The 56,779-nt window shown below is 67.3% G+C and carries 51 protein-coding genes (1 of these 51 cut by a window edge); 18 read left to right on the top strand and 33 right to left on the bottom strand.

Features of this window, described 5'->3' with window-relative positions:
- The first annotated feature begins 130 nt into the window (after positions 1-130).
- The 5 genes from BM115_RS10300 (at position 131) to BM115_RS10320 (ending at position 4,974) form a co-directional block, all read left to right on the top strand.
- Positions 131-1,723, top strand: coding sequence for a 3'-5' exonuclease family protein (locus tag BM115_RS10300; RefSeq protein WP_177219891.1), 1,593 nt, complete (start codon positions 131-133; stop codon positions 1,721-1,723).
- A gap of 117 nt (positions 1,724-1,840) precedes the next feature.
- A complete protein-coding gene (locus BM115_RS10305) occupies positions 1,841-2,251 on the top strand; it encodes a hypothetical protein (protein ID WP_092293353.1) in 411 nt (136 codons plus the stop codon).
- A gap of 80 nt (positions 2,252-2,331) precedes the next feature.
- Positions 2,332-3,012 (top strand): TetR/AcrR family transcriptional regulator, encoded by a 681-nt coding sequence (locus BM115_RS10310; RefSeq protein ID WP_092293355.1) that lies wholly within the window; start codon positions 2,332-2,334, stop codon positions 3,010-3,012.
- Positions 3,013-3,160: 148 nt separating this feature from the next.
- Positions 3,161-4,159, top strand: coding sequence for a Bug family tripartite tricarboxylate transporter substrate binding protein (locus tag BM115_RS10315; protein WP_092293357.1), 999 nt, complete (start codon positions 3,161-3,163; stop codon positions 4,157-4,159).
- A 140-nt stretch (positions 4,160-4,299) separates the two neighbouring features.
- On the top strand, positions 4,300-4,974 hold the full coding sequence (locus BM115_RS10320) for a histidine phosphatase family protein (RefSeq protein ID WP_092293359.1): 675 nt from the start codon (positions 4,300-4,302) through the stop codon (positions 4,972-4,974).
- Between the two features lie 23 nt (positions 4,975-4,997).
- Here the strand turns inward: BM115_RS10320 and BM115_RS10325 are convergent, their stop codons facing one another.
- Complete coding sequence (locus BM115_RS10325) at positions 4,998-5,624, bottom strand: LysE family translocator (RefSeq protein WP_092293361.1); 627 nt, start codon at positions 5,622-5,624, stop codon at positions 4,998-5,000.
- Positions 5,625-5,867: 243 nt separating this feature from the next.
- On the opposite strand from BM115_RS10325, the gene BM115_RS10330 reads away from it, so the two are divergent.
- Positions 5,868-8,039 carry an alpha/beta hydrolase domain-containing protein gene (locus BM115_RS10330; RefSeq protein ID WP_092293363.1) on the top strand — a complete coding sequence of 724 codons (2,172 nt, stop codon included), beginning with the start codon at positions 5,868-5,870 and terminating at the stop codon, positions 8,037-8,039.
- A 69-nt stretch (positions 8,040-8,108) separates the two neighbouring features.
- On the opposite strand, the gene BM115_RS10335 is transcribed toward BM115_RS10330, so the two are convergent.
- The gene (locus BM115_RS10335) at positions 8,109-8,327 is read right to left on the bottom strand and encodes a hypothetical protein (RefSeq protein ID WP_092293365.1); all 219 of its coding nucleotides are present in this window, start codon (positions 8,325-8,327) and stop codon (positions 8,109-8,111) included.
- A gap of 278 nt (positions 8,328-8,605) precedes the next feature.
- On the opposite strand from BM115_RS10335, the gene BM115_RS10340 reads away from it, so the two are divergent.
- Both BM115_RS10340 and BM115_RS10345 read left to right on the top strand, forming a co-directional pair.
- Positions 8,606-10,966: a mechanosensitive ion channel family protein gene (locus BM115_RS10340; RefSeq protein WP_092293367.1), complete on the top strand. Its 2,361-nt coding sequence runs from the start codon at positions 8,606-8,608 to the stop codon at positions 10,964-10,966.
- Positions 10,967-11,286: 320 nt separating this feature from the next.
- A complete protein-coding gene (locus BM115_RS10345; RefSeq protein ID WP_092294323.1) occupies positions 11,287-12,468 on the top strand; it encodes a helix-turn-helix transcriptional regulator in 1,182 nt (393 codons plus the stop codon).
- A 12-nt stretch (positions 12,469-12,480) separates the two neighbouring features.
- Here BM115_RS10345 and BM115_RS10350 read toward each other — a convergent pair whose 3' ends face one another.
- The 11 genes from BM115_RS10350 to BM115_RS10395 all read right to left on the bottom strand — a co-directional run bounded on the left by BM115_RS10350 (position 12,481) and on the right by BM115_RS10395 (position 24,857).
- Positions 12,481-13,686: an MFS transporter gene (locus tag BM115_RS10350; protein ID WP_255370767.1), complete on the bottom strand. Its 1,206-nt coding sequence runs from the start codon at positions 13,684-13,686 to the stop codon at positions 12,481-12,483.
- A gap of 42 nt (positions 13,687-13,728) precedes the next feature.
- Entirely contained in the window at positions 13,729-13,998 is a 270-nt protein-coding gene (locus BM115_RS10355; protein ID WP_177219892.1) for a hydroxyquinol 1,2-dioxygenase, read from the bottom strand.
- A 238-nt stretch (positions 13,999-14,236) separates the two neighbouring features.
- The gene (locus BM115_RS10360) at positions 14,237-14,857 is read right to left on the bottom strand and encodes a 2-hydroxychromene-2-carboxylate isomerase (RefSeq protein ID WP_092293370.1); all 621 of its coding nucleotides are present in this window, start codon (positions 14,855-14,857) and stop codon (positions 14,237-14,239) included.
- Positions 14,854-16,179, bottom strand: coding sequence for an MFS transporter (locus tag BM115_RS10365; protein ID WP_092293372.1), 1,326 nt, complete (start codon positions 16,177-16,179; stop codon positions 14,854-14,856). Before BM115_RS10365 ends, BM115_RS10360 begins: the two co-directional genes overlap by 4 nt.
- A 54-nt stretch (positions 16,180-16,233) precedes the next feature.
- A complete protein-coding gene (locus BM115_RS10370; protein ID WP_092293374.1) occupies positions 16,234-17,013 on the bottom strand; it encodes an aldolase in 780 nt (259 codons plus the stop codon).
- A 116-nt stretch (positions 17,014-17,129) separates the two neighbouring features.
- A complete protein-coding gene (locus tag BM115_RS10375) occupies positions 17,130-18,029 on the bottom strand; it encodes a LysR family transcriptional regulator (RefSeq protein WP_092293376.1) in 900 nt (299 codons plus the stop codon).
- Between the two features lie 151 nt (positions 18,030-18,180).
- Positions 18,181-19,716, bottom strand: coding sequence for a SpoVR family protein (locus tag BM115_RS10380; RefSeq protein WP_092293378.1), 1,536 nt, complete (start codon positions 19,714-19,716; stop codon positions 18,181-18,183).
- 57 nt (positions 19,717-19,773) lie between these two features.
- On the bottom strand, positions 19,774-21,048 hold the full coding sequence (locus BM115_RS10385; RefSeq protein ID WP_092293380.1) for a YeaH/YhbH family protein: 1,275 nt from the start codon (positions 21,046-21,048) through the stop codon (positions 19,774-19,776).
- A gap of 72 nt (positions 21,049-21,120) precedes the next feature.
- Positions 21,121-23,043, bottom strand: a complete 1,923-nt coding sequence (locus BM115_RS10390; RefSeq protein ID WP_092293382.1) for a PrkA family serine protein kinase — start codon at positions 23,041-23,043, stop codon at positions 21,121-21,123.
- 467 nt (positions 23,044-23,510) lie between these two features.
- A complete protein-coding gene (locus BM115_RS27270) occupies positions 23,511-23,657 on the bottom strand; it encodes a hypothetical protein (protein WP_177219893.1) in 147 nt (48 codons plus the stop codon).
- Positions 23,658-23,942: 285 nt separating this feature from the next.
- Positions 23,943-24,857, bottom strand: coding sequence for an SDR family NAD(P)-dependent oxidoreductase (locus BM115_RS10395; RefSeq protein WP_092293384.1), 915 nt, complete (start codon positions 24,855-24,857; stop codon positions 23,943-23,945).
- A gap of 148 nt (positions 24,858-25,005) precedes the next feature.
- Between BM115_RS10395 and BM115_RS10400 the strand changes: the two genes are divergently transcribed.
- Positions 25,006-25,908, top strand: coding sequence for a LysR substrate-binding domain-containing protein (locus tag BM115_RS10400; RefSeq protein WP_092294327.1), 903 nt, complete (start codon positions 25,006-25,008; stop codon positions 25,906-25,908).
- 33 nt (positions 25,909-25,941) lie between these two features.
- Here BM115_RS10400 and BM115_RS10405 read toward each other — a convergent pair whose 3' ends face one another.
- Positions 25,942-26,970 (bottom strand): tripartite tricarboxylate transporter substrate-binding protein, encoded by a 1,029-nt coding sequence (locus BM115_RS10405; protein ID WP_092293386.1) that lies wholly within the window; start codon positions 26,968-26,970, stop codon positions 25,942-25,944.
- A 287-nt stretch (positions 26,971-27,257) separates the two neighbouring features.
- Between BM115_RS10405 and BM115_RS10410 the strand changes: the two genes are divergently transcribed.
- Genes BM115_RS10410 through BM115_RS10420 form a run of 3 tightly spaced genes read left to right on the top strand, consistent with a single transcriptional unit; the run spans position 27,258 to position 30,709 of the window.
- Entirely contained in the window at positions 27,258-28,427 is a 1,170-nt protein-coding gene (locus BM115_RS10410; RefSeq protein WP_092293388.1) for an acyl-CoA dehydrogenase family protein, read from the top strand.
- Positions 28,428-28,443: 16 nt separating this feature from the next.
- Positions 28,444-29,826 carry an MmgE/PrpD family protein gene (locus tag BM115_RS10415; RefSeq protein WP_092293390.1) on the top strand — a complete coding sequence of 461 codons (1,383 nt, stop codon included), beginning with the start codon at positions 28,444-28,446 and terminating at the stop codon, positions 29,824-29,826.
- 19 nt (positions 29,827-29,845) lie between these two features.
- On the top strand, positions 29,846-30,709 hold the full coding sequence (locus BM115_RS10420) for an HTD2 family dehydratase (RefSeq protein WP_092293392.1): 864 nt from the start codon (positions 29,846-29,848) through the stop codon (positions 30,707-30,709).
- 10 nt (positions 30,710-30,719) lie between these two features.
- Here BM115_RS10420 and BM115_RS10425 read toward each other — a convergent pair whose 3' ends face one another.
- The 5 genes from BM115_RS10425 to BM115_RS10445 all read right to left on the bottom strand — a co-directional run bounded on the left by BM115_RS10425 (position 30,720) and on the right by BM115_RS10445 (position 36,263).
- On the bottom strand, positions 30,720-32,144 hold the full coding sequence (locus BM115_RS10425; RefSeq protein ID WP_092293394.1) for a DUF1996 domain-containing protein: 1,425 nt from the start codon (positions 32,142-32,144) through the stop codon (positions 30,720-30,722).
- 137 nt (positions 32,145-32,281) lie between these two features.
- Positions 32,282-33,460, bottom strand: coding sequence for a thiolase (locus BM115_RS10430; RefSeq protein ID WP_092293396.1), 1,179 nt, complete (start codon positions 33,458-33,460; stop codon positions 32,282-32,284).
- 3 nt (positions 33,461-33,463) lie between these two features.
- A complete protein-coding gene (locus BM115_RS10435; RefSeq protein ID WP_092293398.1) occupies positions 33,464-33,871 on the bottom strand; it encodes a Zn-ribbon domain-containing OB-fold protein in 408 nt (135 codons plus the stop codon).
- 19 nt (positions 33,872-33,890) lie between these two features.
- A complete protein-coding gene (locus BM115_RS10440) occupies positions 33,891-35,435 on the bottom strand; it encodes an acetolactate synthase large subunit (protein WP_092293400.1) in 1,545 nt (514 codons plus the stop codon).
- Positions 35,436-35,510: 75 nt separating this feature from the next.
- On the bottom strand, positions 35,511-36,263 hold the full coding sequence (locus BM115_RS10445) for a GntR family transcriptional regulator (RefSeq protein WP_092293402.1): 753 nt from the start codon (positions 36,261-36,263) through the stop codon (positions 35,511-35,513).
- A gap of 240 nt (positions 36,264-36,503) precedes the next feature.
- Here BM115_RS10445 and BM115_RS10450 point away from each other — a divergent pair, with 240 nt between their 5' ends.
- A complete protein-coding gene (locus BM115_RS10450) occupies positions 36,504-37,001 on the top strand; it encodes an acyl-CoA thioesterase (protein WP_092293404.1) in 498 nt (165 codons plus the stop codon).
- Positions 37,002-37,025: 24 nt separating this feature from the next.
- Here the strand turns inward: BM115_RS10450 and BM115_RS10455 are convergent, their stop codons facing one another.
- The 3 genes from BM115_RS10455 to BM115_RS10465 all read right to left on the bottom strand — a co-directional run bounded on the left by BM115_RS10455 (position 37,026) and on the right by BM115_RS10465 (position 39,489).
- Positions 37,026-38,450 (bottom strand): sensor histidine kinase, encoded by a 1,425-nt coding sequence (locus tag BM115_RS10455; protein ID WP_092293406.1) that lies wholly within the window; start codon positions 38,448-38,450, stop codon positions 37,026-37,028.
- A 229-nt stretch (positions 38,451-38,679) separates the two neighbouring features.
- Entirely contained in the window at positions 38,680-38,883 is a 204-nt protein-coding gene (locus BM115_RS10460) for a CsbD family protein (RefSeq protein WP_092293408.1), read from the bottom strand.
- A 33-nt stretch (positions 38,884-38,916) separates the two neighbouring features.
- Complete coding sequence (locus BM115_RS10465; RefSeq protein WP_092294329.1) at positions 38,917-39,489, bottom strand: hypothetical protein; 573 nt, start codon at positions 39,487-39,489, stop codon at positions 38,917-38,919.
- Positions 39,490-39,767: 278 nt separating this feature from the next.
- Between BM115_RS10465 and BM115_RS10470 the strand changes: the two genes are divergently transcribed.
- The 4 genes from BM115_RS10470 (at position 39,768) to BM115_RS10485 (ending at position 43,236) form a co-directional block, all read left to right on the top strand.
- On the top strand, positions 39,768-40,286 hold the full coding sequence (locus BM115_RS10470; RefSeq protein WP_092293410.1) for a sigma-70 family RNA polymerase sigma factor: 519 nt from the start codon (positions 39,768-39,770) through the stop codon (positions 40,284-40,286).
- Positions 40,283-41,074: an anti-sigma factor family protein gene (locus tag BM115_RS10475; RefSeq protein ID WP_092293412.1), complete on the top strand. Its 792-nt coding sequence runs from the start codon at positions 40,283-40,285 to the stop codon at positions 41,072-41,074. The genes BM115_RS10470 and BM115_RS10475 overlap by 4 nt, the downstream gene beginning before the upstream one ends.
- A 136-nt stretch (positions 41,075-41,210) precedes the next feature.
- Positions 41,211-42,347, top strand: coding sequence for an FAD-dependent monooxygenase (locus BM115_RS10480; RefSeq protein WP_092293414.1), 1,137 nt, complete (start codon positions 41,211-41,213; stop codon positions 42,345-42,347).
- 40 nt (positions 42,348-42,387) lie between these two features.
- Positions 42,388-43,236 carry an IclR family transcriptional regulator gene (locus BM115_RS10485; RefSeq protein ID WP_092293416.1) on the top strand — a complete coding sequence of 283 codons (849 nt, stop codon included), beginning with the start codon at positions 42,388-42,390 and terminating at the stop codon, positions 43,234-43,236.
- A 58-nt stretch (positions 43,237-43,294) separates the two neighbouring features.
- Here BM115_RS10485 and BM115_RS10490 read toward each other — a convergent pair whose 3' ends face one another.
- The 4 genes from BM115_RS10490 to BM115_RS10505 form a co-directional block, all read right to left on the bottom strand.
- Entirely contained in the window at positions 43,295-45,478 is a 2,184-nt protein-coding gene (locus tag BM115_RS10490) for a xanthine dehydrogenase family protein molybdopterin-binding subunit (RefSeq protein ID WP_092293418.1), read from the bottom strand.
- A complete protein-coding gene (locus BM115_RS10495) occupies positions 45,462-45,902 on the bottom strand; it encodes a (2Fe-2S)-binding protein (RefSeq protein WP_092293420.1) in 441 nt (146 codons plus the stop codon). Before BM115_RS10495 ends, BM115_RS10490 begins: the two co-directional genes overlap by 17 nt.
- Positions 45,903-46,030: 128 nt before the next feature.
- A complete protein-coding gene (locus tag BM115_RS10500; protein ID WP_255370798.1) occupies positions 46,031-46,984 on the bottom strand; it encodes a tripartite tricarboxylate transporter substrate binding protein in 954 nt (317 codons plus the stop codon).
- A gap of 95 nt (positions 46,985-47,079) precedes the next feature.
- Positions 47,080-47,934: an IclR family transcriptional regulator gene (locus BM115_RS10505; protein WP_092293424.1), complete on the bottom strand. Its 855-nt coding sequence runs from the start codon at positions 47,932-47,934 to the stop codon at positions 47,080-47,082.
- Positions 47,935-48,305: 371 nt separating this feature from the next.
- On the opposite strand from BM115_RS10505, the gene BM115_RS10510 reads away from it, so the two are divergent.
- The gene (locus BM115_RS10510) at positions 48,306-48,827 is read left to right on the top strand and encodes a MarR family winged helix-turn-helix transcriptional regulator (RefSeq protein WP_092293426.1); all 522 of its coding nucleotides are present in this window, start codon (positions 48,306-48,308) and stop codon (positions 48,825-48,827) included.
- A 21-nt stretch (positions 48,828-48,848) separates the two neighbouring features.
- On the opposite strand, the gene BM115_RS10515 is transcribed toward BM115_RS10510, so the two are convergent.
- The 7 genes in view from BM115_RS10515 to BM115_RS10545 are tightly spaced (at most 57 nt apart) and all read right to left on the bottom strand, a layout consistent with a single transcriptional unit that may run on beyond the window.
- Positions 48,849-50,273: an MFS transporter gene (locus BM115_RS10515; protein ID WP_177219894.1), complete on the bottom strand. Its 1,425-nt coding sequence runs from the start codon at positions 50,271-50,273 to the stop codon at positions 48,849-48,851.
- Between the two features lie 22 nt (positions 50,274-50,295).
- The gene (locus BM115_RS10520) at positions 50,296-51,252 is read right to left on the bottom strand and encodes a PDR/VanB family oxidoreductase (protein ID WP_092293429.1); all 957 of its coding nucleotides are present in this window, start codon (positions 51,250-51,252) and stop codon (positions 50,296-50,298) included.
- A 57-nt stretch (positions 51,253-51,309) separates the two neighbouring features.
- Complete coding sequence (locus BM115_RS10525) at positions 51,310-52,275, bottom strand: VOC family protein (RefSeq protein ID WP_092293431.1); 966 nt, start codon at positions 52,273-52,275, stop codon at positions 51,310-51,312.
- Positions 52,276-52,309: 34 nt separating this feature from the next.
- Positions 52,310-53,785, bottom strand: a complete 1,476-nt coding sequence (locus BM115_RS10530; RefSeq protein WP_092293433.1) for an aldehyde dehydrogenase — start codon at positions 53,783-53,785, stop codon at positions 52,310-52,312.
- Between the two features lie 12 nt (positions 53,786-53,797).
- The gene (locus BM115_RS10535) at positions 53,798-54,604 is read right to left on the bottom strand and encodes an aspartate dehydrogenase (protein WP_092293435.1); all 807 of its coding nucleotides are present in this window, start codon (positions 54,602-54,604) and stop codon (positions 53,798-53,800) included.
- A 19-nt stretch (positions 54,605-54,623) separates the two neighbouring features.
- Positions 54,624-56,357, bottom strand: coding sequence for a thiamine pyrophosphate-binding protein (locus BM115_RS10540; protein WP_092293437.1), 1,734 nt, complete (start codon positions 56,355-56,357; stop codon positions 54,624-54,626).
- A protein-coding gene (locus BM115_RS10545; protein ID WP_092293439.1) for an SDR family oxidoreductase crosses the window boundary here: on the bottom strand, positions 56,350-56,779 show its 3' portion. Its footprint extends 374 nt past the window's final position; 430 of the gene's 804 nt are visible here — the last part of the coding sequence; its start codon lies off the right edge, out of view — the gene reads right to left on this strand; the stop codon is at positions 56,350-56,352. Before BM115_RS10545 ends, BM115_RS10540 begins: the two co-directional genes overlap by 8 nt.

The following is a 56,779-nucleotide window of genomic DNA, read 5'->3' on the forward strand; positions in this document are numbered from 1 at the left end:
AACCCCGCAACCCTTGTCGCTGCTGCGTTTGCAGCGCGGTTTGTGTTGCGAGGGGGCGAATATTAAGGGAGCCAACGCAGGCTGGCAAGGGGTTTCGCAAAAGAATTTTCGGGCGCAGTAGAATCGCCCCATGACGACACCGCCTGACCTGATGACCTACGTGCCCGAACGCCTCGCGAGCCGCGACGCCGGCGCCCTCGATGCGCACGCGCTCGCCACCGCCCTCGCGCGGCCGATCGTATTCGTCGACCTGGAAACCACGGGCGCCGATGCCCAGCGTGACCGCATTACCGAGATCGGCGTGGTCGAAGTCGGCCCGGACGGCATCCAGGAATGGGACACGCTGCTGGACCCACAGGCCAGCATCCCGTCTTTCATCCAGGGCATGACCGGCATTACTGAAGAGATGGTGCGCGGCAAACCCACGTTCGAGTCGATTGCCGAGTCGCTGGCAGAGCGGCTGCAAGGCCGCCTCTTCGTGGCCCACAACGCGCGCTTCGACTACGGCTTCCTGAAGAATGCGTTCCGGCGCGCTGGCATCACCTTCCGCGCCGACGTGCTTTGCACCGTGCGACTGTCGCGCGCGCTGTTCCCGTCGGTGGAGCGCCATGGCCTGGACGCGCTGATCGCCCGCTTCGGCCTGACGCCCAAGGGCCGTCACCGCGCGCTGGCGGACGCCGAACTACTCTGGCAGTTCTGGCAGAAGCTCCATGGTCTCTATACCGTGGATCTGGTGGAATCGGCCGTCAAGTCGCTGGTGAAGCAGGCGAGCCTCCCGGCCGGCCTGTCCGAGACCGCGCTCGACGAGGTACCCGATCGTCCCGGCGTCTACCTGTTCTATGGCGACGAAGACGCGCCGCTCTACGTTGGCAAGAGCATTCACCTGCGTCAGCGCATCAAAAGCCATTTCTCGGGCGACCATCGCCATGAGAAGGAGATGCGCCTGGCGCGAGGCGTGCGGCGCGTGGCGTGGCACGAGACCGGCGGCGAAGTCGGCGCGCTGCTGATGGAGGCGCAGTTGGTCAAGTCTCTGCAGCCACTGCACAACCAGTTGCTGCGCCAGAACAGCGAACTGTTCTCGTGGGAGATCCCCGATGGCCTGCCCGTGCCGCGCCTGCGCTCGGACCGGCACGTGGATTTCAGCCGCCATGCCAATCTCTATGGCGCGTTCGGCAGCCGCGCCGCAGCCCAGGCCCGGCTGCGGGAGTTGGCGGAGGAACACACGCTCTGTCTGACCACGCTGATGCTCGAACCCACGCACCGGCGCGGCAACCCGTGTTTCGCGCGACAGTTGCATCGCTGTGCGGGCGCCTGCACGGGCGACGAATCGCGCGCGGCGCATCGGGAGCGGACGATGGCCGCCATCGCCACGCTGGCATTGCAGCCGTGGCCATTCGCCGGCGCGGTGGCGTGGCGGGAATCGGATCAGCCCCAACAGCCATGGCACGTGCTGGAGAACTGGTGCTATCTCGGGTCCGTGACGGACCTCGACGCGGCGGCTGCCCTGCTCGCCGCGCCGGCCCGGTTCGATGTCGATACCTACCAGATCCTCGCGCCGCGCCTGGACGCCCTGCGCGCCTCGGCGGTGCCGCTCGCGGCGTCCCGACCGTTTGCGCTGACGCCACCGGAGCCGCCGGCGCCCAGCCGCGCTCCGTCGATCAAACGCCCCGCCCGGACAACCGAGCGTTCATCGGATACACAAACCCTCACCCTGTTCGCCTGATCGGAGTCGGGATCGGGGTCGGCAGGCAATGTGCGGCGGCGCGCATAGTGGCGTTGCCAGCCGGGCGCCCGCTCGGCTAGTCTGCCGAGGAGGGTTCGCTACCTAGATGGAGCCGCCATGCCCGCGTTGCCCCGCCTTCCGTTTGCCGCCGCCGTGCTCTGCGCGGCCGGCGTGACCATTGGCTGCACCAGCGTCGATGGCGGCGCCATGCATCGGATCTTCGCATCCTGGCAGGGCGCGCCTGTCGAGCAGGTGCAGGCTCAGTGGGGGCCGCCGCAGTCCGTGCAGAGCACGCCGGCCGGCACCGCCTATATATGGGTCGACGAACTGCCGACGGCGCACCCGCCCGGCAGCGGCCCGCGCGATGCGCAGCTTGAGCCACCTGCCTCCACGGCACGATGTCAGCGCAAGCTGCTGGCCGCCGCCAACGGCAAGGTCACCGGCGGGGAGTGGAGCGGTAATGCCTGCTGCGTGCAGACGCTGGTCGGCCAGTGCGCAGGCCTGCCCCGCAAAACGTCCGGATCGTAAACCCCAATTTGACGCTGCGGTATACGAAACCATAATGTGCGGACATAGAACCGAATCCGAATTCGAATACGGAATCCGCCATGCAAGCATCCTTTCCGAGTGTGACGAATAGCACGTCTTCGTCCACAGCCTTCCCCCGCATCGATACCCCCTCGATTCTCCAGCCACCCCGCCAGCGCCGCGCCAAGGAAACGGAACAGGCGCTGCTGACCGCCGGCCGCGAGTTGCTCGCGCAGCGCGACTTCGCCTCCGTCTCGGTGGCGCAGATCGCGGCGGCCTGCCAGGTGTCCGTGGGCGCCTTCTACGGTCGCTTCCGCGACAAGATGGCGTTCTTCGATGCCCTGCGCACGCTCGTGATGGAAGAGACCGACGCCTCCGTTGCGCGCTACCTGAACGAAGGGCGCTGGGCCGAGACGCCGCCGCGCCAGATCGTCGAGAAGACAATGCGCTTCCTGCTGACCGGCTGCCACAATAACCGGGGCGTGATTCGCGCATCACTCAAGCACGCCACCACGCGCCCTGAGGAGTGGCTGCCGCATCAGAAGAACGGCCAGGAAATCGTCGACCGGCTCGTGGCGCTGCTGGTACCGCGCCTGCCCGGCCCGCCAGAAGAAGCCGAGCAGCGCGTGCGCTTTGCCATGCAGGTGGTCTTCGGCATGATCGTCAACGCGGTGCTGAACGACCCCGGCCCGCTCACGCTCGCCGATGAACGGCTACCCGTGGAACTCACGCGCATGGTGGCGAGCTACCTGGACCTCTGAGCGCCCCCCGCCCTACCGCCACACCTCGCTTCACCCCCAGTTCCCCCGCTTTTTCCGGACGGCCCCGCTCCCAATGGGGCCATCCGATCTCGCCGCAACATAGCGGCGCCGCCTGTTTTCAGGCCGGATATAACGTGGAGACAACACCATGAAGCATTCCATCGCGTCACGCAGGAGACTGGCCGCGCGCGTTGCCGGCGTCATGCTCGGGCTGGTTTCACTGGCCACGCATGCGCAGGGTGACTACCCGACCAAACCGATTCGCCTGATCGTGCCGTATCCCGCTGGTGGGCTGACCGACACGATGGCGCGCCAGGTGGCCGACGGGCTGTCCAAGCGCCTGGGCCAGACCGTGGTCGTGGAGAACAAGGGCGGCGCGGGCGGCATCATCGGCACGGATTTCGTCGCCAAGTCCGCCCCGGACGGCTACACGCTGCTGATGACGATTCCCGGGCCGATCACGTCCAACATCGCGCTATATAAGAAGCTGCCCTATGACCCGCGCACCGATCTGCGGCCACTCTCGGACATCGCCATGGCGCGCACCGTGCTGACGGTCAACCCGACGGTGCCCGCGAAGACCGTCAAGGAGCTGCTGGCCTACGCGCAGCAGTCGCCGGGCAAGCTGCGGATGGGCTCGTGGGGCCCCGGCACCTTGCCGCACACCATCCAGGCTTATATGGACAAGACCTACGGCGTGGATATCCTCCACGTGCCGTATCGCGGCGAAGGCCCGCTGGTCACCGACCTCCTCGCCGGGCAGGTCAACATGACGATCAGTTCCGTGACCACGCTGCGGCAGTACGTTGCCACCGGCAAGCTGCGGGCACTGGCAGTGTCCGGCACCACGCGCGCCCGCGGGATGCCCGATGTGCCGACGTTCGCCGAAGCGGGCTATGGCGATGAGGCGTACAAGATCGTCGGGCCGACCACGCTGATGGCGCCCGCCAAGACGCCCGAAGCCATCGTCGAGAAACTGGGCCGCGAGGTCGTGGCGCTGGTCAAGTCGCCCGAGTTCCAGGCGAAGATCGACGAGATGGGTCTCGAGCCCATCGGCAGCTCCCCGGCGGAAGCGCAGCGCGCCTACATGGCCTACCTGCCGGTGATCCTGAAGCTGGCCGCCGACACCGGAGTGACGCTGGACTGACCCGGGCCGCCCTCTCCGCGCCGGACAATGCAGCGCGGAGATGGCCGGTATGAATTCCGGAGCAGCTTGCTTTGCGGGCGGGAGGCAGGCTTCTAGAATCCGTCTCACGATGATTTTCCGGCGCGAGACGCCCCCTTCCCATGGCAACGCTATTCCTGGTCCGTCACGGACAAGCCTCGTTCGGGGCCGCCAACTATGATTGCCTGTCCGACGTGGGCCGCCAGCAGGCGCGCTGGCTGGGCGAGTATTTCCGCGACCGGGGCGTCAGCTTCCGGCGCGTGGTGGCCGGCTCGCTGGTGCGCCAGCAGGACACGGCCACCGAGATCCTCGCCGGCATGGGGGCGACCGATACCGCCGTGGTGTCCCATCCCGGCCTCAATGAATACGATGGCGAGGCGCTGTATCGCAGTTTCACCAAGGGCGGCGATCATCGCGCCCATCAGAACGGCGACTACCAGGACTACTGGCGCACGTTCCGTGCGGCGTTCGCGGCCTGGACGCAGGACACGTTGACCGGCATGCCGGAGACCTGGACTGATTTCGGCGCGCGCATGCAGTCCGCGCTGACGCACGCCACCGAGGGCGCGGCGCGCGAGGATGCGCTGCTCGTGGTCAGCTCGGGCGGCGCCATCGGCCGCGCGGTGGCCGACCTGCTCGGCGCGCCGACGCAGACCGCCATTGAACTGAACCTGCAGTTCCGCAATACCGGTTTCTGCGAGCTGATCGTGGGACGCGGCACGCAGCGGCTGCTGAGCTTCAACAACGTGCCGCACCTCGAGCACGCCGAGCGCCGCAAGGCCATCACGTTCGCCTGAGGCGCCCGCCTCAGGCTACCGCCTCAGCGCTGCGACAGCGCGAGGCGCCCCGCCAGCGCGAGAAACACCGTGCCGGCAAACCAGTTCATCGCCCGCTGCACGCGGGCCGAGCGCATCAGCACACGGCCAAACACGCCCGAGAACCACGCAATCGCGCCGAAGACCAGCAGCGTGGCGAGGATGAACACGAAGCCGAGCACCATCAGCTGCAGCGCCACGTGCCCGCGCTCGGCCACCACGAACTGCGGCAGGAAGGCCAGGAAGAAGATCACGACCTTCGGATTGGTGAGGTTCATCACCACGCCGCGCCAGTACATGCGGCGGGGCGGATTGGCATCGGCATGTTGCGGTGACATCTCCCCCACCGGTGCGCGGAACGCCTGCCACGCCAGCCAGACCAGATAGAGCGCCCCGGCGACCTTGAGGACCGTAAAGGCCATCGCCGATGCCGCCAGCAGCGCGGCCAGCCCCACCGCCACCACCGCCGTGTGCACGAGCAGTCCGGTGCAGAGCCCAAGCACCACGGTCAGCCCGGCGCGCGTGCCATGCATGGCCGACTGGAGCAGCACGAAGATGTTGTCGGGGCCGGGCGCCAGGCTCAGCAGGACGGCAATCCCGAGGAATGTCAGCAGGGTGTCGATCGACGGCATCGGTGTTCTCCGTGCATTGAGAGCGCCATGGTAGCGGAACACCGCGCGGCGCGTGGGGCCTGACTATCCATCCACATCCTCGATCAATTCATCCAAACAATCAATTTATCAGCTTAATCGGTCACTCCTACACTGCTTTCACTTCGACAGCGGTGCGCACGAACGGGCGGCGACCGCGCGGGGCAATCCCATCCTTGAGGGCTGCCGCGCAAGCAATCCCGAACGACAACGAGGAGACAGACGATGCAAGCACGTGCACCGATGCGGCACGCGGTAGCGCTCGCCCTGACGGGCGCCATGGCCATGTTGACGGCCTGCGGTGGCAGCGACGACAACAACGGCGGCGGGAGCAGTGGCGGCGGTGGTGGCGGTGGCACGCCCCAGACGCATGCGCCCACGCAGACGCTCAAGATCACCGGCACGCAGGACTTCGCGGGCAGCTACGGCAGCGTGGGCCAGTACGAGCAACTGACGGGCACCCTCAGCGGCGAGGTCGACCCGAAAGACCCGAAGAACGCCATCATCCAGGACCTGGCGCTGGCGCCCGTCAACGCGAACGGCATGGTCGAGTACTCGGCCGACTTCGTCATGCTCAAGCCCAAGGACATGAGCAAGGCCAGCGGCGTGCTGCGCTACGACGCGCCCAATCGCGGCAATATCCTGACCATGGTCAACCCCGCCGCGAGCCCGAGCGATGCCGTCTACCTGGAGCGCGGCTACGTGCTGCTGTACTCGGCCTGGCAGGGCGATGTACCGAAATCGAGCCCGGCACGGCTGACCGTGACGGTGCCGGTGGCGAAGAATGCCGATGGCACCGCGATCACCGGCACCTATCGGACCGAACTGGTGCCGGGCGCGGCCGCGCCGGCGATGACGCTGCCCGGCGGCGTATTCAACGGCACGATGATCCCCTACGCGCCGGCCAGCCTCGACAACACCCAGCCCGGCTACTCGCTGACGCGGCGCGTCAATGAGACCGATGCGCGCGTGGCAATTCCCGCCAGCGACTGGAAATTCGCCACGTGCGACGCCAGCGCCAACGCGTTCCCCGGCAAGCCCGACCCGGCCAGCATCTGCCTGCGCGGCGGCTTCGATCCGAAGTACCTCTATGAACTCGTGTACGTGGCGAAGGACCCGAAGGTGATGGGCGTGGGGCTGGCCGCGCTGCGGGACACCGTGAGCTTCTTCCGCAGCAAGGCCGCGGACGGCGCCGGCACGCCGAACCCGGTGGCGGGTCGCATCACCCACGCGCTGGGCCAGGGGACGTCGCAGTCCGGCAATGCGATGAAAACCTTCCTGCACCTGGGCTTCAACCAGGCGCTCGACGGCTCGAAGGTCTTCGACGGCATCTACGCCCACGTGGCGGCCCGCCAGACCAACATCAACACGCGCTTCGCCGTGCCGGGCGGCGGTGGCGGCCTGCGTACCGACCACTCGGCGTTCGGCCAGACCGCGCCGCGCGGCCTCGACAAGGACTACGTGGACGATATCTCGGGCACCAAGGGCGGCGTGATGGCGCGCTGCTCGGCGTCGAACACCTGCCCGAAGTTCTTCCTCGGCCTGTCCGGCACCGAGTTCTGGCAGTTGCAGGGCTCGCCGGTGCTGACCGACGCCAACGGCTTCGCCGACCTGAAGCAGCCGGACAACGCCCGTATCTATTACTACACGGGCGCCCAGCACGGCGGGGCGGGCGGCACGGCCAGCATCAGCTTCGCGCCCACCCGTAATGTCTACCCGGCCGGCACGGTGATCCAGCACAACGACACCTTCCGTGCGCTGTTCATCGATCTCGAGGACTGGGTCGTGCGCGGCACCACGCCGCCTGCCAGCCAGGTGCCGGCGCTGGCCGATGGCTCGCTGGTGCGCCCAGCCGACGTGGCCTTCCCCGTCATGAAGGGCGTGACGTGGGCCGTGAGCGGCGTGCAGACGGCGGTGCCTGACTTCCAGTACCTGGCGCGCTACAACGGCTATCCGTTGCTCGACTTCGGCCCGCAGTACCGGCGCGAGGACGAGTCCGGGATCGCCACGGTGCTGCCGCCGGCGTACCTGAACCGCGACTACGCGATCCTCGTGCCGCAGGTGGACCCCTCGACGGGCATCCCCAAGGCGGGCATCCACAGCGTGGAGGCGCGCGCGCCGCTGGGCACCAGCGTCGAGTTCAACTATGTCGCCACGCCGGGCATCGTGGATCTGTCCAACCTGACCGGGTCCTTCCTCCCCTTCCACAAGACCGAGGCGGCGCGCGTCTCGGCCGGTGACGGACGGCCCTCGCTCGAGTCGCTGTACACGGACCAGGCCGGCTATGTGGCCGCGGTGACGGCGGCAGCCAACGACCTCGTGACGCAGCGGTTCCTGTTGCAACGCGATGCGGACGCGATCATCGCGCGGGCGGTGGCCCAGCCAGTGCTGCCCTGACGTCCACAAAAGAAAAGGCGCCGTGCGAGAGGCACGGCGCCTTTTTCTCCAACAATCGGGCATCAACCATCAGCCGCGGGCGCCATCCAGGAACGGATCGAAGCTGCGGGCGCCATCGGTGAAGGTGTCGTGCGTGCGGAAGCCATATCCATATTGGTCTGCCGGCACGCCGGTGCGGAACTGGTAGCCATACTGATCGGCGGGCACGGTGCCAGCCTGGGCGGCGCCGACGGTGGCCAGCGAAACGATCAGGGAAGCGGCGATCTTGAGGGCGGTGGTCTTGGTCATGATTTCTCTCCGGTATGTCATTAAGTGAATTTGAATGTCTTTTGGGCGGTGACTTCGTTTGCTTTGGCTCGTGTTCGCCGTCCATGGGTTGAATATTAGACCTTCGATGTGACCGATACGGGGATGAAGTTCCAATCAGTCATTCAGTTTTTTTGAATTTCCGTCGATCCCGTCCGGCCGGCCCGATAGCGCATCGGCACGGGCGATGCGCTACAGTGGCGCGATCCTGTCTTTTCGCCCCCCATGCGGCCGAAGGCTCTTGCCGCTGCGCCCCTTTCATGCCCCGTATCCCGCATCGTCCTGACTGGCTGGCCTGGCTTTGCTTCGTGCTTGTTGCGTGCATGCTGCCGCTGGCTGCCCATGCCGTCGGCGGCCCGCTGGCCGCGCTCGCGCTGAGTCAGAAGAAGGCGGCCCCGCCGCCGGCCTCGGCACCCGCAGCCGCGCCCGCCAGCGCGGCGCTCGCCCAGTCGCTGGATCAAGTCATTTCCACGCTGCAGAACGACGTCGAGCGCCAGAATCTGGTTAGCCAGTTGCAGGCACTGCGGCGCGGCGTGGCGGCGGGCGGCGCCTCGGCCCCCGCTGCGGCCTCGGACGTGGCGGCAACGGCCGCATCCGCGCCTTCGCCCTCGCCCGGGCTGATCGGCGCCGTTGCCAAGGCCCTCGAGGAAATCGACAAGGCCCCGCGCAAGGACCACGGCGCGTGGCACTACTGGGGCTGGCGCATCCAGTTCGCCGGGGAGGAATGGCGCGAGGCGCTGACGGTCCGCGACACCCGCCCGGCGTTCATGTCCGTGCGCGAGTTCGCCACCATCCTCGCCGGCTGGGCGCTGACCGGCTGGCTGCTTTGGGAGCTGTCGCGGCGCATCCACCGGAACCGCCTGCGGCCCGCGCAGCCGGCCCACCTGCCCTCCGTGCCGTCGTGGATGGATGTCGGCATCTATTTTCTGCGCCGGATCGGGCCGTGGGTCGTGGCATTCGCGATGACCGTGCTGCTCGCGTACAAGGTCTACGGCCGTACGCCGGCCAGCATGGGCGGCGTGATGGTGGCGTATGCGATCGTGGCCGGCGCGATCATGTCTGCCACGTGCCAGGTGATCTTCGCGCTGTTCCACTCCGCGCACCGATCAAACGCCATACGAGACCTGCTCAAGCACTCGCCATGGCTGCTCTTCGTGACCGGCGCGCTCGCCGCGCTGGGCGAGGCCAGTACCGACCCCCGCATCGTGACCGCGCTGGGCGTCAATCTCGCCGCGCTCGTCGGCACCCTCGCCAACATCCTCGCCGCCATCCTGATTGCCGTCTTTGCGGTGCGTTTCCGCCGCCCCGTCGGCCAGTTGATCTCGCTGCGCCCGCTGGCATTCCGGCAGGCCCACCCGGCCATCGTGGACCTGCTGCGCCTGGCCGGGCATGCCTGGTATCTGCCGATGCTGGCCGTGGTGCTGTCCTCCGTGGTCGGCACCATCATGGCTACCGGGCATGCCGACGAGTTCCTGCGCCGCGCCGTGGTCACGGTGGCGCTGTTCGTGGCGGCGCTGCTGCTGACGCTCGTGGCGGGCCGCTCGCCCAAGGCCACGGTCCGCGCGCCGCGCCTGCGGGACCGCCGGCGCTCGGCCTATATCCAGCGTTTTGCCCGCTTCGGCATCGCGCTGGTGCGCGTCATCATCTGGATGGCGTTCGTCGAACTGGTGGCGCGCGTCTGGAATTCGTCGATCATCCGCCTGGCCGACTCGACCACGCTGGGCCGGCACATCACCGAATCGATCCTCAGCGTGGTCGGCGTGGTGCTGCTGGCGTGGCTGGTCTGGCTGCTGATCGACACCGCCATTACCCAGACGCTGACGCCGGGCCACGGGCGCGGCCAGCAGCCGAGCCTGCGCGCCAAGACCATCCTGCCGCTGGTGCGCAACGCGTCGTTCGTGGGGCTGCTGGTCATTGCGATGATCGCGGTGCTGGCCAATCTCGGCGTCAATGTCACGCCGCTGCTGGCGGGCGCCGGGGTGGTCGGCCTGGCCATCGGCTTCGGCGCCCAGAGCCTGGTGCAGGACCTGATTACCGGCCTGTTCATCGTGATCGAGGATTCGATTGCCATTGGCGATTCGATCGAGCTACCCGACCACGCCGGCGTGGTGGAAGGCATGACCATCCGCACGGTGAAGCTGCGCGACGGCAAGGGCGCCCTGCACACGCTGCCGTACAGCCAGATCAAGGCGGTGAAGAACCTGTCGCGCGGCTATGCGTTCGCCGTGTTCAGCATCGCGGTGGGCTATGAGAGCGACATCGACCGCGCCACCGAGGTGATCCGGGCGACCGGCGCCGAACTGGCCCGCGACCACCGCTACAGCCGCAACCTGCTCTCGGGGCTGGATATCCTGGGGCTCGACCGCTTCGACCCCAACGGCATCGTCGTGCTGGCGCAGTTCAAGACCAGGCCGCTGATGCAGGCCGAGATCACGCGGGGCTTCAACATGCGGCTGAAGCGAAATTTCGACGAAGCCGGCATCCGCATGGCCGCGCCACAACTGACCGTGCGCGTGGATGGCGGGGGGATCAGCCTGGACAGCGCCGGCGGCAAGCCTGGCGCGGAGGCCACCCCGCCGGGCGTCGGACTCGTCACGCGGACTGCCGGGAAATCGGCCTAATGCCCTCCGGTTGTGCAGCATTGTCCCCAGCCGTCACAAAGTTGTCGCTTTTGTGCAATGCAAAGCCGGAACATTCGCCAGGAATGCTTCAAATAACAGGGGCCGCGCATTACTATCACGCGAGCCCGCGCCAGATTGGCCGGGACCGCGCCCTTGCCGGCTCCCTCCCAAGGCGGGATGGCCCGATACAAGGCTTGTGCGGGATCATCGTCGTGACGGCCGGCCAACCCCCGGCCGGCAGTATCCAAACATAAAACAGGGGACCACGCCTCGCCGCAGTGGTCCTGAGGAAAAGGCGTTTGCCACCGGGGGAAATGAAAATGGGCGAACACCCGTCTGCCGACGATGTCTTCCATCGTCTGGTCGATAGCATCTATGAATCCGCCATGGACGTGGCGGCCATGCCAGAGGCGCTCGACCTCTTTTCCCGCTACACCTGCACCGGCAGCCCGCGCTACCTGATCTGGGACAAGCTCGCAGGCCAGGCACGCCTGGGCGTGACGCCGAACGGCTGCTACACCAGCGTCGGCACCATGCCGGACAGCATGCGCGCCCTCCCGGGACACTTCGCCAGCGCAGACGCCGTACCGGCATCGGTCGCCATGGCATCCGGTGCCGACACCCAACTGCTGACAAAACCCGTGGCGGCCGGCGGCGGCTATGACTGCATGGGCCTCGCCCGGGGCGTGCGGCTCTTCGACACCTCCGAAGTCTGCGTGCTGATGAGCGCCACACCCGGCGGCTGCGATGACTTCATGCCCGCCGACCACCGCGAGCGCCGCCTGGCGCAGGTAATGCCCCACTGGGCTCGCGCCGCCCGCATGCAGCACCGCAATTTCGAGCTGAGCGGCCTGGCTTCGCTGGGACTGGCCGGCCTCGATACCCTCGACTTCGGCGTGATGGTGCTCCAGGCGGACATGCGCGTGCGCTACGCCAACAGCTGGGCCGAATCGCTGGTACAGGCCGACGCCAACCTGGCGCTCGACAACGGCCTGCTGCGCGCGCGGCCGGAATCCCTGCAAGGCGTGCTGCGCGACCTGCTCCAGGCCGCCGTCCATGGCGGCCGCAACGGCGGCGCCGCGGCGGGATCCTGGATGCACATCACGTCGGGCGGCCAGCCCGTGCCGATCATCGTCATGCCGTTGGTCTCGCGCCAGCCGGTCGAAGGCCCGTGGCAACTGCCGGCGGCCATGATGCTGCTGGGCAATTCCGAGTCCCGCTCGGTGCTGGACGCCGCCGTGCTGACGTCGCTGTTCGGCCTGTCGAAGAAGGAAAGCATCATCGCCATCCGCCTCGCCGCCGGCGAGACGCTGAACGAGATCGCCGAGCGCGAGTTCCTGTCGCCCCACACCGTGCGCGTGCATATCCGCGACACGCTGCGCAAGACCGGCACGCACCGCCAGTCGGAACTGGTGCGGCTGCTGCACCTGCTGCCGGGCGTGGATCTGGACCGGGCCGGGGCGTCGTCGACAGCCCGGCCGAGGGCGGCCAAGCTGCGATAACCCCCTCGCACATCAGGCCTCGGCGGTGTCTTCCCGCAGCCGTGGCGCAAGCCACGGCGTCAGCACCAGCAGCGCCACCGATGCGGCAACCAGCACGCCGTAGGATGCCTGGAAAGCCCCCGTCACGTCGCGCAGGAAGCCAAAGACAAACGGTCCAAGCGCGGCAACAAGGTAGCCCACGAACAGCATGAAGGCGGTCCATTGGCTCGCTTCATGATGGGACGTGGTGTTGTCCAGGGGCAGCGTCATGGCCAAGGCGAAGCAGACGCCCTGGCCCAGGGCGAGCGCCACCACCGGCATCACCCCGAACATGCCCGGCGACCACCAAAGCACGCCGGCGCCCCCTATCGAGAGCAGAGCCGCCCAGGCCAGCCAGCCGCGACGGTCCAATGACTTGCCGGTGACATAGCCCGACAGGAAGCTGCTGATCGCGATCATTGCGGCGAACAAGCCCAGATTGACACCCGCGCTCAGCGCGTTGATCTGCAATTCCCGGCTGCTCTCCCCTACCCAGGCGAAGCAGGCGTAGCAGATGAACTGACCGATCCCGAAATACATGGCAATCAGCCAGGCCCGCCCCGAGCGCCATGGCGCACGGCTGACCGCGGCTTCCACACGGGCAGCGTGCGACTTCGACGGAAATGCCGATGTCAGGCGGCGCCAGCTCACAATGGCGAGGACGCAGACCACGGCCCAGATGCCGGCGCCCAGCCGCCAGCCGCCACCGGCGTGGGCGATGACCTCGCTACCCACCGCCGCCAACGTTGCCCCGATACCGAGCCCGGCGGCATAGATGCCCATGAAGAACGCGGCCTCGCCGGAGAAATGGCTCTTGATCCAGCCGCCGAGGAGCGGCCCGGAAATCGCGACCCCAATCCCAACCAGCAGCGTGGCGAACAACAGGCTGCCGGGCGATCCGGCGAATGCCCGCAGGGCCAACGCCACGCCCAACAACGCAAGCGAGAACAGCACCACCCGGTCGCCGCCGAAGCGGCGGCCGATTGCCGGCACGAAGATCGCGCAGATACCCATGCACAGGTCAGGAATGGCGGTCAGCAGCGCCGCCTCCGCGTGTTTCATGCCGAATTCCGACTGAATGGCATGCACCAGCGGCCCCATCGACACAATGCCCGGTCTCAGCGACAGCGCCATGATGAACAGGCCAAGTCCAGCAAACAGCCTGAGCGATCGGTCTTCCTGCGTGGTAGCAACCAACACTGGCTTCTCCTGGTTCTAAAAGGGGGGATCCGGCGTCAGGCGTCAGGCGCCGTCGGTGAACGGGCTGCGCTGGTCTTGCACCGAGCGGGCGCCGTCGAGATACGGGTCCGCCGAGCGGGCGCCTTCGGTGTACGGGTCGCGGGCCGCCGTCGCCGAGCGGGCACCTTCGCTGAACACATCCCGCGCGCTCTGCACGGCGCGGGCGCCATCGCTGTACGGGTCGCGGGCGCCAAGGACGGAAGCTTGTGCGCCGACAGCGGCGGCAGCGAGGGCAACGGCGAGAACGAGGCGGGAGGTGAAGGTCTTGGACATGATCGATTTCCTTGGTGGATGCGTGAGCGGGTTGCAGTCGTGTGTGATGCCAAGGCAGCGATCCGCTGTGTCGTTGTCGCGTTGCGCTGCCATGGATGCTATTTAAGCCCGCTCACGTATCGCGCTCGTGGCGTATTTGCCCCCTTAGTGTCGCGTCCCGTATCGCGCGTGCGGCCAGATACAAAGGCGTACAAAAGGACGGGGCGACGTGCCGGATCGGCAGTTCGCCCCGTACGGCCTACGCCGACAGCCGCGCCGCGACAGTCACTTCCAGCATGTGCAGCCGGTCCTGGCCCCAGAACAACTCCCCGTCGAAGACATACGACGGCGAACCGAATACCCCGGCGGCCACGGCTTCGTCGGTATTGCGCCGGTATGTCTCCTGGGTGTCTGCCGAGCGCGCCCGCACAAGCGTCGCGTCCGCGTTGAACCCCTGCGCGGCGAGGATCTCGCGCAGCGTGGCCTCCGACGAGATATCGCGCTCCTCGCACCATTGCGCGCGGAGGATGGCCTTGTACAGCTCCAGCACCGGCAGCCCCTGCGCATCCACGGCGATGACGATGCCCGACGCGAGGTCCGCGTTCGGGCACATGGTTTTCGGCAGCGGATTGACCTGGATGTTCAGGTGGCGGCACCACCGCGCCAGTTCCGTGATGCGGTATTGCTGCCGCTCGGGCGAGCGCTGCCCCAGCAGTACGCCCCCTGTTCGCGCATACACCTCGGGCAGGTTCACGGGCTTGTGCCGGATCTCGACGCCCTGGCGCCGCGCCAGCGCATCGAGCCGATCCGCGCCCAGATACGCCCAGTCCGAATTCAGCCAGAAGTAATAGTCGATGACAGGTCGGTTCGCGCGGGTCATACGTGTCGGCTCCCGTTGACCGCCGCTACCGGCAAGCCGACCAGTGCTGTTTCCCGCATGCAGGCGGCGCTCACGAATGCGATGACACTCAGCGCACCGAGGTACCAGACGATATAGGTCGGGCTGCCGCCGCCGTACTTCAGCAGCGACGTGGCGACGATCGGCGCCAGCCCGCCTCCGATGGCGCCCGAGACCTGCACGGCAATCGAGATGCCGCTGTAGCGCACCTCGGCGGGGAACTGCGCGGCGAAGAGGCTGCCTTCCGGTGCATAGAGACAGGCGTAGACCAGCCCGATGGCAATGGAGAGCGCGATGGTGATGTTGCGTGGATCCAGCGACTGCAGCAGGTCGAAGAACTGCGACGAGAACAACAGGATGCCGACCGTACCGGCCATGAACACCCACTTGAAGCCGATGCGATCCGCCAGCATGCCGCACAGGGGCATGGTGAACAGCGCGATGGCAGCGCCCCAAACCGTGGCGTCGAGCATCACTGTCTTGGGGATGCCCAACGTGCCGGTGGCATAGGCCAGCGCGAACGTGACCACCGTGTAGAACCAAGTCACCTCGGCCAGCCGGCCGCCCACCACGCTCAGGACCTGGCGCGGATACTGGCGCAGCACGACCATTGCCGGCATTTCCACCTTCTCGCCCTGCTTCTTCATCTGCTCGAAGTCCGGCGACTCGGCCACCTTGGCGCGAATGAACCAGCCTACCGCCAGCAGGACGACGCTCGCCAGGAACGGCACGCGCCAGCCCCACGTCAGCATGTCCTGCTCCGGCAGCGTCGCCACCATCCCCATCGCCAGCGACGACAGCACCAGCCCCGGCGCGACCCCAGCCTGCGGCAGGCTGCCGAAGAAGCCCTTCTTGCCTTCGGGCGCATGCTCCACGGCCATCAGCACCGCGCCGCCCCACTCGCCGCCGACCGCAATCCCTTGTAGCAACCGCAGCAGCACCAGCGCCACGGCAGCCCAGTAGCCGATGCTGTCGTACGACGGGATCAGGCCAATCAGGATCGTGGGAATACCCATCATGAACAGCGTGATCAGCAGCATCGACTTGCGGCCCATCCGATCGCCAAAATGGCCGAAGACGATGCCGCCGAGCGGCCGGGCGAAGAACCCTACCGAGTAGGTGGCGAAGGCCGCCAGCGTACCCGTCAGGGGATCGAATGACGGAAAGAAGATCTTGTTGAAGATCAGTGCGGCGGCCGTGCCGTACAGGAAAAAGTCATACCATTCGATCGTCGTGCCCATCATGCTCGCCAGGCCCGCGGTGATATACGCGCGGCGTGAGCGCGCGGCAGGAATCTTGTTCATCGTAACGCTCCTTGGATTCGGATAAGCCGTCGGCCATGCGCCGGCGGCAGGCACTCAGGCGGGCGGCAGCGGCGCGATGCCGTGCGTCTGGCGCGCCCAGTACGCGAAGGTGGCGTTGACGATGGAAGGCTTGAGCAGGTAGTCGTGGGCCTCGCGGGCGAGCGCATCGTCCACGGGCGTCAGCGGGCCGAAAGCCTGCGCACGGATCTGCATCCGCGCGGCGCGTTCGAGGTAGACCGAGAGATAGGTGGCTTCCTCGCAGGTCTTGCCCGCGGTCAGGTAGCCGTGGTGCGCCAGGATGATCGACCGTTTGTCGCCCAGCGCTGCGGAGATGATCACGCCCTCCTGGTCCGCGATCGGCACGCCGGGCCATTCGCCCAGGAATGCACAATCGTCGTGCAACGGCGTCATGTCCATCTGCGCGATGACCAGTGGCTGGCGCGCGGCGGCCAGTGCCGAGGCCCAGGGCGAATGCGTATGGATGATCGAATTGACGTCCGGGCGCGCGTCGTACACCCACAGATGGAAACGCGTGGCGGGGTTGGGCATGCCATCGCCCGTCAGCGTGTTGAGGTCACGATCCACCTCGATGAAGTCGTCCGGCGTCGCCTCGTCGAAACCGAGGCCGAAGCGCAGCGTCCAGTAGGCGCCGGGGCGCTCCGACCGCACGCTGATCTGGCCGGCCAGACCGGCTTCCTGCTCGGTCATCGCCAGGATGCGGCAGGCGTAGGCCATGGTCTCCTGCATGGTGCGCGGCCTGTTGCGCAGGTGCCTCGCCATCTCGTTGGTGGCGCGCGTGTCGAAGTACGACTTGTCTCTGAGGGGGGCGTTCATGTCTTCTCTTCTCCGTGGAATGCCATCCGGCAACCGGTGCGGGGCATGAAGGGAAGTATGAAAACCAGGCGCCTGCCGTGCTATGTAGCCACGCGCATAGCTGCTATCTCACTGCGTCACGGCTTGAGGGTGCGGGCCACCTGCAAGGCCGAGGCGAGCAGGACGTCCGCCAGCGGCAGCGCGTGGCGGGCGGCGTGAGTGACGGCCACCATACGGCGGCGCAGCAACGGGCTGCGGATCTTGAGCTTGTGCAGGCCGTACTCGCGGAGCAGCTTGTCGGGTAGCCGGCACGGCAGGATGCAATCGCCCACGCCAGCAGAGACCAGCTTCAGGATGGCATCGACAGTCTCGGCCTCGGCCACATACGTGGGCTGCAACCCGGCGCTCTCCACCATCCGGCGTAGCGCGTAGCCGTGCGGAAAGCCGACGAGGCGCAGCGGCTGGCCGCGCAAGTCGAGCCCGTCCTGGGACGCGGACTGCAGCCCATCTGAACGCTGCAGCGTGACCAGGCACATCTCGTCCTCGAACAGCGGATGCGTGGTCAGGGTGGCCGTATCGACCGCGGTGTCGTAGACCACGCCAAGATCGGCCTTGCCGCTTTCCACCAGCGCCACCACATCGGCCGAACTGCGTCCCATCAGCGAAAGATTGACGTTGGGATGGGCGCTGACAAAGCTGGCCACCACGTCGGCGATGAAGTAATAGCTGACCGTGTGGACGATTGCCAGCCGGACGGTTCCCTGCGTGGTGCCGTGGGCATCGCGGATCGCATCCACAGCCTGGTCGATCGCGCGGTACGGCCCTTCGAGGGCCTCCTGCAGCTTCTGCCCGGCCTCGGTCAAGGCCACGCCACGGCCAGTTCGCACGAACAGGGGCTTGCCGAACTGCGCCTCCAGCGTGGCGAGTTGCCGGCTGACGCCCGACTGGGTCTGATCGAGATCCTCCGCCGCCCTGGACAGCGACTTGAGTTCGGCAATACGAAGGAAAATGCGGAGAAGACGGTCAGGCGTATCCATGGGGGAGCGGCTGGCTTCCCTGGAAGGGCCAGTTTAGTGATGTGTCGACACGGTACAGCAGCCGCGTGCGGCCGCAATGCGCAGATACCCGGCCCAGCCATGGGGCATGGCCGAGTGCGGGTATCTGTACAGCAACGTTCGTGCCAGTTTTTTAAGCCGCCTTCCGATGCTGGTGCTTCCGCTCCGGCTTGCACTCGTACTTGAGTTCGCGACGGCCGTCCTCGTAGGCCACCTCGAGCCGCACGGTGAAGCCCCAGAGTCGCGTCACGTGGCGCACCACTTCGTCGAAGCTGTGTGCCAGCGGGCGGCGGTCGCTCTGCAGGTGGCGCAGCGTCAGGGAGCGGTCTCCGCCCACATCCACGTTCGTCACCTGGATATTGGGCTCCATGTTGGAGAGGTCGTACTGGTTCGCCAGCAGCTGGCGAATCGCGCGATAGCCTTCGTCGTCATGGATGGCCGTCACGCGCAGCTTGCCTTCGCGATCGTCGTCGAGGACCGAAAACAGCTTCAGCTCGCGGATCACGCGCGGCGACAGGAACTGGAGCAGGAAGCTTTCGTCCTTGAAGTTGCGCATCGCGAAGTCCAGCGTCTGGCGCCAGTCGCTGCCCGCGATCTCGGGCGCCCAGCGGCGGTCCTCCTCGGTCGGGTTCTCGCACATGCGACGCAGGTCCTGGAACATCAGGAAACCCAGCGTGTAGGGGTTCAGGCCGCTGTAGTAGGGGCTGTGGTACGGCGGCTGGTAGATGACGTTGGTGTGGGCCTGCAGCAGTTCGAGCATGAAGGCGTCGTTGACGAGCTTCTCCTCGTAGAGCTGGTGCAGGATCGTGTAGTGCCAGAACGTGGCCCAGCCTTCGTTCATCACCTTGGTCTGGCGCTGCGGATAGAAGTACTGCGCGATCTTGCGCACGATGCGCACGATCTCCCGCTGCCACGGCTGCAGCTTGGGCGCGTTCTTCTCGATGAAGTACAGCAGGTTCTCCTGCGGCTCCGGCGGGAAGGCGATTTCCGGCTCCATCGCCTCCTCTTCCTCCTTGAGCAGATGCGACCGGTGCTTGGGCAAGGTGCGCCAGAGATCGTTCACCTGCATCTGGAGGTAGCTCTCGCGCTCGGTCTGGCGTGCCTGCTCCTCGGTGATCGACAGCTTCTTGGGCCGCTTGTAGCGGTCCACGCCGTAGTTCTGCAAGGCATGGCACGAGTCCAGCAGCAACTCCACTTCCTGCTCGCCGTAGCGCTGCTCGCACTCGGCCACGTAGTTCTTGGCGAAGAGCAGGTAGTCGATGATCGCGTCGGCGTTGGTCCAGGTGCGGAACAGGTAGTTGCCCTTGAAGAACGAGTTGTGCCCGTAACAGGCGTGCGCGATGGTCAGCGCCTGCATCGGCATCGTGTTCTCCTCCATCAGGTACGCGATGCACGGATTGGAGTTGATCACGATCTCGTAGGCCAGCCCCATGTGGCCGCGCTGGTAGCTGCGCTCCGAGGAGAGGAAATGCTTGCCGTACGACCAATGGTTGTATCCCACCGGCAGCCCGGCCGATGCATACGCGTCGAGCATCTGCTCGGCGGTGATGATCTCGATCTGGTTCGGATACGAGTCGAGCCCGAACTCGCCGGCAATGCGGGCGATCTCGCGGTCATAGCGCTGGATCAGCTCGAAGGTCCACTCCGAGCCTGTGGATAGGTAAGCCATGAACTTCCTCCCTTATCCCATGAACGTACGCGGATGCGCCGCCGTGCCGGCGCGCCGCTACCTGCCGGGCCAGGCGGCCCGCTTCTGGAAGAGATCGTGCAGCACCGGGTAGATCTCGTCGGCACCGATGATGCGCTGCATCGCGAAGTGCTCGAACTGGTTCTTCACCGTGAGATATTCCTCCCACAGGTTCTGCGGCTCCTCGGATGCCACTTCCACATAGGCGTAGTACTGCACCAGCGGCAGGATCGACTCGCGCAGCAGCCGGCCGCACAGTTCGGAGTCCCCCGCCCAGTTGTCGCCATCGGACGCCTGCGCGCAGTAGATGTTCCACTGGCTCGCCGGATAGCGGTCGTGAATCACCTCCACCATCAGCTTCAGCGCGCTGGACACTACCGTGCCGCCCGATTCGCGCGAGTGGAAGAAGTCTTCCTCCTCCACTTCCTTGGCCACCGTGTGGTGACGGATGAACACCACGTCGATCCGCTCGTAGTTGCGCTTCAGGAACAGGTACAGCAGCATGAAGAAGCGCTTGGCCAGGTCCTTGCGGCTCTCGTCCATCGAGCCGGACACGTCCATCAGGCAGAACATCACCGCCTGGGCCTGCGGGCGCTTCTTGAGCACGCGGTTGTTGTAGCGCAGGTCGAGCTTTTCGATGAAGGGCACGCGGTCCACGCAGGCGCGCAGGTGCCGCATCTTCTCCATCATCTCCACCGCCGTGTCCGTATAGGGGCCGTGCGCCTCGATTTCCTCGCTGTAGGCAGCTTCGAGTTCGCGCAGACGCTTCTGGTACGGGCTCGACAGCGCGATCCGGCGGCCGAGCGAGCTACGCATCGTGCGCAGGATGGAGAGATTCGATGGGGTGCCGTCGATCGAGAACCCGGCGCGCACCTTGCGCACCTCGGCGATCTTGGCGAGGTGGCGCTTGGCCAGGTCCGGTAGCGCCATGTCCTCGAAGAAGAAATTCAGGAAGTCCTCGCGCGACAGGGTGAAGACGAAATCATCCTCGCCCTCCCCGCTGTCGCTGGCCCGCGAGCCGCCGCCACCACTGCCCTGCTGCTGGCGGTCGAAGCTGTCACCCCGGACGAACTTCTTGTTGCCGGGGTGAATCCACTCGCGCTTGCCGCCCTGGCCGTGATGAAACACCGGCTCGGTGATGTCCTTGACCGGAATGGACACCTGGCCACTTTGCTCGATGTCCATGATCTTCCGGCCGGACACCGCCTTCGCCACCGCTTGCCGGATCTGCTCGCGGTATCGCTTGATGAAGCGTTGCTGGTTGACGGCACTCTTGTTGCCGCCGTTTTCGCGCCGATCGATGACCGTAGCCATAAGCCGTCCGCCCGCCTTGATAAGCCGCAACCGCCAGGTCGCGTGGATGAAGGAGACCGCGTCCGGTTGCTGTTACGACGATTTCCTGACGCGCAGATACCACTCCACCAGTAGTCGAACCTGCTTCGGCGTGTACCCTTTCTCCACCATCCGGTTGACGAAGTTCTCGTGCTTGTCCTGGTCCTCCCGCGTCGATTTCGCGTTGAACGAGATCACCGGCAGCAGGTCCTCCGTGGTGGAGAACATGCGCTTCTCGATCACCATCCGCAGCTTCTCGTAGCTGGTCCAGACCGGGTTCTTGCCACCGTTGTTGGCGCGCGCCCGCAGCACGAAGTTGACGATCTCGTTGCGGAAATCCTTCGGGTTCGAGATCCCCGCGGGCTTCTCCACCTTCTCGAGTTCATCGTTCAACGCGTTGCGATCGAGGATTTCGCCGGTGTTCGGATCGCGGTACTCCTGGTCCTGGATCCACAGGTCGGCGAACACCACGTAACGGTCGAAGATGTTCTGGCCATACTCGGAATACGATTCCAGGTAAGCGGTCTGGATCTCCTTGCCGATGAACTCCACGAACGGCGTGGTCAGGTACTCCTTGATGTACGAGAGCAGCTTGGCTTCCTGCTCCGGCGGGAACTGCTCGCGCTCGATCTGCTGCTCGAGCACATAGAGCAGGTGCACCGGGTTGGCCGCGACCTCGGTATTGTCGAAGTTGAACACCTTGGACAACACCTTGAACGCGAAGCGCGTGGACAGCCCGTTCATGCCTTCGTCGATGCCGGCGTAGTCGCGATACTCCTGGTAAGACTTCGCCTTCGGGTCCACGTCCTTGAGGCTTTCGCCGTCATAGACGCGCATCTTCGAGAACACGTTCGAGTTCTCCGGCTCCTTGATCCGCGTGAGCACCGCGAACTGCGCCATCATCTTGAGCGTGTTCGGGGCGTTGGGCGCCGCCGAGAGCGAACTGCTGCGCAGCAGCTTGTCGTAGATCTTGACCTCATCCGACACGCGCAGGCAGTACGGCACCTTCACGATATAGATCCGGTCGAGGAATGCCTCGTTGTTCTTGTCAGCCTTGAAGGTCTGCCATTCCGCTTCGTTCGAGTGGGCGAGGATCACGCCATCGAACGGAATCGCGCCGAAGCCTTCCGTACCCTTGTAGTTGCCTTCCTGCGTAGCGGTCAGCAACGGGTGCAGGACTTTGATGGGCGCCTTGAACATTTCCACGAACTCAAGCAGGCCACGGTTGGCCAGGCAAAGTCCGCCGGAATAGGAATAGGCATCCGGATCGTCCTGCGGGAAATCCTCCAGTTTGCGAATGTCGACCTTGCCGACCAGCGAGGAGATATCCTGGTTGTTTTCATCGCCAGGCTCCGTCTTGGAAATCGCGATCTGCGCCAGCACCGATGGCCTGAGCTTGACCACGCGGAACTTGGTGATATCGCCATTGAACTCGTGCAGGCGCTTGACCGCCCACGGCGAGGGAATGGTATTCAGGTAGCGCACCGGAATGCCATAGTCCTCCTCCATGATCTTGCCGTCTTCGTCGGAAGAGAACAGCCCGAGCGGCGATTCATGGATGGGGGAACCCTTCAGCGCATAGATGGGAATCTCTTCCATCAGCGCCTTGAGCTTTTCCGCGAGAGACGACTTGCCGCCGCCCGGGGGCCCGAGCAGATACAGGATCTGCTTGCGTTCCTCAAGGCCCTGCGCCGCGTGCTTGAAGAAGGAGACGATCTGCTCGATCGTGTCTTCCATTCCATAGAAGTCGCGGAAGGCCGGGTAGACCCGGATGACCTTGTTGAAGAACAGTCGGGACAGTCGAGGATCGTGGTGGGTATCCACCAGTTCAGGCTGTCCGATTGCGGCGAGCATACGTTCGGCAGCAGTCGCGTAGGCAGTAGGATCCTTCTTGCAGATCTCCAGGTACTCCTGGATGCTGTATTCCTCTTCCTTGCGTGCTTCGAAGCGCGTGGCGTAGTGGCCAAAAATGTCCATACCTCACTCCCGTCAGAGTCCCACGTCCGAGGCGAAGGCAGTTTGACTCCCCTAAGACATTCGCGGCAATTTTGCGTTCCACCACCCCGGCCTGGCGGAGTTGCCATGTTGCGAAGTCTTTACTTCATCATAGTCAAATAACGGCGTTCATGAGGACAGAGTTGACGTGTGATGCACGTCCGTTCGTTCCTTGCGACACGCAACGCAACACAACTCGCTTCGCGTTTCGCACTGCACGAATCCCTCGCTGTTCTCATCCCGCTGCGACGGGCCATTGACCATGCTTGTGACACACCTTACACCTTTCCGGCGTGAAGTGCACAACGCCGTGTGTAACGATGCATCGAATCCAGTAACGTCTGACACGTCTGTCGGTCATGCACCGACATCGCTTCTGCAGAGCGCTTTCACTATGCCGCGACACGTGGCCATCCGCCATCGTGCAAACGAACGATCCGCGCATGACGTCATGCGCAATGCGTGCGCACAGCAGCATGACGGGCAAGCTTCGCGCCTGCCTTCATGACATAGCTTTCGACCACCGCGCGCATGGCGATGATGACCACGCGGACGTTGGTGTTTTCACTGCGGCAAGTTGCCGCGTGAAGATTCATGAGGGGCCGTCAGCAGTGTCGACCACCGAGTGCCAATCGGACTTCGCATGGCACGCCCCACTGCACGCCCGACCCGGCGCGCATGCACCGACATTGCGTTTGCTCCCGGTGGCAGCCTGCGCCACGCACCGCGCAAGTGCGCGCGGCGCTGGCCCGCCACCCTGCGGGACGGTACGAGCACTTTGCGTGCCACGGTCCGCGCGCGCGGCGTTTTGCGTCGCAGCAATTTCCGAAGCGGGCGCACACACGATCACACGTGTGGCGCCGCCAATGGCTTGGCGTGGATCAGATCGGATCCCAGTTGATCACGTCGGGCGAGCGATCGAGCGCGAAGAAGCTGCTGCGCATGGCCGGCATGGCGATCTCCGCCACGGTCTCCGGCGTCCAGCCCTCGCTGGTATGCACCGAGCGCACCGGGCGCGGCTGGCTCATCAGCATGATCTCGTTGGCGCGTACGGCGAAGATCTGGGCGTTGACCTCGTGCGCGGCGTCGCTGGCCAGGAACACGGCCACGGGCGAGATCTTGCCCGCCTCCATCTTCTGCAGCCGCGCCACGCGCGCCTTCTCCTCCGGCGTCTCGGACGGAATCGAGCTGGTCATGCGGCTCCAGGCGAATGGCGCGATGCAGTTCGAACGCACGTTGAAGCGCGCCATATCCAGCGCGATGGATTTCGAGAGCGCCGCGATGCCCAGCTTCGCCGCCGAATAGTTGGCCTGGCCGAGGTTGCCGATCAGGCCCGAGGTCGACGTCATATGAACGAACGCGCCGCTCTCCTGGTCCTTGAAGTAGTTGGCCGCCGCGCGGCTGACATAGAACGTGCCGTTCAGGTGCACGTCGATGACCGAGCGCCATTCCTCCTCGTTCATCTTGAAGAACATGCGATCGCGCAGGTTGCCGGCGTTGTTGACGACCGCGTCGATGCGGCCAAAGTGGTCCAGCGCGCATTGCACGATGGCATTGGCCGAACTCCAGCCAGACACGCTGTCGGTGTTGGCCACGGCCTCGCCGCCCGCCGCGCGGATCTCCGCCGCCACGCGCTCGGCCGGGCCGGCGTCGCCGCCCTCGCCGGTCATGCTCACGCCCAGGTCGTTCGCCACCACCTTGGCGCCGGCCGCCGCCATGCCGAGGGCAATCCCACGCCCGATGCCGCCACCCGCGCCCGTCACCACCACCACCTTGCCTGCCATCAAACCGCTCATCGTCTCGCTCCTGTTCTGCGCACTGGCGCGCCATTGCCGCCGCACCGGGGAACATCCCCGTTTTATTGCGGCGCAAGATACGATAGATTGTCGGCGCTGACTTTGGAATTCACAAATCACAAAAGTGGCCTTTGGCACGAACGAAACCATGCACTACGATTTGACCGACCTGCGCCTCTTCCTCAATGTGGGGGAGACCGAGAACCTGACGCGGGCGGCCGAACGCAGCTTCCTGTCCCTGCCTGCCGCCAGCACGCGCATCAAGCAGCTGGAGGAGGCGTTCCAGACCCAGTTGCTGATCCGCCAGGTGAAAGGCGTGCGCCTGACACCGGCCGGCGACGCCCTGCTGCGCCACGCGCGGGAGGTGTTCCGCGAGCTGGAGTGCATGCATTCCGACTTGCGGCCCTATGCCAAGAGCGTGAAGGGGCGGGTCCGGCTGCTGGCCAACACCACGGCCACCAACTCCTTCCTGGCCACGGCGCTGTCGCGCTTCCTGTCCGAGAACCCCGATGTCGATGTCGAGCTGGAGGAGCACCTGTCCGCCGAAATCGTCTCGGCCATCGGCGCGGGCGCGGCCGACCTGGGCATCGTGGCCGGCGAGGTGGCCACGCAGGACCTGGACGCGATGCAGCTCTGCAGCGACGAACTGATCGTGATCGCCCCGGTCAACCATCCGCTGCCGGCGTTCAAGACGCTGCATTTCGCCGATCTGCTCGATAGCTGCCGCTTCGTCGGGCTGAACCAGTTCTCGGCGATCCAGTCCTTCCTGGACCGGATTGCCAATGGCATGGGCAAGCGCATCAGCCTGCGGATCCAGGTGGGCAGCTTCGACGCGGTGTGCCGGATGGTGGAAGCCGGCGCCGGCATCGCCATCGTGCCGAACAGTTGCGCGCGCCGCTACGCCAGCCGCAAGGTGCTGCGCTTTATCCGGCTGGAGGACGACTGGGCGCGCCGCGAGCTGCGGCTCGTGCGCCGGCCCGGGCGCGAACTGCCCCAGTTCGCCGAAACGCTGATCCAGTATCTGGTGGAGGCGGCGCGGGAGCCGGTCTAGCCGGTCTCCCGCCGCCCCGGGGTCAGCGGGCCGTCAGTCCGCCTTCACCCCGGCTTCCTTGATGATCGGCGACCATTTGTCGATCTCCGCCGCCAGCCAGGTGCGCAGCCCCTCAGGCGTCTGCTTGTCCGCCGGCACGATCACCGCGCCGAGTTCCTGGAGCCGCGCCGCCACCGCCGGGTCCTTCAGCGAGGCGCGCAGCGCGCCGTTGAGCTTGTCGATCACCGCCGGCGGCGTGCCCTTGGGCGCGTAGATGCCGTGCCAGACCTTGACTTCGAAGCCCTTCAGGCCGCCCTCGCGCAGCGTGGGGGTATTCGGCAGCGCGGGAATCCGCTCCGCCGTGGTCACGCCGTACAGCTTCACCTTCTCCGCCTTGATATGCGGCAGCGTCTGCGTGGTCTGGTCGCAGAGCACATCCACCTGACCGCCCAGCAGCGCGGTCAGCGCCGGCGCGGTGCCCTGGTACGGAATCGTCTGCAATTCCACGCCGATGGCCTTCTGGAACAGCATGCCGCATAGCTGCGACACGGCGCCCAGCCCGGCGTTCGCCAGGTTCACCTTGTTCTGGTTCTGCTTGATATAGGTAATCAGTTCCGGCAGCGTGTTGGCCGGCAGGTCGTGCCGGCCCAGCAGCGTCATCGGCACGTCCGCCACCTGGCCGACGAAGCTGAAGTCCGTCAGCGGCTTGTACGACAGCTTGGAGTACAGCGCCGGCGCCGTGGCCATGCCGTTGTGATGGATCAGGATCGTGTAGCCGTCCGGCGCGGCCTTGGCCACGTAGGCGGCGGACACCGTGCCGCCCGCCCCGAGGCGGTTTTCCACCACCACGGTCTGGCCCAGCGACTTGGACATCGCCGCCGCCACCGAGCGCGCCACCACGTCCGTGGGGCCGCCCGCCGCGAATGGCACGACCATGGTGATGGGCTTGGCCGGATACGGATCTGCCGCGTGGCTGCGTCCCGGCAGGGTCAGGGCCACGGCGGCGGCCATGCCAAGTGCCGCCCACAGCACGTTTCGGCAATGATGGGCGATCACGGCGGTCTTCGGCCTGGATGATTTCATACAGCGTCTCCTGGGTGCGCGTGTTCCACGCGTCTGGTTTGAGAATCGATGGCCGCAGCGTGGAAGCAATCGCCGCGCGGCACAATTCCGATTTGCCGAAGGCGGAGCACGGCGCCCGTGAAGTGCAAGGGTTCCCCCTAATGGGTCCCTGCCCCCCCCCGGACCGGCCGGGCCAGATTTCCCAAACCCCCTGGCCCCGCCCCAAAGCCTCGCTTCGGCAAATCCGAATGTCCCCGGCGTGGCCCCTCGGGAATAATGGCCACACTTCGACACGGACCGACATTGCCATGCTTCCCGAACAGGACCAAGACCAGATTTACCCGGAAATCCGCGAAGCCGTGCGCGACCTCTGCGCGGGTTTCGACTCCGCCTACTGGCAGCGGGTGGAGGAACAGAACGCGTTTCCGGAGACCTTCGTCCAGGCGCTGACGCAGGCCGGCTGGCTCTCCGCGCTGATTCCCGAAGCCTACGGCGGCTCCGGCCTGCCGCTGACGGCGGCGTCGGTGATCATGGAGGAGATCAACCGCAGCGGCGGCAACTCGGGCGCCTGCCACGGCCAGATGTACGTGATGGGCTGCCTGCTGCGCCATGGCTCCGAGGCCCAGAAGCAGCGCTGGCTGCCGGCCATCGCCTCCGGCGAGCTGCGCATGCAGTCGATGGCCGTGACCGAGCCGACCACCGGCACGGACACCACCAAGCTCAAGACCACCGCCGTGCGCCAGGGCGACAAATACATCGTCAACGGCCAGAAGGTGTGGATTTCGCGCGTGCAGCACTCGGACCTGATGCTGCTGCTGGCCCGCACCACGCCGCTGGATCAGGTGAAGAAGAAGTCGGAGGGCCTGTCCGTGTTCGTGGTGGACCTGCGCGAGGCCATCGGCAAGGGCCTGACCGTCCAGCCGATCCGCAACATGGTCAACCACGAGACCAACGAGCTGTTCTTCGACAACCTGGAGATCCCCGCCGAGAACCTGATCGGCGAGGAAGGCCGTGGGCTCAAGTACATCCTCGACGGCCTGAACGCCGAGCGCATCCTGATTGCCGCCGAGTGCATCGGCGACGGCTACTGGTTCGTCGAGCGCGCCAGCAGCTATGCGCGCGAGCGCATCGTGTTCGACCGCCCCATCGGCCAGAACCAGGGCGTGCAGTTCCCCATCGCCCGTTCGTTCGTCAACGTGGAGGCGGCCAGCCTGATGCGCTACAAGGCCGCCCAGCTGTTCGACGCCGGCAAGCCCTGCGGCAAGGAGGCCAATATCGCCAAGCTGCTGGCCGCCGATGCCTCGTGGGAGGCCGCCAACGTCTGCCTGCAGACCCACGGCGGTTTCGGCTTCGCCGCCGAGTACGACATCGAGCGCAAGTTCCGCGAGACGCGCCTGTACCAGGTGGCGCCGATCTCGACCAACCTGATCCTGTCCTACGTGGCCGAACACGTGCTGGACCTGCCCCGTTCCTACTGAGATTGCCGAGATTCCCATGTCCGACCAAGCCGCACCGCAATACCCGACGCGCCAGCTTTGCGACTTCCTGGCCCGCCTGACGCTCGACGACGTCCCCGCGCCGGTCATCGAGCGCACCAAGGACCTGTTTCTCGACTGGATGGCATCGGCCATCGCCGGCAAGGACGCGCCCGCCGTGCGCCGCATCCAGGAATTCGCCGCCGCGATGGGGCCGCAGGGCGGCGACGCCGAGGTCTTTGTCGACCGGCGCCGCACCTCGCCCTACTTCGCCGCGCTGATCAACGGCGCCTCGTCCCACGTGGTGGAACAGGATGATGTGCATAACGGCTCGGTGCTGCATCCGGCCGCCGTGGTGTTCCCGGCCGTGGTGGCCGCCGCGCAGGCCGAGGGCAAGACCGGCGCCGAGGTGCTGCTGGCCAGCATCGCCGGCTACGAGGCCGGCATCCGCATCGGCGAATTCATGGGCCGCTCGCACTACCGGGTGTTCCACACCACCGGCACGGTCGGCACGCTGGCGGCTGCGGCGGCGGTGGCCAAGCTGTTTGGCCTGGATGCGGAAGGCATCAACCAGGCGCTCGGCTCCGCCGGCACGCAGGCCGCCGGCCTGTGGGAATTCCTGCGCGACGCCGCCGACTCCAAGCAACTGCACACGGCCAAGGCCGCCGCCGATGGGCTCCAGTCGGCCTGGCTCGCCCGCGCGGGCTTTACCGGCGCCCGGCAGATCCTCGAAGGGGCGCAGGGCATGGCTGCCGGCATGTCGAGCGATGCCAACCCCGCCGCGCTGACCGATGGCCTGGGCACGCGCTGGGCCACGGCAGAGACCTCGTTCAAGTTCTTCGCCTCGTGCCGCCATACGCACCCCGCCGCCGACGCGCTCAAGGCGCTGATGCAGCGCGATGGCCTGCGCGCCAGCGACATCGCCGCCGTCACCGCCCATGTACATCAGGGCGCCATCGACGTGCTCGGCCCGGTGGTGGACCCGCGCACCATTCATCAGGCCAAGTTCTCGATGGGCACCGTGCTCGGGCTGGTAGCCTGGTATGCCCACGCCGGGCTGGGTGAATTCGAGGAGCACGCGCTGCGCGACGCCGAGGTGGCCGCGTTCCGCGACAAGGTCACCATGGAGCTGGACGACGAGATCAACGCCGCCTATCCGCGCCAGTGGATTGGCCGCGTGACCGTGCGCACCAACGATGGCCGCACGCTAGGCGCCCGCGTGGACGTACCCAAGGGTGATCCGGACAACACGCTGTCGCGCCCCGAACTGGAGACCAAGGCGATCCAGCTCGGCGCGTTCCGGCACGGCGCCACGGAAGCCGAGATGCGCACGATCATCGCGCGCGTCTGGCAACTCGAACAGGCGGCCGACGTGCGCGACTGGCTGCCGTTCGCCCGCTGACAGGAAGGAATCCAATCCCATGACCCAGACCCCCACGCTCGAACAACTGCGCGAATGGATCGGCCGCTCGGAGACACGCACCGAGACCCTCGCGCCCGAACCAGTCCTCGCGCTGGCCGCCACGCTGGACCTCGATGGCGAAGCCGTCGCCAGCCAGCCCCTGCCGCCGCTATGGCACTGGCTCTACTTCCTGCCGCGCGCCCCGCAACGCGACCTCGGCGCCGATGGCCATCCCGCGCTGGGCGGCTTCCTGCCGCCCGTGCCGCTGCCGCGCCGCATGTGGGCCGGCGGCGAACTGACGTTCACGCGCGGCCTGCGCGTGGGCGACACGGTGACCAAGACCTCCACCATCACCGATGTGCAGCACAAGTCCGGCCGCACCGGCGAACTCTGGTTCGTGACGGTGGACCACGTGCTGACCGTGGACGGCGAGACCGCGCTGACCGAGCGGCACGACATCGTCTATCGCGCCATGCCCGAGCGCGGCACCCCCCAGCCGCCGCGCCCACGCCTGCCCCACACGGCGCAGTTCGGCCGCACACTGCAGGCCGATCCGGTCATGCTGTTCCGCTTCTCGGCGCTCACGTTCAACGGGCACCGCATCCACTACGACCTGGACTACGTGCGTGACGTGGAAGGCTATCCCGGGCTGATCGTCCACGGCCCCCTGCAGGCCATGCTGATGCTGGAACTGCTGCGGCACGCCCGGCCTGAGGCACGGGTGGCGCGCTTCGGCTTCCGTGGCGTGGCGCCGCTGTTCCATCAGGACACGGTGAGCGTAGGCGGGCAGGACGACCCGGAGCGCGATGGCCGGGTCATCCTGTGGACCGGCGACGATGCGGGCGGCCAGGCCATGCAGGCCTGGGCCGAGGTGGCGCGCTGAGCCAGCGCGCTCAGAGCGGATTCAACGCATAGAGGTACAGGATGGCGCCGTTCGCGCCCTCCTTGCTGTCGAACTTGAAGGCATTGCCGGACGGGTTGCCACGGATGCAGAACGAAATGGTGTCGTGGCCGCCGGCAATGGCCGTCTTGACCAGATCCGTGACGTTGAAGTACCGGTACGCCTTGGCCGTATCCAGGTACAGCGTAGCGGATGGCCCGCCGCAGGTCGGCGCGTTATGGTTGTTGATATGGTCCTCGTGCCAGTTGGTCGCCGTGCTCTGCGCACTGATGATGGCCGTGGCATCCACGCCGCCGCCCCAGATCATCAGCCGGTACTCCGGCGTGAACTCGGGCGGGATCTCCACGGCGCCCTTCGGAATCGGCATCATGATGTAGATCTTCGATTCCGGCTCGCTGCCGACCGCACGCTGGGTAAGCAGCGATGCCTCCTGCCCGAAGTTATCGTTCGCGGTTTCGCCGCCACGGACGGTGGCGTCCGCGGTAGGCCGGGTGAACGCATAGGCCACGGTGCGGGAGCAGGAACGGCTGAGGTTCAGGCAGTATTCAACGATGTACCGCATCGCGTCTTCGGTCCAGCCATTGAAGAAATCGGCGTGGGCCGTGTAGATCGAGCCCCAGTTCAGGCTCTCCACATTCCCGTTCTTGTCCAGCGTCGGGTCCATCGAGAGCTGCGCGTCCGTCAGATCCCTCACATCACCAATCTGGTAGGCGAGATTGAAGCTCAGGTGCGGCAGCGGCACGGGGTAGTCCGTCGGGCAGACCCCGTCGGCATTGGCATAGGCGATGTTGTTCCGGCCGCTTCGGAACGGATGCAGGTGCACCCCGTCCCAGCAGTTCGGAAACGCCAGCGCGATATTCAGCTGGACGTTGCCATTCGCGTCCGGCACGCAATCGTTCGGCGGCGTACGGGTGTAGCCCTTCTTCGATCCCGTGCAGAGGAAGTTGACCGCCACGCTGGGCCCCGTGCCACGGTGATCGCCGGCCAGCATCTGCAGCCCGGGCGGAATCACCGTGACCCGCCGGTGCGTGTTCGCCGGGAAGGCCCGGTTCTGGTAGTAGGTCTTCTGGTACTGGGGCGCCACCACGCGCCCATCCGGCAGCTTCAGCGAAGGCGCCCAGTAGGACGTGTTGTCCGCCGCGTTCTCGCAGGTGGAACTGTGCTCCGTGTACAGGTCTTCCGCCGTGGTGTTACCAGTGGTGGTGGTATGGCCGAAGAAGTCATGCGACATCGCGATCCCCGGCTTGCCGGGGTAGATGATCGGATCGTCCGGTAGCCGGTGCGAGTACGTGCAGCTGACGTTGGCGGCCCCCTCGCCAATCGCCTCGCCGCGCGCACTTGGGGCGCCGAACCACACGGCGGCCAGCAACACGCCGCCGCAGAGCACCGCGATCGAGTAATACAGGCGACTTTTCATGATGGAATCTCCCTCGCTGTGTGGATGCGAAGGATGTTCCCGCCATGGTCCCGACGGGACAATGGACGATGATGGGTCATCCCTCACCGCGCGCCGGGAGTCCCCCGCGCGGGTGAGGGAGGCGGGTCAGAGCGGAATCAGAGCGCCGCCGCCGTACCCAGCAGCGCGGTGGACTGGCTGGACAAGGTCCCGCCGTTGCCGTGCACGAGCGCGATCTCCGCCCCCGCCACCTGCCGTTCGCCGCACTCGCCGCGCAGCTGCCGCACCGCCTCGATGGTGATGAACATGCCGTACATGCCCGGATGCACGCATGACAGGCCGCCACCGTTGGTGTTCACCGGCAGCCGCCCGCCCGGGGCGATGGCCCCGCCGCTGACGAACGCCCCGCCCTCGCCCTTGGCGCAGAAGCCAAGGTCCTCGAGGAACAGGATCGTGTTGATCGTGAAGGCGTCATAGAGTTCGAGCACGTCCACGTCGGACGGCTTGAGCCCCGCCATCGCGAAGGCCCGGGCGCCGCTTTCCTGCGCCGCCGTCACCGTCACGTCCGGCATCGACGAAATCTGCCGGTGCCAGGTGGCCGTGGCGTTGCCGAGCACGTACACCGGCGGCTTGGCCAGCGACTTCGCGCGGTCGGCCCGCACCATCACGTAAGCGCCGGCGCCATCGGTCACCAGGCAGCAGTCGCGCACCGAGAGCGGGTCGGACACCATGCGGGCGCCCAGCACGTCCTCGATGGAGAGCGGGTCGCGCATCATCGCCTCGGGGTTCATCCGCGCCCACTGGCGCGCCGCCACGGCCACCTCGGCCAGCTGCGTGCGCGTGGTGCCGTACTGGTGCATGTGCCGCGCGGCGGCCAGCGCGTAGGAGGTGATCGGCGCCAGCGGCTGGTAGGGGTTCTCGTACGGCTGCGGGTCCAGCACGGCGCGCACCTTGCCGATGCCTGCCCGGCCCACCGTGGAGGTGCGCTGGTTGCTGCCGTAGCAGACCAGCACGGCGTCGCAGAGGCCGGCTTCCAGCGCCATCATCGCGGGCAGCATGTGCGAGACGAAGCTCGAGCCGCCGATCATCGTGCTGTCGACGAACTTCGGCTGGATGCCGAGGTACTCCGCCACCGGCATGACCCACATGGTGGCGCCGACGCTGGCCGTGGCGATGCCGTCGATGTCGCGCATCGACAGGCCGGCATCCTTGACGGCCGCCTTGGCCGCCTCCACGAGGATTTCCATCTCGGTCTTGCCATGGGCCTCGCCGAGGCCGGCCTGGCCCACGCCGACAATGGCCACGCCGCCGCGCAGGTGCGATCCGTTGCTTGCCATGGTTCAGCCCTCCCCAACCAGATCGAACACGACCAGCGCCGGTTCGGTATCGCTCTTTGCCGGCGCCACACGCGCCTTGACGCGCATGCCGATGCGCACCTCGGCCGGGGCGATGCCCTCGACCCGGCTCATCATCCGCACGCCTTCGTCCAGGTCCACCAGCACCACGTTGTAGTCGCCGCCCGCGTCGGGCTTGCGGCGCACCACGCTGGTCGAGTAGACCGTGCCGGTGCCGGCGGGGGTGGTCCAGGCCAGCGCATCACCGCCGCAGTGCGGGCAGATATTGCGCGGATAGAAGACATGGCGATGGCAGCCCCCGCAAAGCTGGATGCGGAACTGGCCGGCGGCCAGCGCCTCGGCGTACTGCTTGTCCGGACCGGGATCGGTCACGGCAGGAATGGATTGCGGCATGGGGTCTCCGGAAGGCGGGTCAGATCACCAGTTCGATCAGGAACGGGCCCTTGCGCTGGTTGGCCATCGCGAAGAGATCGGCAAAGGTTTCCATGTTGTCCGCGCGCGCGGCCTCCACGCCCATGCCGTTGGCCATCTTGACCCAGTCCAGGTCCGGATTGCCGAGGTCGAGCATGTCGAGCGCGGTCTTGCCCGGGTTGGCGCCCACACCGGCCAGCTCACCCAGCAGGATCGCGTACTTGCGGTTGGCCAGCAGCACGATGGTGACGTCGAGCTTCTCGCGCGCCATGGTCCACAGCGATTGCAGCGTGTACATGCCCGAGCCATCGGCCTGCAGGGCCACCACGCGGCGGTCCGGTGCGGCGATGGCGGCGCCGGTGGCCAGCGGCAGGCCGGCGCCGATCGCACCGCCCGTCAGTTGCAGCCAGTCGTGCGGGGCGGCGTGCACGGTGCCCGGATAGAAGGCGCGGCCGAAGCTCACGCTCTCCTCCACCACCACGGCCTGCTCCGGCAGCAGCGCGGCCAGCGTCTGCGCCACGGCCTCGGAGGTCACGGCGCCCTTGGCGGTCTCGCGCGGCACCTGGGTGGCGGCAGCCGGCAGCGCGGCGTTGCGGGCGCCCAGTTCGTCGGCCAGCCGGGCCAGCGCCTCGGCCAGGTCTTCCTCGGCACGGGCCAGCACATGGATATTGGCGTCCTCGGGGTACGGGCGCGGCGACTGGCCCGGGTAGGCGAAGAACGTCACCGGCGCCGGCGCACCCACCAGGATCACGTTGCGGATGCCGGCGAGCTTGGCGCGCGCGACATCGCCCGAATACGGAATCCGGTCGACGGCCAGCCGGCCCCGGCCACGCGTGACGCGGGCGTTGGACATCGGCGTGATCAGGCGCGCGTCCGTGGCGGCGGCGATGCGGTGCGCATCGGCCAGCGCGGCTTCGCGCAGCGCGCTGCCGGCCAGCACGATCAGCGTGGGCTGGCCGCTGCGCAGCACGCGCGCGGCGTTCTGCACGGCGTCCGGGGAAACCTTGGGCACCGGCAGCGCCGGCAGCGGCGCGGCCACCTGGCCGCCGGCATCCCAGCACACGTCTGACGGCAGGATCAGGCTGGCGACACCACCCGGCGCGCCGCGCGCAGCCTGCACCGCCACGGCGGCGTCAGCCCCTACCGAGGCGGCACGGGTGGCCGTGCGCGTCCACACGGACACCGGGCGCGCCCAGCCTTCGGTATCGGCGGTCAGCGGCGCGTCGAGCGGCCGGTGGTAGGTCGCCTGATCGCCAATGATGTTGACGATGGGCGTCTGCGCGCGCCGTGCGTTATGGAGATTCGCCAGCCCATTGGCGAGGCCCGGGCCGCAGTGCAGCAGCGTGGCTGCCGGCTTGTCGGCCATGCGGGCGTAGCCGTCAGCGGCGCCGGTCACCACCCCCTCGAACAAACCCAGCACGCAGCGCATGCCGGGAATGCGGTCCAGCGCGGCCACGAAATGCATCTCGCTGGTGCCGGGGTTGGCGAAGCAGGTATCCACGCCGCAGGCCAGCAGCGTCTTGACCAGGCTTTCCGCGCCGTTCATCGGGGATTGGGTCGTCTCCATGTCTCGGGTTCCGTTCGGGTTATTTGTTGAGTGGGATCTGAATAATGTGCGGCATCAACCACGTGATGCCAGCAAGTCGAAATCTAGGCAGACGAATTCCGTCGGGAACTCGATGCGCGCGTAGTACACGATCACGTCGTCCACGCAGGCGAAGCGGCGCAACTCCGCCACCGGCGCGCCGACTGGCAGCTCCAGCGCCTTGGCGGCGTCGCCGCCGGCCGCCACGATGGACAGCCGCTGGCGCGCCGCCGAAACCTGGAGGCCGGGAAAGCGGTCCAGCACCGGCACCGAGGCGCCCTGGCGGAATGCCTCGGGCTCGCGCGCGAACACGGCTGCTTCTATATAGACCTCGCCCACGGCGAACGGCCGGCCGTCCAGCCGATGGGCGCGATGCAGGAAGTGATAGGCGGCGGCGCGGCGGGCGTCGCACGGCATGCCGAGGTCATCCGGCAGCGGCACGTCGGCGGTGGATTCGACGATGGCCTCGGTGGACAGGCGATCGCCCACGGCCACGGCCTGATCCCAACTGGTCGGCAGCGCCAGCGGGCGACGGTCACGCCCTGCCGCCTTGACGAAGGTGCCCCGCCCGCGCGAGCGCGCGACCAGCCCTTCGGCATCCAACTGGGAGATGGCGTGGTGCATGGTCATGCGAGCGACGCCGTATTCGCGACACAGCGCCTCGAGTGACGGAATCTGCTCACCGGGCCGCCATGCGCCGCTCTCGATCTGCCGGCGGAAGATCGTGGCGAGCTGGAGATAGACCGGCTCGCGGCTGCGGGAGAGAAGTTGGGCGGCGGCGTCGGACATGCGCGGCGCGAGATGCGCACTAATAAGATAAGGCGACTTTATAAAAGTCTAGTTGGCTAGACTACTAGGGTTTACGGCAAACCCCTTCCTCTCCCCCTTATCTGGCGCCGCTCTCGCGTGTGTTTACCCCTCCACGTCCGCCCATGGCCGGTGACAAAGCCCCGCAGAATGCCTCCATGCCCCGCGCGACGCCGGGGCGGGCGTGGCTGCCGCTTTGCAGCCATCTAAAGGAGTCATTCCATGTTGATGCGAGACGTGATCCCGCAAGTGCTGAACCGCGGTACGGCCCTGCTTGGCCAGGACGTACTGGAGACCCCGCCTCAAAAGACCTTCCACCATGCGATCGACATCTATCTCAAGGATTCGAATGCGTTCATGAACACTTACTTCGCCCGGTACTTCGAATGGCAGGGCATCTGCCGCGAGCGCTGGTTCCACGAGTGCATCCACGGCAACCTGCTGGCCGCCGGCGGCGTGTTCGTGACCAAGCGCGCCCACCAGGAGTACGTGGAGGAAACCTTCCCGTTCCAGCGCGTGGACTGCTACCTGAACACCTTCCAGGTGCGCCAGTGCTCGGCCTACCTGCTGTTCCGCTTCTGCGTGGAGGGGCGGCCGGTGTCGCTGGGCTACCAGCAGATCGTGTTCGCGGACCGGGACAAGCGCATCACGCGCTTCCCGAAGGAAATCATCGACAAGGTGAAGGAATACGAGCTGGTGCTGCCGCCGCTGACTAACTGATGGGTCGCGCGCCGTCGGGCTGGTTCAGCCGGTGGCGCGCGTGGGGAAGGGGCTGTCCGGCTCCACCGTGGCGTGGAAGCACGGCAGCCGCAGCGTGAAGGTGGTGTGCACGCCCGGCACGGACTCACAGTCGATGCGGCCGCCAAACGCCTCGGCCACGCGACGGCAGAAGGCCAGCCCGAGGCCGTTGCCGCTCCCGTGCGCCTTGGTCGAGAAGAACGGGTCGAAGATACGCGGCAGCACATCGGCGGGAATGCCCGAACCCGTATCGCGGCAGCGCAGCAGGTAGAAGCCGCCCTCGGCCGCGCCCGAGATCTCGATCCCGCCCTCGCCCTGCGCCCGCACGGCGTAGAGGCCGTTCTTCAGCAGATTGAACAGCACGTAGACCAGCAGCGTGTCCGAGCCGACGAAGCGCCAGCCGGCCGGCATCGGCGCCAGGTGCACGCGCTCGCGCTCGCCGGGCTGGAACGGGTAGCGCGCCAGCGCCGCCTCCACGCAGGCCGCCAGCCCGTGCGGGGCAAAGCTGCGTCGATCCACACGCTCCAGCGTGACGGAGGCCAGCGCCATGTCGATGACCGTGCTGGTGCCATCCACCTCGCGCGTGATGCCCTCCACCACCGTGCCCATGCGCTCGAGCTGCCCCGGCCGCAGGCGATCTTCGATCAGCCCGTGCGTCACGGCCAGCCGGTAGCCCTCGATGACCTGCGGGAAGGTCCGCGCCATCTCCTGCGCCTGCATGCGGATGGTGGCCAGCGGCGTGCGCACCTCGTGCGCCACGGTGGCCGCCAGCGAGTACGGATGCATGAGGTTGTAGCGCACCACGGTCACGGCGAGGATGCCCAGGCTCAGCGCGATGCACACCACGCCCGGCGGATAGAACGCGTAGCCGTAGTTGACCGCGTAGTCGACCGCAGCCAGCGAATAGAGGCCCAGGCTTACCAGACAGAGATTGAAGCGGCGGCGGCGCTCCACGGTGGCATTGGCGCGCGCCACCCAGAGCAGCCATGCGCACCGGCACGCCAGCACCGCGGTCTGCGCCACATGCAGCGGATGCAGCGGCCCGGCCTTCGGATAATCGCCAAAAAACAGGGTGTAGTAGCCGGACACCACCTGGCTCGTGGTCAACAGCAGCACGGCGAGGATCAGGCTCAGGCCGTATGAGGCCAGCACGGCGGGCCGCTCGCGGCGGCACTCGGTGACCTCGCAAATAAACTGATAGAACGTGGTCGGCAGGAACAGGATGAACAGGTAGCCGACCTTGGCGAGTACCACCGCCACGTCCGGGTGCGTGGCCTGGAACAGGAACGCCCAGGTGCCCTGCCACGCGAAAGTGGTCACGCACATCAGGAAGAACGCCGCCGACACGCGTGTCACGCCCTGGGTCACGAGCACATAGAGCCCATACCCAAGGAAGATCGCGGAAACGAAGGCGGGAAGGATCGCGTACATGCACAGCCGCGATGCGCGCGGCGCAGCAGGAGGGACCGCCATGGTACGGGGTGCGTGATCTGTCCGCACTAAAATTGGCTGTATTCAGACCTAAGCCGCGCTGAATTCGCAACGGTTACGGCCCTGCCCCACCGAAGGGGAATGGTGCTCCGTGGAGAAACAAAAACGGCGGGACTGATCGTCCCGCCGTGCGGAATGCCTGCCGGCATCGCTGCCGGCCCGTGCTGGATTACCAGCGCGTGTCGCGTTCCCAGGCCTTCAGTTCTTCCTCGGTGCGCTCCTTGGTGTAGCCATAGCGCTCCTGGATGCGGCCAGCGAGCTGGTCCCGCTTACCGTTGATGACCGTGAGGTCGTCGTCGGTGAGCTGGCCCCACTTCTCCTTGACCTTGCCCTTGGCCTGTTCCCACTTGCCTTCGATCTGGTCCCAATTCATGTACCACTCCTGTTGGCTATCCGACGGATTGGATTACTTGGCGTACTTGGCCTTCACGTTGGCCTGGCACTTGTCCTTGGCATCGCCGGACATCGCATCGCACTTTTCCTTGTCAGCCTTGTAGGCGGCGTCCACGGTGTCCTTCTTGGCGTCGGCGCGGGCTTCGGCCACATCGGTGCTGGTGCCCGTGGCGGCGGCCTTCTCAGTCTTGGCCGGGGCCAGGTTACGTTCGTGCGTGGCCTTGGCTTCCTTCACGCACACGTCCTTGTCGTTACCCTTCTTGTCGTCGCACATTTCCTTGGCGACGTCATAGTCACGGTCGGCCTTGGTCTTCATGGCCTTGGCGTGGGCTTTCTCGGTGCCGTCGCGCTTGGCTTCGGCGTTGGCCTTGGCCACGTCACGGTCACGCTTGGCTTCGGCCTTGCAGACGTCCTTGGCGTTGGCCTTGAGGCCATCGCACTTGCTGCTGGCCGCCTTGTAGTCCGCATCCGCCTGCTTCGTGGCGGCGTCGTAGTCGGCTTTGGAGCCGGCCTGGGCGTAGGCGACGCCTGCCGGGGCGGCGAACATCATCGAACACATTGCTGCGGCAAGCCACTTTTTGGTCATCATGTCGTGCTCCTTTTCTTGGTGGATCCTGTGGACGGAACCCTGTTCTAGCCACACGCTGCATCACACTCGCCGCGTCATGGCCACGCTGTACTTGCAGGTTACGTTTCCCCACCAGATCGAAGCAGAAGACCGCTGCTGAAATGTACGTAAGACAATTCCGACACTTCACATTTTTATTCAGTGGCGATGGAATAAAGTCGGGCATGGCGGGAATAAGCGCCCATGCCGTTCGTCTTACGCTGCAAGCGGTACAAGAACTTTTCCGGACACTCGCCATGAGCCAGACCTTGACCGACGACGCCCTGCGCGAAGTCATTCCGCGCCTGCGTCGCTTCGCCCTCACGCTGACCCGGCAGGAGGCGAGCGCCGACGACCTGGTGCAGGCGTGCCTGGAGCGCGCGCTGTCGCGCGGCGCCGCCCGCCACCACGACGGCGACCTGCGCGCATGGTTGTTCACAATCCTGTACCGCAAGTTCCTCGACGGCCAGCGCCGCGCCAAGCGCTACGCCGGCGTGCTGGCGCTGTTCGGCGTGGGTGACGATGCCGACATGGCGCCCTCCACCGAGGACGTGGTGCTGGCCCGCTCCGCGCTGCAAGCCTTCAACCACCTGCCGGCCGAGCAGCGTGCGCTGCTCACGCTGATCACCGTAGAGGGCCTGACCTACCAGGAAGCCGCCGATACGCTGGGCGTGGCCATCGGCACCATCATGTCCAGGCTGTCGCGCGCCCGCAAAGCCATGCGCGACATGACCGAAGGCCAACCCGCCCGTCCCACCGTCCAGGTCCTGAAATGACCATCCACAAGACGACCCAACACTCCCTGATGCCCGCCGACGCCGAACTCCACGCCTATGTGGATGGCGAACTCGACACTGCGCGCCGCGCCCAGATCGACGCGCTGCTGCCCACGCACCCGGACCTCGCCCGCCAGATCGACGCCATCCGGGCCGCCGCCCAGCAACTGCGCGCGAGCCTGCCGGAGCCCTCCCCGGCGGACACCCCGGCGCGGCTCGACCCCTTCCGCATCCGCCGCACCCTGCGCGACCGCGCGCAGCGCCGCATGGCCGTGGCCGCCTCGCTGGTGATGGCGCTCGGCATCGGCGGCGTGGGCGGCTGGCAGACCCGCGAACTCGCCATGCGCCAGAACTATCTGCCGATGGCCGACGCCGTGCAGGCCTACCGCATGTTCGCGGCCAGCGAGGGGCCGCAGGTGGTGGATGTGAGCGCGACCGATCCGCGCGCGCTCCAGTCCTGGCTCGACCGTCACTTCGTCCAGCCCGCCCCGCTGCCCGATTTCACCCAGTACGGCTTCCGGCCCGCCGGCGGGCGGCTGATGCCGACCGAGCAGGGCACGGCGGCGATGGTCCTGTACCGCAACGACCAGGGCCAGACCATCGTCTATTACGTACGGCCGCCGGGCAACCTGCTGCGCTTCGGCAACGGCAACCGGCAGGACGGCAACCTGCTGGCGCAGTACTGGCGGCAGGGCCGCTACTCCTATGCGGTGGTCAGCCCCACCGATACGCCGGTGACGCGCACGCTTCAGCAGGCGATCGAACCGTCACGCCGCGATGCCACCTAAATAGATAGCTCGATTCCCCGCTTGACGGGGCGCGCCATGCTCAATATTCTTTTTATGAACTTTCCGTTCATATTTGAACATTTCATTGAGCAACCGGCCGACGCGTAACGCATCGGCCACAAGACGGAGCGCCCCCATGGTTTCAGGAAAGATCGGCATCAACGGTGCCGGCATTGGCGGACTGGCCGCCGCCATTGCCCTGCGCAAGCTCGGCATGGATGTCGTGGTCTACGAGCAGGCGGCGCGGTTCGCACGTGTCGGCGCGGACATCAATCTCACGCCGAACGCGGTGCGCGCGCTGGACGGCCTGGGCGTGGGCGCCGCGCTGCGCGAAACGGCGGCCCGGCCCACGCACCGCATCAGCCGCACCTGGGACACCGGCGCGGAAACCTCCCGCCTCGCCATGTCGGACGAAGCCGAGCAGCGCTACGGTGCGCCGCAGCTCACCATGCACCGGGGCGACCTGATGGCCGCGCTGGAAGCCGCCGTGCCGGGCGCCTGCGTGCGGCTGGCGCACAAGGCCACCCACATCACGCCGAAGGACGGCGGGCGCGGCGCCACGCTGCGCTTCGCCAACGGCAATACCGAGGAGGTGGACGTGCTGATCGGCGCCGATGGCATCCACTCGATCGTCCGCACGGCCCTGCTGGGCGAGGAACACCCGATCTTCACCGGCGTGGTGGCCTACCGCGCCGTGGTGCCGGCGGAGAAGCTGGCCGGCGTGCCGAACCTCGGCGCCTTCACCAAGTGGTGGGGGCCCGAGCCGACCAGCCAGATCGTGACCTTCCCGCTCAATCGTGGCCGCGAGATCTTCGTGTTCGCCACCGTGGCGCAGGACAGCTGGCGCAACGAGTCCTGGACCACGCCGGGCCGGGTCGAGGACCTGCGCGCCGCCTACGCCGGCTTCCATCCCGATGCCCGCGCGCTGCTCGACGCCTGCGACGACGTGCTGATCTCCGCGCTGTACGTGCGCGACCCGCTGCCGTCCTGGTCGACCGGCCATATCGCGCTGATGGGCGATGCCTGCCATCCGATGATGCCGTTCATGGCGCAGGGCGCCGGCATGGCCATCGAGGACGGCGTGGTGCTGGCGCGCTGCCTGGCCGAGGCCAGCGACGACACCATCCCCGAGGCGCTGGCGCGCTACCAGGCGGCCCGCCATGACCGCACCAGCCGCATCCAGATCGGCTCGCGCGGCAACGAGTGGCTCAAGGCCGGCGGCAATGCGGACTGGGTGTACGATTACAACGCCTGGAACGTGGCGCTCGGCTGATCCTGCCTGCACCCGTTCCGTTTTTCTTTTCCACGTGCCGATGCCCAAGACCGCCGCGCCAGACGACTCCCTCGACAACCCCAATGCGTTCGATAGCGACGATGCCAGCGGCGCGTCGCAGGCGCTCGTGACCCCGGTCATGCGCGGCCTGCGGCTGCTGCGCTTCATTGCCGAAGGCGGCTCGACGGCCAATCTGAGCGAGGTGGGCCGCCGCATCGACGTGAACCGCGTGACGGTGATGCGCCTGCTGGCCACGCTGGAGCACGAGGGCATGGTCGAGCGGCTGCCGCAGGGCGGGCACACGGTGGGGTTCTCGTTCCTGAAGCTGGCGTCACGCGTGCTGGCGGCGAACGACCTCACCACCTTCGCGCGGCGCGTGCTGGCGCAGCTGAGCGGCTCACTGCAACTGTCGGCCTATCTGGCGGTACCGGACGGCGGCCACGTGCTCTACCTGCTGCGGGACATGCCCAACACCGGGCTGGTCAGCAACATCCAGGTCGGCAGCCGCGTGCCGGCGCACCTGACCACGCCGGGACGGATGCTGATTGCGCACCTGTCGCCCGAGGCGCTGCGCGAGCGGCTGGGCGATGACCCGCTGCCCACCGTGACCGGCCAGAGCCCCGCCACGCACGCCAGGCTGGCGGAGATCCTCGGCGCGGACCTGGAGCGCGGCTGCGCGTGGAGCTTCTCGGCCTTCGAGCCGGGCATCGACGCCTGCGCCGCGCCGGTGATGGATGCCACGGGTGACGTGATCGCCGCGATCAGCGTGGCCGGCCCGCAGCAGCGCTTCGAAGCGGACGGCACGCTGCGCGAACGGGTGGAAAAGGAAGTGAAAGCGGCAGCGAAGGACCTGTCGGCGCTGCTGGGGTATCGGGTGGGCAAGCGCTAAACGGCTTCGGGATACGCCGCCCCTCTCCCCCGGCCCCTCTCCCGCTAGCGGGCCACCGTCAAGCCTCCAGCTTCATCGGCATCGACCTGCGCCGGGCCTTGGTCGCCAAGTACAGCGCGTGCGCCACGGCGGGCGCCACCGGGCCGAGCGACACCTCGCCGCAGCCCTGCGGGGGCCGGTCGCTCGGCACGATCACCACGTCGATCTTCGGCATCTCCGCCAGTTGCAGCAGCGGATAGTCGTGGAAGTTGCTCTGCTGCACCACGCCCGCCTTGAACGTGATCTCGCTCTTGAGCGTGTTGGTCAGCGCAAAGCCGATGCCGCCCTCGATATTGGCGCGGATCAGGTTCGGGTTGATCGCCCGTCCGCACTCCACCGCACAGACCACGCGCCGCACCCGGAACGCCTTGCCGCTGCGCTCCAGCTCCAGCGCCATCGCCACATAGGTCTGGAATGCCTCGCCCCGCCCCGTGTAGAGGTTGAACGTGAACCCGCGCGACACCCCGGGCGCCGGCTTGCGGTCCCAGTTCGCCGCCTTGGCCGCCGCGTCCAGCACCCGCAGCGCCAGCGGGTTGTGCGCCAGCAGCGCGCGGCGGTAGCGGTACGGGTCCATGCCGGCCGCGTCGGCCATCTCGTTGACGAAGCTCTCCAGCATGAAGATGCTCGACGTGGAGCCCACGCTGCGCATGAAGCTGACCGGAATTGGCTGCTTCACGTCGATCATGTCGACCTTCAGGTTGGGCACGCGGTAGACGCAGTCGTAGAGCGCTTCCAGCATGGTCTCGTCCCAGCCGCCGTTCTTCGCCATGCGCTCGGCCTTGATCACGCCGTAGAGCGACTGGCCGGTCAGCCGGGCATGCAGCGCGCGCGGCAGGCCCTTGTCGTCGAGCACGGCGCGGAAGCGCCCCGACACCCCGGGCCGGTAGAAGCCATGCCGGATGTCGTCCTCGCGCGAGCGGATGACCTTGACCGGCTTGCCCACCGCCGCCGAGGCGCGCGCCGCGTGCACCACGAAGTCCGGCAGGAACTTGCGCCCGAAGCTGCCGCCAAGGAAGGTGGTGTGGACGATGATCGTCTCGGGCTTGCGCTGGTAGAGCTTGCCGAGCGCGTTGCGCACGAAGTCCTGGCCCTGGATCGGCCCCCAGACCTCGATGGCGTCCTCGCGCACGTGCACGGTGGCGTTCACCGACTCCATCGTGGCGTGGACGATGTAGGGCGTGTGGTAATCGGCCTCGACGAGCTTGCCGCCGGCGGCCAGCACCGCGTCCGGGTCGCCCAGCTGCGTCGCCACCACGGCCTCCGGAGCGCCGAGCGCGGCCTGGCGCGCGGCCAGGATCTGGTCGCTGTCGAGCGACCTGGCCGGGCCGGGATCGACCTCCAGCTCCAGCGCATCGGCGCCCTTCTTGGCGAGCCAGTAGCTCGTGGCGACCACGATGGCGGCGTCCGGCGCCTGCACCACGGCCTGCACGCCCGGCATGGCCTTGACGGCTTCGGCGTTGCGCAGGCCGGTGACCTTGCCCGTCACGGTAGGGGCGAACTTCAGCGCGCCGTACAGCATGCCCGGCACCTTCACGTCGATGCCGAATTCGGCGGACCCGTCGACCTTGGCCGGGGTGTCCAGCCGCTGCAGGTCCTTGCCGATGAGCTGGTGCGCGGCTTCGTTCTTGAGACGCGGCGTGGGGTTCAGCGGCAGCTTCGCCGCCTCTTCGGCCAGCTCGCCATAGCTGAACGAGCGGCCCGTGGCGCCGTGATAGACGCGACCCTTCGCCGTGTAGCACTGGCCCGGGCGCACCTGCAGGCGCTTGGCGGCGGTCATCACCAGTACCTCGCGCGCCTGGGCGCCGGCAATGCGCAGCCGCTGGTAGAACAGCGTGGCGGACATCGACGCGCCAACGAACTGCTGCGGCTCCTCGTACGCGGCGCCGGTGCGGTAGGCGTCCCGGCCGGTGACGAAGGTCACGGCCACCTGCTGCCAGTCGGCGTCCAGTTCATCGGCCAGCACCTGCGGCATGCCGGTGTAGACGCCCTGCCCACACTCGCACTGCGACAGCCCGAGCGTGATCTTGCCGTTCGGCTCGATCCAGATCCAGTCCGTGATCTCATGCGTGCCGTGCGGGCCGCTGTCCACGGTGCGGGAGGCCAGCGCCGGCAGCGGAATGCAAAGCGCGCCGGCCAGCGCCATGCCGCCCTTCAGGAAGCCGCGCCGCGCGGGGCTGGCGATGGGGTTACTTTGCGGCAGCATGAACGGCCTCCCGGATGCGGTGGTAGGTGGCGCAACGGCACAGGTTGCTGACCGAGGCGTCGATCTCCTTGTCGGTGGGGTGCGGATTCTGCTTGAGCAGCGCCGTCACCGCCATGACCATGCCGGACTGGCAGTAGCCGCACTGCGGCACGTCCTTGGCGATCCACGCCTGCTGCACCTTGGACGAGCGGTCCGGCGAGAGCCCTTCGATGGTGGTGACCTTGCGGCCCGCCACGCTGGAGACCGGCGTCACGCACGACCGCTGCGCGTTGCCATCCACATGCACGGTGCAGGCGCCGCATGCGCCGATGCCGCAGCCGTACTTGGTGCCGGTCAGGCCGGCGTCATCGCGAATCACCCACAGCAGCGGCGTATCGCCGTCGCCGTCGAAGCGGGTCGCTTTTCCGTTCAACACAAAATCCATGATTGCCCTCGCTCGTGCAAGAAGTCACGCTGAAATGACGGCCGCAGGCCACCCTGCACGGCGCAGGGTGCGGCCAGGTACGACTGGGTTGGAAACTTGGGGAGGGGCGTCTGAGGGACGCCCGGAGGCTATTCCGCCGTGATGTGGTACGTGCGGATCAGCGTGGCCCACGCCGCGGTGTCGTCGCGGATGCGCGCGGCCAGGGCGTCGGGGGTGCTGGCCACGGGCTCGAGGCCCTGGCGCTTCAGGTCATCGCGCACGCTCGCGGTGGCGAACAGCGTGCGCACATCGGCGGCCAGCGCATCGGCCAGCGGCTGGGGCGTGGCGGACGGCACCAGCAGGGCGTACCAGGAACTGACGTCGATGCCGGGCATGCCCTGCTCGGCCAGCGACGGCACGTCCGGCGCCGCCGGGGAGCGCTTCGACTGGGTGACGGCCAGCGCGCGCAGCGCGCCGGACTGGATGAACGGCGCCAGCGTGGGCCACGTGCCGAACAGCACGGGCACCTGCCCGCCCACCACATCGGTCACGGCCTGGGTGGTGCCTTTGTAAGGGACATGAAGCATGGTCACGCTGGCCTTGTTGCGGAACAGCTCGCCGGCCAGATGCAGGCCGCTGCCGACGCCGGGACTGGCGTAGCCGAGCGGCGACTTCGCCTGATCCGCCTGCTTCGCCAGCGCGATCAGTTCCGGCACGGTGCGCGCCTTCACCGCCGGGTTCACGGCCAGCACGTTGGGCGAGCTGGCCAGCAGCGAGACGGGCCGGAAATCGCGCGTGACCTGATAGGACAGCGCGGGGAACAGCGTGGGGTTGATGGTCAGGTTGCCGGCCGGCACCACCAGCCAGGTGCAGCCATCGCCCGCCGCACGGCGCACCGCGTCGATGCCGATATTGCCGTTGGCGCCGGGCTTGTTGTCGACGACCATCGTGGCGGCCTTGCGGTGGGGTAGCTGCTGGAGCCCCTGCGACAGCGTGCGGGCAAGCTGGTCGGCCGGGCCGCCGGCCGGGAACGGCACCACGATCCGCACTGCGTGACAGGCCGGGGCGGCCTGTGCCATACCCGCTGCTCCCATCACCACCATCGGCAGCACTGCCGCCATCCCCATCCACCGTGCTTTCCTCATGCCAGCCCCGTTCCTTCCGTGATTTCGCCATCCGCCGGGGCATCAGCCCGGCGTCATTCGTTGGCCACCCTGCCCTGCAGGGTCGGCCGGTAATCCAGCAGGCGCGACAGTTCCCCTGCCGCCTCGCGCACCTTCTCGACCATCGAATCGAGCAGCGCCGGATCGATCCGGGCTGCCGGGATGGTCGCCCCCAGCGCGGCCACCACGCGCGTGGTGCGGTCACGCACCGGCGCGGCGATGGTCGAGATGCTGGCCTCGAAGAAGCCTTCGTGCAGCACATAGCCGCGCTGGCGGTCACGCTGCACCATCTCGTACAGCTCTTCCACGGTGCGCGGCGTGCTGTCCGAGTACACCTCCAGCCGTGGCTCCGGATACAGCTCCCGCAGCGCCTCCAGCGAGAGGTCTTCCAGCAGCACGCGTCCCAGCACCGTGGCATGCGCCGGCAGGCGGGTGCCCACGTTCACCGTGCTGGTGAACGGCCGCGCCGCCACCGACTTGGCCACGTACACGATCGACCGGCCATCCCGCACCACCAGGTTGCACGGGTAGTGGATGTCGTCGCGCAGGCGGTCCAGCAACGGCCGGCCCAGTTCGGTCAGCTCCAGCGAGGCCAGGTAGTCGAAGCCCAGCCGCAGCACCGCCATGCCGAGGCGGAACTCGCGCCCGCCGTCGGTCCGTTCCACGAAGCCCATCATCTCCAGCGTGGCCAGCAGCCGGAACACCGTCGAGCGCGGCACCTTCAGCCGCCGCGCCAGTTCCGCCGCCGACAGCGTGCGGTCCTTGCTGCTGAACTCGCCCAACAGCCTGAGCCCGCGTTCGAGCCCCGGCACGATGTACTTATCTTGTGTGTCCTGTACTTCCTGCTGCGTTTCCTGCTGCGTTTCCTCTCTGGGAAGGTCCTGGTTCATGGTCTCTCTCTGCGTAGCGTTCGGTCCTGCCGCCGGCTTTTCGCACTTCAGCCGGCTGGCAACGGATCCGTATAACATGCGGCGTCGCGCACAGCACGAGCCCCCGCACGTCTCCACTCCGAACCCTAGCAGATATGTTTTATCTATGAAACCCGGATTCACATCAGGAACGAATTCAGATTAGGGCGACTTTGTTGATGACTCAACTTAAGTTAATCCCGGATTGACATAGCCCTTGTGATCTGTCGTGTTTTGCTGCGTGGCACAAAGTTGCGGGCCCCGCCAGCTGTGAGACAATCGCCGCCGGTTTCCGGCCGTCTTGCGGCATCCCGCGACATTCCGCGGCATCCTTTCCCGCCTTCCACTTCGCCATGTCCAGCCCCACCTCCGCACACGAACAAGCCACTCCGGCCGCAGATCCCTGGTCCCAACTCGACGAGGCGGGCACAGGACTGACCGTCAACGACTTCCTGACGACGATGTTGAGCCAGCTAGTGACGGCGCTGCGCAGCAGCGTGACCGAGCCGTACGCCACGCAGTTCGAACTGACCGTGCCGGAATGGCGCATGCTGGCGCTGCTGGCGCATGGCAAGGAGCTGTCCTTCGCGGAGATGGTCAAGCAGTCCACCTCGGACAAGGCGCTGGTCAGCCGCACCCTGCGGCTGCTGGAGGACCGGGGGCTCGTCACACTGGAGTCGGAAGGCAGCACGCCGCGCCGGCGCCTGATCTGCCGCATCACGCCCGCTGGCGAGGCGCTCCATGCGCAGGTGATTCCGCTGGCGCAGCGCGGGCAGGCATCGGTGATCCGCCTGCTGACGCCCGAGGAGCGCCACGGGCTGTACACGGGCCTGCGCAAGCTGCACGGCATCTGCACCGGCGCCGGCCGCGACTGACCCCCTTCAGCGTTGCCGAGGCTAGGCCTCCAGCGCCTCCAGCACCTGACCCTTGGTCTCGATGCCGAGGAAGAACACCGTCACGGCGGCCACTAGCGGCACCACAGCCAGCCCGTAGAACGCCAGGCTCAGGTTGCCGCTGCCGATGGTGCTGGCGATCAGCCCCGGGGCGAAGATCGCCGAGATCTTGAGCCACGCGCCGCCCAGCCCGCAGCCCATGGCGCGGATGCTGGTGGGGTACAGCTCCGGCGTGTAGACATAGGCCGTGATGAAGCCGCAGGCCAGGAAGCCCATCGCCAGCGCGCAGAACGTGGCCACCACGTAGACCGTGGAGGCGTGGAACACGCCCGCCAGCACCAGCGACACCGCGCACAGCACGAAGGACACGTTGATCACCGGCTTGCGGCCCACCTTGTCCACCACCATCGCGCAGATCAGCGACCCGACCACGCCCAGCACCGAGGCGCCCGCCGCGAGGTTCAGCGCCAGTTGCAGCGGCGCGTGGTAGACGGTCTTGTAGACCGTGGGCAGCCACGTCGACAGCCCGTACTGGATGAAACCGCAGGTCGCCCACAGCATCCACACAGCCAGCGTGCGGCCGATATAGACGCGGCCGACGAGGTCGCGCACGCGGCGGCGCGGGTGGCGGGCCGCCATGGCGTCGAAGGCCGAGGTATCGCCCACTGGTGGTAGCGGCTGCTTGGCGCGGGCCTCGAAGGCGCTCAGCGCCGCGTCGGCCTCGCCCAGCCGGCCCTTCTCCGCCAGCCAGCGCGGCGACTCGGGAATCAGCTTGCGCAGCACGAAGAACAGCACGATCGGCACCCCGCCCAGGAAGTACATCACCTCCCAGCCGTAGCGCGGCACCAGGAAGGCGCCCATCGCGTTGGACACCATCAGCCCGATCGGGAACACCACCTCGTACAGCAGCACGAAGCGGCCCCGGCCATGCGCGCGGGTGACCTCGTTGATATAGGTGGCCGCCACCGGCAGTTCGCCGCCCAGCCCCAGCCCCTGGATGATGCGCAGCAGCGCGAAAATCTCGAACGACGGCGCGAAGCCGCAGGCAATGCTCATCAGGCCGATGATGCCCGCGCTCCAGCCCACCGAACGCAGCCGGCCAAAGCGCTCGGCCAGCGCCGGGAACAGCAGCGCGCCGACCAGCTGGCCCACCGAGGGCGCCGCGATCAGGAAGCCGATCTGGCCCGGCGTGAGCGACCAGTTGGCGATCAGCAGCGGCAGCGTGGCCGCGATGGCGATCACGTCGAAGCCGTCGAAGAAAGTGGCGAGGCCGATCAGCAGCCGGGCGCGGATATGCATCGCGTTGCCGGGCATCCGCTCGATACGGGCGATGATCTGGCCGCGCGTAACGGCGCGGGGGTTGGCCTGGGGGTGTGCGGGGGCCGTGGCGCTGGCTGATGCCGCGCCGTCTACGCTATCGATATACATCGGTGGGGGTTTCCTCGGCGGCTCAGAGATCCAGCACGAGCCGCTGGCCCTTGCATCCGGATACGCACACCATCATGGTGTTGTTGGCGGCGCGCTCGCTGTTGCTGAGCACGCTGTCGCGGTGGTCTGGGCAGCCGTCGAGCACGGCGGTCTCGCACGAGCCGCACACGCCCTCCCGGCAGCTGTACTCCATTGCCACGCCGGCTTCCAGCAGGGCATCGAGCAGCGACTTGCCGGACGGCACGCGCACGTTGGCGCCCGTGCGTTGCAGCGTGACGCTGTACTCGCCCTCCTGCACCGCCTCGGTGGCCGGGTCGGCGGCAAAGCGCTCGATGTGGACGTTGGCGTAGCCGTGGGCCGCGCAGGCGGCCTCGAAGGCGTTGAGCATCGGGCCGGGGCCGCAGCAGTAGAAATGCGTGCCGGCCTCCTGCCCGGCCAGCATCGCCTGGAGGTCCGGCGGCGCGCCCTGCTCGTCATCGAAATGGAAGCGCACGGCGTCGCCATAGACCGACAGGGTGTCGACGAAGGCCGCCTCCTCCCGCGAACGGGCGCAGTACACCAGCGTGAACGCCCGGCCAAGCTCGGCCAGCCGGCGCGCCATGCAGACGATGGGCGTGACGCCAATGCCGCCGGCCACCAGCACCGTGTGCGCGGCGTCCTCGTCCAGCGCGAAGTGGTTGCGCGGCGTCGCCACGGTGAGCGTGCTGCCCACGCGCAGCTGCTCGTGCACGAAGCGCGAGCCGCCCCGGCTGTTGCGGTCCTGCAGCACGCCCACGGTGTAGCGGTCGCGCGCCTCGGGCGCACCGCACAGCGAATAGCTGCGCACCAGGCCGTTGGCCAGGTGGAGGTCGATATGCGCGCCCGGGCTGAACTCGGGCAAGGTGGCGCCGCTGGGGTCGCGCAGCTCGATGCTGACCACACCGCGCGCCTCGAACCGCATGGCCTGCACGCGCATCGTCAGGGATTGACTGGCACTCATGACTGCTTCCTTCTCAATGCTTGCCTCGCCAGAGGCAACAGCGACTTCAACACCGATTCAACGCTTTTCCGTGAGGAACTTGCCCTGCGGGCCGCCGGCGTTCTTCTGCCGGCGCGTATTGCCGTCGATGCCACCCTCGATGGCCCATTCGGCGAACACGGTCGGGCCCGGCTCGAACGCGCGCGGCTCCCAGTGGGCGTCGAGCTGGTCCTCGTCGGCGTAGTACTCGATCAGGCCGCCGGCCGGATTCTTGAAGTACCAGAAGTAGGCGGACGAGATCGGGTGGCGGCCCGGGCCGAGCTGGGTGTCCCAGCCCGTGCGGGACATGTGCATGCCGCCGCCGAAGACCTCGTGGATGTCCCGCACCGTGAAGGCGACGTGGTTCAGGCCGCGCTTGGGCTGCGGCAGCTGCAGCAGGAACAGGTCGTGGTGGCCGCCCTCGGCCGCGCAGCGCAGGAAGGCGCCGCGCTCCGGATAGTTGTCCGACTGCACGAAGCCGAACTTCTCCACATAGAAGCGCTCGGTGGCCTTCACGTCCGTGACGAAGAACACCACGTGGCCCACCTCGATCGGCGCGGCGCGCTCGTAGACCGGGCTGCGCTGGTTCAGGCGCGGCTTTTCGTTCCACGTGTTCATCACCGCGCATTCCACCTCCACCTCGCGCTTGCGCGAGACCTGGAAGCGCACGGCCAGCCCGTTCGGGTCGGTGCAGCCCACGCGCGCGCCGTCCTGCTGGCGCACGAAGGTCGGCTCGGCGCCGATGGCGTCGGCAATCGCCTCCAGCGACGCCTGGTCCGCCACGCCCCACACCACCTCGCGCAGCGTGGGGCCGTCCTCGATGGCCGGCGCCAGCGCCGGATCGGCGATCTTGCGCACCAGCACGCGGCAGCCGTTCAGCGTTTCGAAGTCCAGCGCCTCGGCGTCGTCGCGCTTGACCGTGAGGCCCCAGTCGCTGAAGAAGCCTCGGCACGCGTCGAAGTCGTCGGCGCCGTAGGTGATTTCGTCGATTCCCAATACCTTCATCTTGCTTCTCCGTCCTGCCGGTTGATACCCGGGCTCAGTTGGCCCACGGCAGCGGTTGTTCGTTCAGGCCCCAGTACACGGCCTTCTGTTCCATGTATTGCAGGATGCCCAGTCGTCCCTTCTCGCGGCCCAGGCCGCTGTCCCGCCAGCCGCCGAACGGCGTCGAGATCGAGAACTGCTTGTAGGTGTTGATCCACACGTTCCCGGCTTGCACGGATCGTGCCACCCGCCAGGCGCGCTTGTAGTCGCGCGTCCAGATGCCGGCGGCCAGGGCGTAGATGCTGTCGTTGGCCTGGGCGATCAGGTCGTCCTCGTCGTCGAACGGCATCGCCACCAGCACCGGCCCGAAGATCTCCTCCTGGCAGATGCGCGCGTGGTTATCGAGCCCTTCGATGATGGTCGGCGTGTAGAAGTAGCCGTTGGCCAGCCCCGCCACGTCCGGGCGCATGCCGCCCGTGCGCAGCTGGCCGCCGTCTTCCACGCCCATCGCCACGTAGGACTCGATGCTGTCGCGGTGCCGGTCGGTGATCAGCGGGCCCATCTGGGTGCGTTCGTCGGCCGGATCGCCCACGCGCAGCCTGGCGGCGGCGGCGGCCAGACGGTCCATGAACGGCTCGTACTGCGCGCGTGCCACGAACAGGCGCGAGCCGGCGATGCACGATTCGCCCGACGAACTGAAGATGCCGTACAGCACGCCGTTCACCGCGTGGTCCAGGTCGGCGTCGTCGAAAATCATGGTCGGGGACTTGCCGCCCAGTTCCAGCGACACCGGCATCATCTTGTCCGCGGCGATGTGGGCGATGTGCTTGCCCGTGGTGGTGCCGCCCGTGAACGACACGCGGCGCACCAGCGGATGCTTGGTGATGGCGTCGCCGATCACCGAGCCCTTGCCCGGCAGCACGCTGATCAGGCCCCGGGGCACGCCAGCTTCCTCGCAGATCGCGGCCAGTTCCAGCGCCATCAGCGGCGTTACCTCGGCCGGCTTGACCACCACGGCGTTGCCGGCGGCCAGCGCGGGCGCCATCTTCTGTGCCTCGCTGGCAATCGGCGAATTCCACGGCGTGATGGCGGCCACCACGCCCATCGGCTCGTAGACGCTCATGGTCAGGCAGTCGCCCCGCTGCGGCGTGATGGATTCCTCCATGGTTTCGCAGGCGGCGGCGAAGAACTGGAACGTGCCGGCGGCGCTGGCGACGAGCGCACGCGTCTCGCTGATCGGCTTGCCATTGTCCAGGCGCTGGCGCTGGGCCAGCGGCTCGGCGCGCGCGCGGATCATCTCGGCCACGCGGTACAGCACGGCGGCGCGCTCATGCGGCTTGCGCTGTGCCCAGCCGCTGGTCAGGAAGGCGCGATGGGCGCCCTGCACGGCTTCTTCCACATCGGCCAGGCTGGCCGCGTTCAGTTCGGCCACGACTTCGCCGGTGGCGGGGTAGCGCGTGGCGTAGCGGTCGCCCGAACCCAGGCGCCAGGCGCCGGCGATGCAGATCGGGAGGACTTGTTGTGTGCTCATGTCAGATTCACTTCAGATCGACACCGCGTGGGCGCGGTTGCCGAGGGCGCGCACCACGCTGAACACGGTCAGCGCGGACGTCTTGGGATTGGCCGCGAGCGGCTTGCCGCGCATGGTCAGCTCGAAGCCGCCAAACGCGCCGCGTGCTTCCACGTGGTGGACGTTTTCCTCCGCGTGCGGATCGGCCAGCAGCTTGACCGACGTGCGGTCCAGGCCGAGCCCGGCCAGCGAGACCGTGGCGGCCACGTTGGCGTTCTTCGGATAGAGCCGCGCGGCGTCGCGCGCGGTGCCTTCGAAGATCACCGTGGCTTCGGTCAGGGCGTCGAGGTCGAACAGGTCGGCCGCCGGCGTGCCGGCCCAGGCGCGGGCCGGCTTGCGGCCGGTGTAGATGACTTCGTCCAGACCGCCCACGCGGGCGGCAGCCAGCGCGTCGATGGCGCCGATGGCGCCCGACAGGAGCTGCACCTGCGTGTTGCCACGGCGGGCTGCCGCCTCCAGGCGCTCGGCCATGCCCGGCTCGGACAGCGCGCCGACTGACACCACCATGCACGGAATGCCACGCTCCAGCGCCGGCACGATATGCTCCTCCAGCGCGCGATGGCCCGCACACTCCACGAGCAGGTCCGGGCGACGGTCGCCATCGGCCAGCCCGGTGGCCACGCGCACATTGGGCGCCAGCGCCGACAGCGCGCCGCGTGCCGCGTCCATCGTGCCCGCCGGCACGATCACGACGTCGAACACGACATCCGGATCCGACTTCAGCAGTTCCAGCACGCCGCGGCCAATCGCCCCGCAACCCACCATGGACACATGCAGCATGGACGTTCTCCTGGTTGGCTTAAGCCGCCGCCGCAGCGGCTGCTGCCGCCGGGGTCGATACGGGGCTGGAAGTCGGGCTTGCAATCGGCTGCTGCTTGTTGACCGGCGGGCCGGCGAACACGGTCTTGAAGCTGCCGATGGACAGCATGTCGATTTCCAGCAGGAACGGGCCCGGCTCGACCGTGGCCTCTTCCAGCGCCGCGCCGATGTCGGCGAGGTTGCTCACACGGCGGTGACGCAGCGCGAGCGACTTCGAGAGCTGGGCGTAGTCCGGCGTGTGCAGGTCCACGTAGTGGCGGCGACCGCCGTACTGCGCGTCCTGGATGTTCTTGATCACGCCGTAGCCCTTGTCGTTCATCAGCACGATGACCATGTCGGCACGCTCCTGCACCGCCGTGGCGAGTTCGCCCAGGTTCAGGATGAACCCGCCATCGCCGGCCAGCGTGAAGGTCTTCTTGCCCGAAGCCGTGGCCGCCGCGCCGATGGCGGCGCCGATGCCCATGGCCAGGCCCTGGCCGATACCGCCGCCGAGCGCGTGCACGCCGGCGCGGGAATCGAAAATCTGCAGGTGACGGTTGCCCCAGGTGCTGTTGGACACCGTGACGTCGCGCACCCAGTTGAAGTTGCGGCCCACCGCCTGCTGGAGCGCCTGCACCAGCGCGCTGTACGGGCCGAGGCCGTCCACCAGCGCGCCCACGGCCACGTCGTGGGCACGGCGCAGGTCGGCGGCGAAGCCGGAGTCCACTTTCAGGCGGCCTTCAAGCCGATCGGCGAGGCCATCCAGCGCCAGCGCGGCGTCGCCGCTGACGAAGTGGTCGCTCTGGTAGCAGCGGCCTTCCGAGGCCGGATCGGCGTCGATGCGCAGCAGCGGGCGCGGCAGCTTCAGCTCGTACTTCAGGGTTTCATTGCCGCGCAGGCGCGAGCCGACCACCAGCATCGCATCGCACGTCTGGTAGAAGGTTTCGATGGGCTTGTGGAGGTTGTAGGCGCCCAGCGAGCGCGGATCGTCCTCCGCCACGATGCCGCGACCCTGCGTGGAGGTGACCACGCCAAACCCCATGTCCAGCAGGCGCTTGACCTGCTGGCTGGCGTGGCGCGCGCCGCCGCCGAGCCACAGCATCGGCCGGCGGGCCTTGGCGAGTTGGTCGGCCAGCGCGTCGAGCGCATGGGCCGAGGGCTGGTGCTGCGGCACCGGCAGCGGTTGCAGGTCGGCCGGCATCGGGATCAGCGCGGCCTGGATGTCGATGGGGATTTCCACGCTGACCGGGCCGGTCGGCGCCGTCAGCGCGGTCTGCACGGCCAGCTTGATGGTCGAGAGCGCGGTGTCGGCGCTGCGGATGCGGAAGGCGGCCTTCGACACGGCCTTCAGCATGGTGAGCTGGTCCGGGGCCTCGTGGATATAGGCGAGGCTCTGGTCCAGGTACGGCGTTTCGATCTGGCCGGTGATGTGGAGCATCGGCGTGCCGGCCGTCAGGGCCTCGACCATCGCGCCGGCGGCATTGCCCGCCGCCGTGCCCGTGCTGGTCAGGCACACGCCCAGGCCACCCGTGGTGCGGGCGTAGGCATCGGCCATATTGGTGCCGCCCGCTTCGCCGCGCGCCGGCACGAAGCGGATCTTGCCGCGCTCGCCCATCGCGTCGAGGATGGGCATGTTGTGGATCGAAATCACGCCGAAGGCAGCCTTGACGCCGCACTGTTCGAGGAAGGCCGCGATGGCGCAGCCCACGGTGACTTGTTGTTGTTCGTTACGCATGACGGGAGAGTCCTCCGGAAATATCGATGTGGCTGCCCGTGGTGTACGAAGACAACGGCGAGGCAAGGAACAGGATGGCACGCGCGGCTTCCTGCGGCAGGCCGAGACGGCCCAGTTGGATGTTCTTCTGGCGGGCCAGACGCGCGGTCCACGCGGTCCAGTCCAGGTGGCGGTCTTCCTCCGGGCGCGCGTCGAAGCGGCGGCGCCACTGGCCGGACTCGACGAGCCCGATCAGGATGCCGTTCACGCGCACGCCGCGCGGCGCGAATTCGGTGGCCAGCGAGCGCACGAGGTTGTGCACGCCGGCGCGCGCCGCCGAGGTGGCGACCATGTGCGGCTCCGGCTGGGTAGCCAGCAGCGAGTTTACGCAGACCACGGCGCCCTGCCCCGACTGCTCCAACTGCGGCAGGAAGGCGCGGGTC

Source organism: Cupriavidus sp. OV096, assembly GCF_900115455.1.
Classification (GTDB): Bacteria; Pseudomonadota; Gammaproteobacteria; order Burkholderiales; family Burkholderiaceae; genus Cupriavidus.

Coding starts and splice junctions, on each gene's coding strand:
- BM115_RS10355 (WP_177219892.1), bottom strand. CDS start 13,998: ATGTCCAAGACCTTCACCTCCCGCCTCGTTCTCGCCGTTGCCCTCGCT.
- BM115_RS10380 (WP_092293378.1), bottom strand. CDS start 19,716: ATGGCTTACCTATCCACAGGCTCGGAGTGGACCTTCGAGCTGATCCAG.
- BM115_RS10330 (WP_092293363.1), top strand. CDS start 5,868: ATGCAAGCACGTGCACCGATGCGGCACGCGGTAGCGCTCGCCCTGACG.
- BM115_RS10485 (WP_092293416.1), top strand. CDS start 42,388: ATGCCCAAGACCGCCGCGCCAGACGACTCCCTCGACAACCCCAATGCG.
- BM115_RS10310 (WP_092293355.1), top strand. CDS start 2,332: ATGCAAGCATCCTTTCCGAGTGTGACGAATAGCACGTCTTCGTCCACA.
- BM115_RS10530 (WP_092293433.1), bottom strand. CDS start 53,785: ATGAGCACACAACAAGTCCTCCCGATCTGCATCGCCGGCGCCTGGCGC.
- BM115_RS10300 (WP_177219891.1), top strand. CDS start 131: ATGACGACACCGCCTGACCTGATGACCTACGTGCCCGAACGCCTCGCG.
- BM115_RS10510 (WP_092293426.1), top strand. CDS start 48,306: ATGTCCAGCCCCACCTCCGCACACGAACAAGCCACTCCGGCCGCAGAT.
- BM115_RS10405 (WP_092293386.1), bottom strand. CDS start 26,970: ATGAAATCATCCAGGCCGAAGACCGCCGTGATCGCCCATCATTGCCGA.
- BM115_RS10515 (WP_177219894.1), bottom strand. CDS start 50,273: ATGTATATCGATAGCGTAGACGGCGCGGCATCAGCCAGCGCCACGGCC.
- BM115_RS10345 (WP_092294323.1), top strand. CDS start 11,287: ATGGGCGAACACCCGTCTGCCGACGATGTCTTCCATCGTCTGGTCGAT.
- BM115_RS10490 (WP_092293418.1), bottom strand. CDS start 45,478: ATGCTGCCGCAAAGTAACCCCATCGCCAGCCCCGCGCGGCGCGGCTTC.
- BM115_RS27270 (WP_177219893.1), bottom strand. CDS start 23,657: ATGAATCTTCACGCGGCAACTTGCCGCAGTGAAAACACCAACGTCCGC.
- BM115_RS10305 (WP_092293353.1), top strand. CDS start 1,841: ATGCCCGCGTTGCCCCGCCTTCCGTTTGCCGCCGCCGTGCTCTGCGCG.
- BM115_RS10445 (WP_092293402.1), bottom strand. CDS start 36,263: ATGTCCGACGCCGCCGCCCAACTTCTCTCCCGCAGCCGCGAGCCGGTC.
- BM115_RS10420 (WP_092293392.1), top strand. CDS start 29,846: ATGACCCAGACCCCCACGCTCGAACAACTGCGCGAATGGATCGGCCGC.
- BM115_RS10435 (WP_092293398.1), bottom strand. CDS start 33,871: ATGCCGCAATCCATTCCTGCCGTGACCGATCCCGGTCCGGACAAGCAG.
- BM115_RS10375 (WP_092293376.1), bottom strand. CDS start 18,029: ATGGATACGCCTGACCGTCTTCTCCGCATTTTCCTTCGTATTGCCGAA.
- BM115_RS10320 (WP_092293359.1), top strand. CDS start 4,300: ATGGCAACGCTATTCCTGGTCCGTCACGGACAAGCCTCGTTCGGGGCC.
- BM115_RS10465 (WP_092294329.1), bottom strand. CDS start 39,489: ATGACCAAAAAGTGGCTTGCCGCAGCAATGTGTTCGATGATGTTCGCC.
- BM115_RS10520 (WP_092293429.1), bottom strand. CDS start 51,252: ATGAGTGCCAGTCAATCCCTGACGATGCGCGTGCAGGCCATGCGGTTC.
- BM115_RS10430 (WP_092293396.1), bottom strand. CDS start 33,460: ATGGCAAGCAACGGATCGCACCTGCGCGGCGGCGTGGCCATTGTCGGC.
- BM115_RS10475 (WP_092293412.1), top strand. CDS start 40,283: ATGACCATCCACAAGACGACCCAACACTCCCTGATGCCCGCCGACGCC.
- BM115_RS10535 (WP_092293435.1), bottom strand. CDS start 54,604: ATGCTGCATGTGTCCATGGTGGGTTGCGGGGCGATTGGCCGCGGCGTG.
- BM115_RS10450 (WP_092293404.1), top strand. CDS start 36,504: ATGTTGATGCGAGACGTGATCCCGCAAGTGCTGAACCGCGGTACGGCC.
- BM115_RS10335 (WP_092293365.1), bottom strand. CDS start 8,327: ATGACCAAGACCACCGCCCTCAAGATCGCCGCTTCCCTGATCGTTTCG.
- BM115_RS10365 (WP_092293372.1), bottom strand. CDS start 16,179: ATGAACAAGATTCCTGCCGCGCGCTCACGCCGCGCGTATATCACCGCG.
- BM115_RS10440 (WP_092293400.1), bottom strand. CDS start 35,435: ATGAACGGCGCGGAAAGCCTGGTCAAGACGCTGCTGGCCTGCGGCGTG.
- BM115_RS10385 (WP_092293380.1), bottom strand. CDS start 21,048: ATGGCTACGGTCATCGATCGGCGCGAAAACGGCGGCAACAAGAGTGCC.
- BM115_RS10400 (WP_092294327.1), top strand. CDS start 25,006: ATGCACTACGATTTGACCGACCTGCGCCTCTTCCTCAATGTGGGGGAG.
- BM115_RS10455 (WP_092293406.1), bottom strand. CDS start 38,450: ATGTACGCGATCCTTCCCGCCTTCGTTTCCGCGATCTTCCTTGGGTAT.
- BM115_RS10425 (WP_092293394.1), bottom strand. CDS start 32,144: ATGAAAAGTCGCCTGTATTACTCGATCGCGGTGCTCTGCGGCGGCGTG.
- BM115_RS10525 (WP_092293431.1), bottom strand. CDS start 52,275: ATGAAGGTATTGGGAATCGACGAAATCACCTACGGCGCCGACGACTTC.
- BM115_RS10395 (WP_092293384.1), bottom strand. CDS start 24,857: ATGAGCGGTTTGATGGCAGGCAAGGTGGTGGTGGTGACGGGCGCGGGT.
- BM115_RS10325 (WP_092293361.1), bottom strand. CDS start 5,624: ATGCCGTCGATCGACACCCTGCTGACATTCCTCGGGATTGCCGTCCTG.
- BM115_RS10390 (WP_092293382.1), bottom strand. CDS start 23,043: ATGGACATTTTTGGCCACTACGCCACGCGCTTCGAAGCACGCAAGGAA.
- BM115_RS10500 (WP_255370798.1), bottom strand. CDS start 46,984: ATGGTGGTGATGGGAGCAGCGGGTATGGCACAGGCCGCCCCGGCCTGT.
- BM115_RS10540 (WP_092293437.1), bottom strand. CDS start 56,357: ATGCGTAACGAACAACAACAAGTCACCGTGGGCTGCGCCATCGCGGCC.
- BM115_RS10470 (WP_092293410.1), top strand. CDS start 39,768: ATGAGCCAGACCTTGACCGACGACGCCCTGCGCGAAGTCATTCCGCGC.
- BM115_RS10340 (WP_092293367.1), top strand. CDS start 8,606: ATGCCCCGTATCCCGCATCGTCCTGACTGGCTGGCCTGGCTTTGCTTC.
- BM115_RS10495 (WP_092293420.1), bottom strand. CDS start 45,902: ATGGATTTTGTGTTGAACGGAAAAGCGACCCGCTTCGACGGCGACGGC.
- BM115_RS10415 (WP_092293390.1), top strand. CDS start 28,444: ATGTCCGACCAAGCCGCACCGCAATACCCGACGCGCCAGCTTTGCGAC.
- BM115_RS10505 (WP_092293424.1), bottom strand. CDS start 47,934: ATGAACCAGGACCTTCCCAGAGAGGAAACGCAGCAGGAAACGCAGCAG.
- BM115_RS10480 (WP_092293414.1), top strand. CDS start 41,211: ATGGTTTCAGGAAAGATCGGCATCAACGGTGCCGGCATTGGCGGACTG.
- BM115_RS10370 (WP_092293374.1), bottom strand. CDS start 17,013: ATGAACGCCCCCCTCAGAGACAAGTCGTACTTCGACACGCGCGCCACC.
- BM115_RS10410 (WP_092293388.1), top strand. CDS start 27,258: ATGCTTCCCGAACAGGACCAAGACCAGATTTACCCGGAAATCCGCGAA.
- BM115_RS10315 (WP_092293357.1), top strand. CDS start 3,161: ATGAAGCATTCCATCGCGTCACGCAGGAGACTGGCCGCGCGCGTTGCC.
- BM115_RS10360 (WP_092293370.1), bottom strand. CDS start 14,857: ATGACCCGCGCGAACCGACCTGTCATCGACTATTACTTCTGGCTGAAT.
- BM115_RS10460 (WP_092293408.1), bottom strand. CDS start 38,883: ATGAATTGGGACCAGATCGAAGGCAAGTGGGAACAGGCCAAGGGCAAG.